The following is a 57,548-nucleotide window of genomic DNA, read 5'->3' on the forward strand; positions in this document are numbered from 1 at the left end:
GTATCCGGCGGATATCCGGAGTCAGAAAATGCTGACGGATGCCCTGACGGACCTGACACAGCCGGGGATGGTACTGAATGCACCGCAAGGCATCAGCATCAGCAGTCCGGAAGGTGTGCGCGTTTCCTCGGGCAGTGCCAGCGTGGGGATAATGTCCCGACAGAATACGGATATCAGTGCACTGAAACGTTTTATGGTGGCAGCGGGTGAAGCCATCAGTATGCTGGCCTGCAAGACGGGGATGAAACTGTTCGCCGCGAAGGGAAAGGTTGAAATCCAGGCGCAGGATGATGCGCTGGATGCGGCAGCGAAAAAAGATGTGACCGTGACCAGTACAGAGGGAGGGGTTGAAATCACCGCCGCGAAAGATGTCGTGCTGAAAAATCTGGACGGGTCGTTCATTCAGTTGCAGGGTAAAAATATTATTCTGGGCTGTGAAGGCAATATTCTGTGGAAATGTGTTAATGCTCAGAAAATGGGGAGTGTAAGCATGAGTAGTGTTATGCCTCAGTTTCCATCTGGATATAGCGGGAAGTTTAAAGCCTCTTCTGATTCTGGGGCACCTGTAGCAGCTGCAGCGTATTTGCTCACATTGAGTAATGGCCAAAAATTATTTGGTAGAACAGACGAGAATGGTGAAACAGTCCCGGTTTATTCATCAAATCCGAATGAGTCCTTTGAATTTGAAATGATCCAAAGTGATTATTGGTACGATAGTGAGAATATTGTAGACAGAATTCATTGTTCAACATTTTCAGATATGTCATTCCATGACGTTGGTTGTCAGTGCATTGATTGTGAGGGAAATAAAAATGAGTAACGTTAATTATAAGTTCAGATTCTTATTATTGATTTGGTTGATCCCGTTTAGTTGTTTTGCTGGTGATGAATGGAGTAACAAAACAGCTCAAATGCAGTGTGGCCCTGCTCTGATAACGGTCAGTGCTCAGTGTCAGGCAGAACCTATCTTTACAGAGGACAACAGATGCAAAAATTATCAACTGGAAATAAAAAATGGTAGGGATAATAAAGTGTTTCATTTGCCATACATTCCAGATGACCAGAAAAAGCTCCTGGAGAAACAGGGCTATACTTTTAACAATGTAGTTGAGCCTGGTGATTGGGCTCCATTTACAATGAGCTGCTATGACAATGAAAGCATCGTTATCGGATATCAGCTTGGTTTGACCGAAGAAGAGACTGTGAATGGCTCATTGGTGTCCACTATTGACGCGCCATTTTTTGATCTTTCAGGGCAGTTTATTACAGGCCGAAAACTTTCTGAGCTCAGAGAACGAGAACTTACAAGGCGAAATGACTATACATTTATCGACTTTATTAGCAGTCCCTGAGGTATGATATGTCTGATTTATATGCGTATTTAAACACCAGCAAAGGAAAAGCATATTTGGATAGTCAGATTAAAGAGAATTCTTTAATATTACGCTACCCATATATTGAAACATCGCGAAAACTAAGGGGGAATAGTCGTATAACAGGTGATGCGGATAAAGAAGTCCAGGATGCAATTATAGATATGATAATTACTATAGCTGTTCGCTATAGATTAAATTATAAAGAGATATCATATATATTATTAACGGCTAAAGTTGAATGTGGATTTAACCCGGATGCGGCAGCAGGGACCACAAGTGCTGCTGGTCTGGCACAAGGAACGGATGGTTTTTTTCAACAAGTATCACTCCACTCTGAAGACATTCTCGGTTTTCAGCTCGTTATTAAAGATACAGATGTCTTTGATGCTGAGAAGGGGTGTTATGCACTAATTTATTCTTTTTTATTTAACAAGTCTAAGGTGATGAAGTACTACACATCAGATCAAAGTGAATACTGGGAATGGCTTTATTTGCTACATCATGATGGTGCTCATAAATTAGATCAATATAATGCGGGTATCGGAAAGAAAAGTAAAGATGGGCAGAAATGGGCTATTTATATAATGGACCATTTATCAGTTGTTGAAGGATTGCTTAAAGATAGTGAGGTCAATACTAAATTTAAGTTGTCAACTGTGGGTAATACACCTTTTAAAAATAAACATTATATTGCTGCAATTTCTCCATTTCCCTGTTCAATATGCCCAAACTTAGTGTCAGACGATGAGAAGTCTCTTGTTTTTATAAAAGGGGTAACTGATGCGGATGGAATGACTGAGTCCGTGAATGCTATAGCAGGTTCAGAAATTGTGTTCACTATCCTTTCAGATAATTATAAACAATTAGCTAAAGTGGCTGGCGTTAAAAATACAAATGAAACGCCTGAAGTTCAAACGTATATCGTTAAAAAAGGTGACACCTTATCTGCAATAGCAAAGTATTGTGGCGTGTCAGTGGAGAAACTGGCAAGGATTAATAAAATTCATAACGTGAACATGTTAAGAGTCGGAGTGAAACTAAAAATTCCAGATGGTGACCATAATCATGGTTATATTAGCAGATATATTACAGAGCAGACCAAAAAAGAGATTATGAGAAGTGTTGGGATAGAGAATGCCAATGTTAAAGCGGCAATTGAATATTCGAGAAGCCATATAGTATTACCAAAGGGAAGCAAGTCAGCAGACGCTGAAAAGAAAAGTAATATAATTCATATTAAAACAACGTCAACGGACAAGTCTGTTGTCAGTAGGATTAAACATGCTCCAGAGAAGCATCAGACTTCTTCCGGAGGGGGAGCAAAAGAAATATCTGTTATTAATGATTTTGAACCAGTGGTTAAATTTAATAAAGACATTTCGGAAAGTCTGAAAAAAATAGTTTCTAAGTATTCTATTGATATTATGAAAGGAATGATGAAGTCCTCTGGTGTACATCTGGTGTATATTACAAGCACGCTGCGAACTCCCGAAAAGCAAGTGGATGCTATGTACAACAATATGCGCGGTAAGGGCATACAATCTCAACTCAACTACTATAAGGCTCCCGGGCGACAGGTTGTACAAGCGGGTATTGATGCCGGAGGTATAGATAGCGATAAATACGATGTAGTTATAAATACTATGGTGGCAAAGGTTAAATCGTTACAAAATGATGGTTTTTTTGTTTCAAATCACTGTGTGTCTCTTGAGTATTACGCACGGCGAAATGTATTTGATATAAGTAAAAAATTACTACTAAAAAGCTTACAGCGTGCTTTTGATAAAGCACTTGAAAAATATGTTAAAGATAACCCAAATAAAATGAAATACATAAGTCCATTCAAATATCATGGTGAACCAGCATTCCATGTGGAGATTATACAATGAAAGCATTTTTAGTGATTTTTCTGTTTATTGTGCCTTTTTGTTCGAGTGCAAATGATCTTTCTTTAGTTCCCGGTGTATACCATCTTGAATGGGCATATGGTCCCAATGACAATTATAAAATTGTACCAGGTGCTGTAGGGGATGTTCATAAAATTGATGGGGCTTTTTACTTAAAAAATATAACTAATTTTCAGTCTAATGATGCAGTTTATATAGTAATAGGTAATGATTCCAGTATTGTTTTTTATGAACACGACGAAACTGAAGGCGGGCCAACTATTGGATGGGCAAATATCCATGCAAATAAAAAAATGTTAATAATTAATAATCCAACCATAAAAGATTTTTACGATACTACTTTTGGTGATAGTGCTTTAACCATAAAATATAAAGTAGGTGTTAAATTTTCTGGAGCTAAATTTAAAAATACTATTGAGATTGTTCCTGTAGAAATGCTAAAAAATGATGCCTTCAAGGTCGATTGTAATGAATATTTCAAATTAAACAAAGGTTATGGCAGTGGAGATGAAAGAAATGATCCCGCGCGTATCTATAGCGGTAGTGTTTTATTAAATTATAACGGGTTGTGTAATTACATAGTAAATAAGCACAACAAGATTGAACTTTTAAATGGGTGGATGCTTTTTAAACGAATTGGTTGATTTGTATTTCATGTGATTATACATCTGTCATTTTATCTGGAGGTTGTTTTATGTTGAGGCTAATGTGCTTTTTGGCACTGTTTATTCCTGTTGCTGCATTCAGTAATACCATCAAGATAAAAGATGGTCTGTATTATGGTTACTGGGTTTATAAAGATAGAGGAGTGTTAAAAGAATACGGGGTATTGGCTGATAACCCCAAAAAAGAAAATGGTGAGTATATTTTGACTCCAACTCCTAAGTATACTGCCGATGATGAGATTTATATGCAAGTTAAAGGTAGTAAATCTGTGGTTTATTATTATCATGCGAATGCTGTTTCTGACTTTAATACAATTGGGTGGGCTGATGTTAAAATTAATTCAAATAACATCTCTATCGGAAAAAATACTATCAGGATGGTAACGGAAGATACAAAAGATCGTGTTGTTGTTGGGGATAAGTTCTCAGGAAAAATAGTGAGATTGGAACGTGATGAAATAGTTCCTTTTAAAGTGATTAATGACGACATTTTTGAAGTTGATTGTAATCAATATTTAAAGGCTAATGGTTATCGGGAGAATGGTATCCCTTCTTATGATGAGCCAGATCCACAAGGGCAGGAGGGGATCGAGGTTGCTTATACAGCTACAGTTTTTGCACATGACGAGCTTGGTATATGTGCTAAATTTCTCGATGATGATGTTGTCCCTGAAATTAAAAATGGATGGATTCAGTTTCGTCGGCTTAATTAATTCACGTGTAACGTGGGTGATAATTATATTGCTTATCGTATAATGCTTATTTCTTGTAGGTGAAAATCCTCCCACGTTTGTTCATTTTTGTGTTGTATTACATGAAGATATGGTGAAGAAAATCATAGCAAAGCTATAGCCGGAGCTATTGTTGATAATCTGGTGTTTGAGTGGAATATGGAAAAATAGAAGGCATCTATCATATATATTACCCTCTTGATAAATGACCAGATCGTTGCGCAATAAGCTTGCGACTGTTTTTATTATGTATTTAATTGGATTTTTAAGGAGATGCCATGAATTCTATTGCTCGTATTATTAATGGCCTGACATCTGTGTTGGGAATACTACTTGGTTTACTTTGCTTTGCTCTCAGCGGAATAGCTTCTTCTTTCTTTCCTGGGATGGCTGGTTTTGCGGCATTGGTCGCCGCACTACCGGTTGTTATCGTTTTTATTTCCGTGGTTGGGTTATATGGTGTAATTAAAAATAACATCAAGGTGCAAATTGCTTTCGATGTATGTTTACTGCCTGCATGGCACGTGGGCACTCTGATTGGTGCAATTTCTCTGCTGTTATTCTTTATCGGAAATAAAAATGCACTCAAGATACTCAGATTAAGGCGAGCTGATCATGTCTAAAGGTGTTGTGTTACTTGGCGATAAAACCACGCATGGTGGTGCAGTGATCTCAGCTTCTTCAACCATGATTGTTAACGGCAAAAATGTTGCACTTATTGGGGACAAAATCAGTTGTCCGATAATAGGGCATGGTATTAACGCCATTATTGAAGGATCGCCTGAATGGTCTTCCGATGGCAAAGCCATTGTTGTCGATGGCTGCCATTGTGTATGTGGCTGTCAGGTTCTCTCCAGTGCCCCGGATTGTGTAACAGGATAAGTAATGAGCTGGGAACGTCAGAAATCAACGGCATCACCCATGCCGGAAGAACCTCCACTGCTCTTATGGCTGGTTATTGGTATTGTGGCTCTCATCACAGGTGTGCTGCTTTTTGTTTTGCACGTGAATGGGCTGGCTGGCCCTCTGCAGCATTTTAATCTTTGGTGTGTGGCTGCCTGCCCTCTGGTGGTCTGGGTTATGTTCATCTGTCTGCGGGGATGGCGATACAATAGCCTGTGTGAAAAGCACCAGTTTGAAAGGGATGAAGCCGAATATGCCCAACAACAGTGGACTGCATGGGCCGGGAGAAATATTGCAGTGTTACACAGCACCGTTATATTTCCTGATGCACTCACGTCACGCCTTTTCATGCAAGCTCCTGCTGAGCTGGAGCAGCACACCTTTCAGGCGCGCCGTCTGTCTCTGCCTGAGGGGAGCGATCTATTTTCTGTCTTTCTCACAGGCGTAAACCATGCGCTGGTGCGGGTTCCGATTGATTTGCCATTTAGCGTGACGCTCCTGACAGATTCATCTGAAGACGAGGATGCCCTGAGGGCTGCGTTTGCGAGAGCATGGCAGCAATATATTGTTCCCCCTCGCCCCACTTCTGTACTGCACATCCTGCATTCAAAGTCTTTTCTTTGGCTGGTTGAGCGCCTGCAGTCTCCGACGGCTGATATTGACCTGATTCTGGTTCAGCAGGCTGAGGGACAGGATAAGTACAGCGATGTTCTGGCCTCGTTGCTGCTGACCTCCGACGATGTTGCGACCAAATACCAGCTTCATCATGGTGCTTGCCTTCTGCGACCCATGTCGCTGGACATTGTGAAAGCAAAAGATGAGCTGGATATCTTTTTTTCTACGCAGACTCAGGCCTGTGCTACCAAAAGTATCGTGGGTGATAAGGCTGTATGGGGGGCTTTGTTTGCCACTTTACTGGACTGCGCAAAAGCATATGGCGATATCTGGAAAGTCGAGCAGACACACTGGCTGGAAAAGTATGCCGGAATCTGCGGACCATTTTCGTCGTGGGTTATGGCTGCTGTGGTCAGCGATATCGTAAATATGCAGCATGTTGATAGCCTGATGCTTTCCTCTGAGGGAGAGCAAAGTTTTATTAATACAGTGACAACAGGGAACCAGATGAAATGAATAGTTCATTTTGGCGTGGGAACTGGGGGAAATTGGGCGCAACCGTGTTCTGGGGGGCTGGAATCGCCTGGCTCATCTGGCATTTTGGGGATGATGTGGGGTTGCATAACACAGGAATGAAATGTCTGGCCTTAGCTGGCGCGATAATTATCCTGATGTTTGTCCTCCATGGTAAAACTGCTGGGCTGCTTGTTCACCAGAGCTGGGCTCGCATCCGGGCAATGTGTAGCAATAAGTTGCCAAAAGGCGAGTCTCGACTTGTTCAAACAGCACCCCACAACGTCACCGTCGACACCATCCGTCTCGCCATGCGTAATCTCTACGGTCGTCGCTGGGGACGTAAAACCCGCATCCTGTTGATAACCGGTACACCCTCAGATGTTGAGCTGCTGACCCCTAAACTGACCGCTCAATTCTGGCAAGAAGATCGTGGCACTCTGCTTTTGTGGGGCGGTGATCTCAATACGCCAGCCGACAATATCTGGTTGACTGCTCTACGCAAACTGCGCCGCCGCCCGGTGGATGGTCTGGTGTGGGTCACCTCGGCTTTCGACCAGCTGTCTGTCCCTGGTCTGGAACAGCCGTTGCCCGTGCCTTCTGAAAGCGCAATGGACTCTCTTTCTCATGCCATAAGCAGCCGCATGGAGGCGCTGGGCTGGAAGATTCCCCTGTATATCTGGTCATTGCATCCGCGAGCGGGTAAGCCTGAAGGACGTGTTGTGCAGGCTGCTGGCTGCCAACTGCCCGCCGGGTGTTGTACCGAAGGGTTAGCTAAACAATTGGCTATCCTGACGCCGGAACTGACTTTACAGGGGCTACAACAGACCTGCGGTGAGGTGAAACATAACTTTTTGCTGAAGCTTGCCGACCAGCTTATCCGTAAACCGGAGAGCGTGACCGCACCGCTGTCGGCGATGCTTAATCCATACCGTCCGCTGCCTCTGGCTGGGCTGGTGTTCAGTCAACCCTCTGCCAGCGGTGAACGTGCCGTGCCGCATCAATGGGGAATGGACAAATGCTGGGATGCTCTGCCTGAATCTGTTCGGATGCTTCCTGCCGCACTGCGTCCCGTCAGGCCGGGCATTCCATGGCAGAAGGTTATAGCGTCTGTTATTGCCCTGGTGATGGTGGGGTGGGGCGGCTGGATGGGTGTCTCCTGGAGGACTAATCGTGGTCAGATTAATACTGCAAATACCCAGGCAGCGATGGCTTCCCGACAAAACCAGCCACTGGAGCAACGCTTGTACGCACTGTTTGAGCTGCAAAAAACGTTGGCTCGTCTGCAATATCGCTCTGAGCATGGTGTGCCCTGGTATGAAAAGGCGGGATTAAGTCAGAACAATGCGTTGCTGACGACACTCTGGCCTCGTTATCAGGAAAGTGCACTGCCGCTGCTGCGGGATGCGGCTGCAGATCATCTACAAAAGCAGGTCAGCGCCTTTAATGCGCTGCCGCCAGGTAGCCCGCTGCGGGAGCAAAGGGCAAAAAGCACCTGGGAACAGCTCAAGCTCTACCTGATGCTGGCGCGTCCTGAGCATATGGACGCCGCCTGGTTCAGATCTGCTTTGCTGAACAACTGGCCGAAACGTCACGGTGTGAAAGACGGTGTCTGGCAAGGAATGGCTCCATCATTGTTGTCGTTCTATGCTGCGCAGTTGGTCACGCATCCTGAGTGGAAGATCCATGCTGATGAAAGCATGGTCAGCCAGGCTCGCTCGCTGTTGGTTCGGTTGATGGGGGTGCGTAACAGTGAGTCGAGCCTCTATCAGAAGATGCTTTCGCAGGTGGCGCACTTGTATGTCGATATGCGCCTGGAGGATATGACCGGTGATACCGATGCTGCCCGCCTGTTCAGTACTACCGAAATTGTGCCGGGGATGTTCACCCGTCAGGCATGGGAGCAGGCGGTACAGCCTGCCATCGAGAAAGTAGTGAAGTCGCGGCGGGACGAGCTCGATTGGGTACTTACGGACAGCAAGCGTCAGGCGAATAAATCGGACGAAACCTCCCCTGAGGCGCTGAAAAATCGCCTGACGGATCGCTATTTCGCAGACTTTGGCGGAGCCTGGCTGGAGTTCCTTAATAGCCTGAGCTGGAACCAGGCCGCTACGCTGTCGGACTCCATTGACCAGTTGACCCTGATGGCTGACGTGCGTCAGTCACCTCTGGTGGCGTTGATGAACACCCTGAACGTGCAGGGGCGCACCGGGCAGACTGGTGAAGCAATTTCAGATTCATTGGTGAAATCAGCCAAAAATCTGCTGGGCGATGCCAACAAGGATGCTATTGACCAGAGCGTAGGTGTACATGGACCGCTGGATGCAACATTCGGCCCGGTGCTGGAGTTGATGGACAAGAACCGCACGGGGGCACAGGAGCAGAGTCTGCAGTCGTACCTGACTCGTGTGACTCAGGTGCGCCTGCGCCTGCAACAGGTGACCAATGCCGCCGATCCGCAGGCGATGACCCAAACGATTGCTCAGACGGTATTCCAGGGCAAAGCTGTAGATCTAACCGATACTCGTGACTACGGTAGCCTGATTGCCGCCGGGCTTGGTCAGGAGTGGAGTGGCTTTGGGCGCGCGGTGTTTGTAAATCCGATGGAGCAGGCCTGGCAGTTGGTTCTGACCCCTGCGGCGGACAGTCTTAATGCCCAGTGGCAGCAAGCGGTGGTTGCCGAGTGGAACTCCGCCTTTGGCGGGCGTTATCCGTTCAACAACGCCAGCAGCGATGTATCTTTGCCGCTGCTTGCCAAATACCTCAATGTCGATTCCGGTCGTATTTCGCAGTTTTTGCAGACACGCCTGAAAGGCGTACTGCACAAGAATGGGAATAACTGGGTGCCGGACAGTATCAATTCGCAAGGGCTGACCTTTAACCCGGCGTTTCTCAACGCTATCAACACATTGAGCTATATCTCGGATGTCGCCTTTACCGAAGGTAATGCCGGGATGAAGTTCGAACTGCGCCCAGGCACTTCTGATGGCGTGATGCAAACCGACATGATTATCGACAGCCAAAAACTGACCTATGTGAACCAGATGCCGGCGTGGAGGAGCTTCACCTGGCCTGCGGACACAGAAGCGCCTGGCGTGAGCCTGAGCTGGATAAGTACCCATGCTGGCACCCGTCAGTATGAGGATATTCCCGGAACGTGGGGCTGGATACGCTTGCTTGATAAGGCTGAGATCAGTGCTTATCCAGGCGTCGGCAGTAGCTATACACTGAGCTGGAAAGCTCAGGATGGACGCCTGCTCAATTATACCTTGCGTTCCGAGGTGGGAGAGGGGCCGCTGGCACTGTTGAAACTGCGTAACTTCCGTCTGCCGGGAACCATCTTCAACACGGTCAGAGTGGCAGCGTCAAACCAGCTTGCCAGCGCGACCAGTAATGCAGAGGCGGTTTATTGATGAGTACGCTGGATACTTTACTTAGAGCTTGCCAGACAGAGCAGGCGATACTGCTTGGCGCTACCGGTGAGCGCGTGGCGCAGTGGAACAACTGGTTGCTGCCGTTATCAGGGACATCATCTGTAGGGGAAGACCCGGGGTATGACGATGACTTCCAGCAAATGCGCGAGGAGGTCAATAAACTCTCCGGGGCTGATACCGAACTCATTTGCCGACTGGCGGAGAAGTTGCTCACCACCACCGCCAAAGATATCCGTGTGGCGACGTATTACTGCTGGGCCAGGCTGCATCGTGAAGGCGAGCAGGGGCTGGCAGAAGGTCTTGAGCTGCTGGCCGGTCTGATAGACCGCTTCGGTACGCAACTGCATCCGCAGCGTGACCGCAGCCGTAAGGCTGCACTGGAGTGGCTGGCTGGTTCACGTATGACTGATTCCCTTTCACTGTATCCAGAAGTGGTCAGGGAAGATGCGTTGCGTACCACCGGCGCGCTGCTTCTGATAGCTCAGCTAACCGAAAACGAATCGGATGAAACCCGTCCTGAACTGAATGCGCTGTACGGCGCACTGGAAAACCGCCTGCAGAAAGCGGGTGGTGTGGATGCGGTTGTACCACAGAACGCCAGCGCCACTGAGATACCGTCCACGGCGAGCCACAGCGATGCTCCGGCTATCGGGCGGATCACTTCCGGCCAGGATTTGCTGGCGCAGGCACGCACACTCAGTGAATACCTGCGAGAACAGCCTGACGGTTGGTTGTCAGCGCACCATCTGATGAAAAGTCTGCGTCACGACACCCTGCGGGCTATTCCGGCTCCGGATGCGCAAGGACGCACACGTATCGAGCCTCCCAGAGCTGACCAGCGAGCACTGCTCAAGCGCCTTTACCTGCAACAAAACTGGGCGGAAATGCTGGAAACGGCAGACAGCACTTTTTCACGAGGTGCCAATCATTTGTGGCTGGATCTGCAGTGGTATATCCATCAGGCACTGACGAAGTCCGGTAAAGACACTCTGGCCGCCATCATCGCCGCTGACCTGAAAGGGCTGCTGAAGCGGTTATCCGGGCTGGAGACGTTGGCGTTCAGTGACGGAACGCCGTTTGCCGATGAAGTAACGCTGAACTGGCTCCAACAGAGTGTGCTGGATACGACGAGCGGATGGAGCAATGACACATCATCAGCCCCGCTAATAGCCAGTAATGATGACATTCTGGCGCTGGAGCCTGAAGCCGTGGCACTGGCTGATAATGAAGGCCCGGATGCTGCATTGGGATGGCTACAGACCCAGCCCGGCATAACGACAGTTCGCCAGAAGTGGCTGTTGCGCCTGCTGATGGGGCGCATTGCTGAACAGTACGGTAAAAATGATCTGGCGGTGCACCTGTTTGCTGAGCTGGGTGAGCGTGCCAGAGAAGTGGTTCTTAGCGACTGGGAGCCTGAACTGTTGTTTGAAGTTCAGGCGCGCCATCTGAAACTCCTGCGGCTGAAAGCCGGTCGCAGTGAGGCGGACAAGGTTCGGCTCGGGCCAGCCATGGAAAAATTGCTCGGCGGGCTGATTCAACTCGATCCGGCGCGGGCCGCAGTGTTGTGTGGTTAGAGAATGTTATTAACTGGATAAAAATTTATTTATCAGGAGGATGAACAGGAATGGCTCATAAAAAATAAGACACATTACGGATGTTAATTTTGGGTGAGAATTTCACTGGCCAGTGCAATATTTATGTCAATCACCCCATATAACAAAATATGAGATCATTGCGGCAGTTGTCTTCCCTTTAATTTACAGGGCGCATAAAAATTTCTGGTTTATACATCTTTTATTGATATCTGTTTATTCATCCTTACGGGGTGTCCTGGTTCTGGAGATGGAATCATGCCAGAAGAGGAGGTTAAGTTAGTTCATCTGATGGAATTGTCTGTTTTTGTGCTCTCAATACTGAAGGTTATCGATTGTCAGATATCGTTATTTATCCCAGAAATATGCCAGGTAGTCGGCGGAAATATATATTTTGATCTGGCTTCAAGGTAATGGGTGTGGAATTGTTTTCAGAAAAATATCTGCCGGATTTGAAATTTCAAATGAGAAGGTAAAACCCATTTCTCTCACTCCCCTCGACGTAGTGAGATAGCTTTCCCTTTTAGGGAAAAGAACATTCTTTTCTATATTTTGAGTAATTCTTTTATGAAAGATCTAACACTACGCTATTTCGATGCGGAAATGCGCTACCTTCGTGAGGCGGCGAAAGAGTTCGCCCAAACCCATCCGGATCGGGCCGCGATGTTGGACATGGATAAAGCCGGTACACCAGACCCGTATGTCGAACGCCTGTTTGAAGGCTTTGCCTTTTCGATGGGGCGGCTGCGTGAAAAAATTGACGACGACCTGCCGGAGCTTACCGAAGGGCTGGTCAGTATGCTCTGGCCACACTATCTGCGCACTATTCCTTCACTTTCAGTCGTGGCACTCACCCCGGCGCTACACGCCATGAAAATGGCGGAAGTGGTGCCTGCGGGTCTTGAAGTGTATTCCCGACCAATAGGACCGAAGAACACCGTTTGTCGTTACCGTACCACGCAGGATGTGATGCTCAATCCCCTCAGTGTTTCGGGCATCACTATGACCACCGAACCTGACGGTCGCTCGCTGCTACGGATACGCTTTGCCTGCAGCAGTCAGGCGGACTGGTCGAATGCTGATCTTAGTTGCCTGAGCCTGTATCTTGGGGCTGATGCTCCGGTCAGTAGCCAGTTGCATCTGATGCTAACGAAACGCCAGTCGGCGTTGTATATGCGCCTGCCCGGTCAGACTGATCGTATCCGCCTTGACGGGTATTTCTCGCCGGGCGGGTTTGCCGAAGAAGACCGCCTGTGGCCGAAAGGCGATAGTGCTTTCAGCGGCTATCAGTTGCTGCTGGAATACTTTACCTTCCGGGACAAGTTTATGTTCGTCCATCTCAACGGCCTGGAGGGGATCACACCTCCTGCCGGGGCGGAGTATTTCGACATTGAAGTGGTGCTCAGTACACCGTGGCCGCCTGATCTGCCAGTCACCGATGATGCCATTCGCCTCCACTGCGTACCGGTGATTAACCTGTTCACCCTGGAGGCTGATCCGCTCATCATCACCGGACTTGAAAGTGAATATCTGCTGCGTCCTAAACGGCTGCAGGACGGGCATACCGAGATTTATGCTGTGGATTCGGTTACCGGTTCAAACCGAACCAATGACGCAGAGTATGTTCCGTTCAGCAGCTTCCGCCACAAAGGGGGGATGATGCGTCGCCATGCGCCTCCGCGCTATTACCATACGCGCGTTAAGCGCAGCGTGACCGGACTGTATGACACCTGGTTAATTCTTGGGGGGCATCAGTGGGAAGATGATCGACTTGTCGAGCGTGAAGTTGTGTCGCTGCAAATCACCGGCACGAACGGTCAACTGCCGCGCCGGGCGCTGCAGAGTACACTGCTTGACCGCTGTGAGCAGGTCGTGGATACGCAGCTTTCAGTGCGCAACCTTTGCAAGCCAACGCTGCCGGTTTACCCGCCTGCTGAAGACCGTTTCCACTGGCGAGTACTGAGCCACCTGGGAGCCGGGTTCCTCAACATGATGAGTACCGCAGAAGTGCTGCGTGGAACGCTTGCGCTGTACAACTGGCAAGACGATGAGCTGAATATCCGGCGTCTGGAGGCGATTCAGCATGTGGCTCATCATCGTCTGCAGCGGTTCGAACAGGGCTTCCTGTTACGAGGGCTAGATATTGAAGTGACGCTCGACAACAACGGGTTTACGGGCGAGGGCGATATTCATTTGTTTGGTGAGATGCTTAACCGTTTCTTTGCGCTCTATGCCGATATGAACCAATTTAACCAGCTTACCCTCATTATCCAGCCAGAAGGAAAATGCATCCGGTGGAAAGAGAACCACAGCCAGCGCCTGCCCGGTTAATCGCACAGTGGAGTGACCGGCTGCCGTATATGAATTTTTACCGCTTCTGCCAGTTGCTGGAGCAAAGCCAACCGGATCAACCGGTCACCGGTAGTACCTGGCAGGTACGGTATGAACCGGTGCGCTTTCGCCCGCATCCGGGGATGGGGTTTCCGGCCTCTGAAATCAAAGGCGTGGAATTACCTGAGTATCCGCACTTACCCCCAACGGTACGCATTACATTTATGGGGCTCTACGGCGTGGAATCTCCATTGCCGACGCACTATATCGATGACATCACCCAGCGCCGCGAAGGGTACGAAGCCACCAGCGATTTCCTCGATATCTTCAACCATCGGCTGATTGCCCAATACTACCGCATCTGGCGTAAATACTCGTACCCGGCCACGTTTGAAGAAGGTGGTAAGGACAAAATCTCGCAGTATCTGCTGGGGTTGGCTGGGCTTGGGATTGACGGTTGCACCGACAGTATCGCCGCTCCCGCCTCACGCTTTCTGGCGCTGTTGCCGGTGATGTTGCTGCCGGGGCGTACTGCGGAAGGTATGGCCTCTCTGGTGCGTTTGTTGGCACCCAATACACAGGCGAAAATCTGGCATCACGACAAACACCGGGTGCCACTGAAAAAAACGCTGACCATGAGCGTGAGTAATCCCTCCACTCTGATAAATCGCCCAGTGATGGGCAACTATGCCACTGACGTTAACAGCCGGGTGTTGATGCGCCTTACCACGATGGACCCGGCTGAAGTGCAGGGCTGGTTACCCGGTAGTGAGCTTCATACAGATTTAATGGCTCTGTTGCATGTCTATCTTGGCTCACGCCTTGATGTTCGCCTGCAGTTGTGTGTCAACCGTAGCCTGCTACCGGATGCCACAATGAACAGCAATCCTACAGTCGGTGCAGTGCAATTAGGGCGTACAGCCGTAATGCGTCCACTGAGTGTGGCGGACACAGCTACATACAGCAAAACAATAACCATCAATCTTGGCCGCTATGAGCGGGTACAGGAAAATATTCACCGCAGGGAGACCGATGAAGATGGCGATTATCGCTGGTAAATTTCCCCTGGTTGCGCTGACTACGGGCATCACACTGATGCTGGCTGGGTGTGGCCTGACCCAGAGCATTACGGACGGCACTGTCGCCGTGACAAAAGCGATTTTTTATAAACAGGTGAAAACCCTGCATCTGGATATTCGGGCACGCGAGGCGCTGAACCTCAATGCCAGTGAAGTGGCGCTGTCTATAGTGGTGCGCATTTACCAGCTCAAGGATCGCAAAACCTTCGATAGCACGGATTATCCTTCGCTGTTTAAGTCTGACAGTCAGGCTGTTAAGGCTGACCTGGTGGCGGAGAAAGATATCCGCCTGCAGCCGGGTGGGGCAGTGATGGTTGATATGCCGATGGAGGAAAGTGCGCAGTATGTGGCGGTGGCGGGCATGTTTATGTCGCCGGATCAGGTGAGTAACAGCTGGCGGGTGGTGTTAAGCCGTGACGATCTTGACCCGGATAAAGCCCGAATCATTGAAGCAGGAAGCAACCAACTGACTCTGAAGGCGCTGAAAGATGAATGACACTCCCCATCCGTCATTGTATGAGATCCTGTTTGGGAATTTTACCGGAGGGCTGGATCTGCATCAGGTTAGCGAGCAGAACCAGACGATCCTCTCAGTGCTGGACAATATGCAGCGCATTCTTAACTGTCGTGCCGGTACGCTGGCGCATTTACCTGACTATGGTCTGCCGGATATGACCAAAATCCTTCAGGGGATGCCGGGTATGGCGCATGAGCTTATGGGGGCATTATCTGCTGTACTGCTCAAATATGAGCCACGCCTGCAAAAAATAACCGTTGTTTTGCTGGAACAAGAGGTTCCCGGTGAGCTGCGCTATGCCATTGATGCTGAACTTAAAGGTATTGGCCTGGTACGTTATAGCACCGAATTTGTACCCGAAGGTCGGGTTCTGTTGAGGCATTTGAAGCAACAACAGTATCTCGACACGACAACTCGTATGTAATGTTTCTTCCTTAATTCGGCAACGCTCTGAATATGCCGCAGAAACGATAGTCTTCTATAACCGCAAGCACGTCAGATGGACAACAGGTCATGAATGACATAACCCCACGTAAAATCAAAACCGGCGGTGACCCGCGCACGCTACCGGATTATGCCGCCCTGCGCGATGAACTGAATAAGCTTACACATCCGGCGCGTCCGGATGTGAACTGGCATTATGTCGAGAAACTTTGTCTCTCACTGTTTGATCAAAATGGTGTAGAGCTGCAGACGGCAGCCTGGTATACGCTGGCTCGTACGCAACTGGCTGGATTATTCGGTCTCAATGAAGGTCTGGCAATACTGGAGGCTCTGATAAGTCATGAGTGGGGCGTGCTCTGGCCGCAGCCTGTTCACGTTCGAATGGAGATCCTGAGTAATCTGAGTCAGCGTTTGCAGCAACGTATACGCTCGCTGCCGCTGATATACAGCGACCTTGGTCAGTTGTATCGGGCAGAACAACTGCTTACCCGTCTGGGGGAAGTATTACAGCGTCTGGAGCTTAGGCATCTCAGCCAACTGGATACTTTGCGTGCCCTGATACACAACAACGCTGTCAGCCTGGAAAGCAGCGACGGTACAACCAGCACAGGGACGACAATTCAGTCTGGTATCGTGTCGCCTGCCACAGTAATAAATAGAACCGATATATCAATAGGTTCCCATGCTGAAAGTCTGTTTGAAGATCCCCGAAGGCCAGGCGGTACGGTGAAGTGGGTATATGTTACACAACCGAACGTAGAGGTACTTCCGTCAATACCCGCGCCAGTAAAAAGGTGGAAATCTTTTGTTGCTGGGATGTGTTCCATGCTGATGATAAGTGCAGCAATGGTATGGGGCTGGCAATATTTTCACCGGTCGGATCCATTACAAGCCCAGCTTACTGCCTCTTTAACTCCATTACCCGCAATACTCACGCCTGAACAACTGGATATATTGCGGCAGCAATCTCCCTTGCCACAAACTTTAATAACGCAAACACAGCAGCAACTTGCACTTCTGGACAAGCTACCACCGGACTGGCGCATTACCCGAGGATGGCAGCTTGTCGAACAAGCCCGGGCGATTTGGCCGGAGCGGGCAAAACCTCTGATGCAACAGTGGCAGCAACAACTTAATGTTGCCGCATTGCCGACAGGAAACCTGAATGGCTGGCATCAGGGAATGATGACGCTACAGAAACTGAGTGAACGACTGAACGGGCTGGATGAGCATAAGGGGAAATATATGACGGTCAGTGAACTGAAATCAGTTGTGTATTCCGCTATGCAGCTATTTAACCAATCCATACCGGCTGAAGAACAACTGCGGATACTGGCGCAATCGCCGGTAGGGCAGCCACTCCCTCCTGCCGCAGGGGCTCAGGCAGAGATGCGCCTGAAACAACTTATCGCCAGGTATGCCGACATTAAACAGAATGCTTCGAAGCTAAAAGGTATGAATGATTATGAATGATCTGTAACAACGACCAGAAATTTATCGTAGCCAGAAAAAGAAAAAGCCCCGCTTTTCAGCGAGGCCTTATGAATAGTGGTGCCCGGACTCGGAATCGAACCAAGGACACGGGGATTTTCAATCCCCTGCTCTACCGACTGAGCTATCCGGGCAACGGGGCGCATTAAACCTGATTCGCCTCGTCTCGTCAATCAAATTTCTTCAAATTACTGCAGACTGCACAATCTATCATCACTTTGCCGCTATTGCACACATTTCAGGAAAACCAGGCGGTCCAGGCGGCGGAAAGTGGCATTGCCAGAAGCAGTGCTGGAAGCATGTTGACCACCGGGAACATTTTAATTCCACAGATGCGCAAACCGGTCGCCAGAAGCAATAATCCTCCCACGGCGCTAAAGTCCGCCATCATCGCCGGCGTAGTTAGCGGTAATATCAGCGCGGCTCCCCAGGCCAGCGTTAACTGGATGATGAGCAATGGAATGCTAATTACTGATACCGCAATCCCCAGAGAGCAGGCGAAGATCATCGCCGTAAAGAAATCAAGAAATGACTTGGCGATTAAAATACTCGGATCGCCGGTCATTCCTTCATTCATCGCGCCGAAGATCCCTGTACCGCTGGCACAAAACAGGACAATAATCGCGACAAAATTTTGAATAAAAGATTCATGCGCTGGCTTCTTGCGCGAGTGGCGAAACAGATTCTGCGCTCTGGCAACCGCAGTATTGACTCCTTTCTCCAGCAAACATATTTCGCCGATTAGAGCGCCAAGTAGCGTTGCTAAAACCATCGCCGGAAGGTTGGCGCATTTCACCACCAGTAAAATACCAATCCCCAGCGATGCCAGACCAAAAATCGATGTCATTGAGACGCGGATACGTTCCGGTAAACGTTGGCTAAGCAGTGCGCCGAGAACGCCACCCAGTAATACTGCACTAGCGTTGATAAAAGGGCCGATGACCACAAGAGTTCCTGTTAACTGTATTGTTTGATTTTTTTATTATGAACTTTTTGCCCTGTTTATGGCTTGTCTGGCCGCAAAGTCCTGGCTTGCACGCTTTAGCGAAAGGTGCCATTATTGCGCGAATTTTCTCCTCTCTGTACGGAGTTTGCCTGATGCATGCCACCTCCTTACATTCTCTCGCTTCTCGCCGTTTTGCGCGAAAATCTTCCCTTTCCATGTTACTGCTCATGCGGTGAAGTTAACGCACGCTTACTGCAGGACAACAGTAAAATCAGAGCGTTTCTGCTTTTACTGATGTCTGGCGGTCGGAGCTGGTGACCAGTTTGACCCACATCTCATGGGGCAAGGTTTTTCATCTTGTCCGATATTCTTACCTCCCCGAAACGGGTTTGCGCTTATGAAATCAATGAGTATTGCCGCCAGTTATGAACTGGTTTCCCGACTTTCTACCCATCGTCGCGTGGTGGCGCTGGAAGATACTGATTTTACGGACGTCGCGGCAGTCGTCATTACCGCTGCGGATAGTCGTAGTGGCATTCTTGCGTTACTTAAGCGAACCGGGTTTCATCTACCGGTGTTTTTGTATTCTGAAGATGCTGTTGAAGTGCCTGCGGGCATTACGGCGATTATCAACGGTAACGAGCAGCAGTGGCTGGAGCTGGAGTCTGCTGCTTGTCAGTATGAAGAGAATTTGCTGCCACCGTTTTATGACACGTTGACGCAGTACGTTGAGATGGGCAACAGCACCTTTGCTTGTCCTGGGCATCAACATGGCGCGTTCTTTAAGAAGCATCCAGCCGGACGCCATTTTTACGATTTCTTCGGTGAGAACGTCTTTCGCGCCGATATGTGTAATGCCGATGTGAAACTGGGCGATCTGCTTATCCATGAAGGCTCGGCGAAAGATGCGCAGAAATTCGCAGCCAAAGTTTTTCATGCCGATAAAACCTATTTTGTTCTTAACGGTACTTCAGCAGCGAATAAGGTCGTGACCAATGCGTTGCTAACGCGGGGTGATCTGGTGCTGTTCGATCGCAATAATCATAAGTCGAACCATCACGGCGCGTTGATTCAGGCCGGTGCGACGCCGGTGTATCTGGAGGCCGCGCGTAACCCGTTCGGTTTTATCGGCGGTATTGATGCGCGCTGTTTTAATGAAGATTATTTACGCGAGCAAATTCGCGACGTCGCGCCAGAAAAAGCTGAACAATCGCGCCCGTTTCGCCTGGCGATCATTCAATTAGGAACCTATGACGGCACTGTCTATAACGCCCGTCAGGTGATCGATACCATTGGGCATCTGTGCGATTACATTCTGTTTGATTCCGCATGGGTCGGTTATGAACAGTTTATCCCGATGATGGCGGATAGCTCGCCGCTGCTGTTAGAACTTAACGAAAACGATCCGGGGATCTTTGTTACCCAGTCAGTGCATAAACAGCAGGCGGGATTCTCGCAGACGTCGCAGATCCATAAAAAAGATAACCATATTCGCGGGCAGGCGCGTTTTTGCCCGCATAAGCGGTTGAATAATGCCTTTATGCTCCATGCTTCCACCAGCCCGTTCTATCCGCTATTTGCCGCGCTGGACGTCAATGCCAAAATCCATGAAGGGGAGAGTGGTCGTCGGCTGTGGGCTGAGTGCGTTGAGATGGGGATTGAAGCGCGCAAGGCGATTCTTGCACGCTGTAAGCTGTTCCGTCCGTTTATCCCACCCGTTGTCGATGGCAAATTGTGGCAGGAGTATCCGACGTCAGCGTTGGCCAGTGACCGCCGTTTCTTCAGCTTTGAACCAGGAGCAAGGTGGCATGGCTTTGAGGGATATGCCGCAGACCAGTATTTTGTTGATCCGTGCAAGCTGTTACTGACTACGCCTGGTATCGATGCCGAAACCGGTGAATATAGCGATTTTGGCGTACCGGCGACGATTCTGGCGCATTATCTGCGTGAGAACGGCATCGTACCGGAAAAGTGCGACCTCAACTCCATTTTGTTCTTATTAACACCGGCGGAAAGTCACGAGAAGCTGGCACAACTGGTGTCGATGCTGGTGCAGTTTGAACAGCATATTGAGGGGGATTCGCCGCTGGCAGAGGTGCTGCCGAGTGTTTATAACAAATATCCGGTGCGCTACCGTGACTACACTTTGCGCCAGTTGTGTCAGGAGATGCACGATTTGTATGTCAGCTTCGACGTCAAAGACCTGCAAAAAGCGATGTTCCGCCAGCAGAGCTTCCCGTCAGTGGTGATGAATCCACAGGATGCGCATAGCGCCTATATTCGCGGCGAAGTGGAGTTGGTGCGGATTCGTGATGCCGAAGGGCGAATTGCGGCTGAAGGGGCGCTGCCGTATCCGCCGGGGGTGCTTTGCGTAGTGCCGGGGGAAGTCTGGGGAGGCGCGGTACAGCGTTATTTCCTCGCACTGGAAGAAGGCGTGAATTTGCTGCCGGGGTTTTCGCCGGAGCTACAAGGTGTCTATAGCGAAACTGATGCGGACGGCATGAAACGGTTGTACGGTTATGTATTGAAGTGAGAATAAAAAAACGGGTCACCTTCTGGCGACCCGTTTCTCTTTGCGTAATTAGTGGCTAACAGTCTGTGTGCCCGCAGGGACACGAACGTGTTTGTATTTAAACATCGCCATGAATGCGAAGGCCAGAACCACGGAGTAACCTGCGAAAATCAGCCATACGGTCTGCCAGTCGGTAATGCCGTTTTGGGTGTACATCTCAACCACTTTACCGCTCACAATACCGCCTAGGATACAGCCGAAGCCGTTGGTCATCATCAGGAACATCCCCTGCGCACTGGCGCGAATTGCCGGGCTAACTTCTTTTTCAACAAACACCGAACCAGAGATGTTGAAGAAGTCGAATGCGCAACCGTAGACAATCATTGACAGCACCAGCAGTACAGTACCGAACGGAGTCGGGTCGCCATAAGCAAACAGCGCAAAACGCAGGATCCACGCCACAATACTGATCATCATTACGTTCTTAATACCGTAGCGGCTTAAGAAGAACGGGATGGTCAGAATGAACAGAGTTTCAGAGATCTGCGAAATCGACATGATGATTGACGCATGTTGCACGATGAAGCTGCTGGCAAACATCGGGTCTTTGTCGAAGCTGTGCAGGAAGGTATTACCGAACATGTTGGTAATCTGCAGTTCCGCACCCAGCAACATCGAGAAGATGAAGAAAATCGCCATACGCTTGTTTTTAAACAACGCGAACGCATCAAGCCCCAGCAAAGTCGTCCAGCTCTGATTCGCTTGCTGTTTAGCAACCGGAATATGCGGCAGCGTAAAGGTAAACAGCACCAGAACGGCGGAGAGAGCTGCGCCAATATACAGCTGCATGTGGCTTAATTCGAAGCCAGACAGGCTCACCACCCACATCGCCATAATAAAGCCGATGGTGCCCCAGATACGGATTGGCGGGAAATCCGTCACAATATCCAGCCCGGCATTTTGCAGGCGATAGTAGGAAATTGTGTTGATTAACCCAAGCGTTGGCATATAAGCAAACGAGTTAATCAATATCACAAGGAACATCGCCTCCGGCGTGGTGACTTTCGCCGCCATGAAGAGAGTGATCGCACCAATAGTGTGACAAATGGCGTAAACCCATTTCGCACTTAACCATTTGTCGGCCACAATCCCCAGCAACGCAGGCATAAAGACAGCGGCGATACCCAATGAACTATAAACTGCGCCGATAGAAGCACCGTCGAACTTCAGGGTAACAAACATATATGAGCCGAGGGTAGTCAGCCAACTTCCCCACAGGCAGAACTGCAGAAAAGAGAGAATTTTCAGCTGCAGCTTAAGATTCATGTTAATTTCCTCACATCATGATGCGGATGAGTGTTTCAAAAAGCACATTTGACCGTGCAAGATGATGCGATTCTATCAACTTCACTGACTGTTTTTTTGTTACCCGTGGCAAATAATTGCAAATAATATCGTTTTGCAAAACATAATTGTGATGTAGATAACACTTTGCCTCGGAGTATTGTCAGAGGCAAAGGTGGAATTATCGGCGGCGATAAGATTTCTGTGCCATGTTCACTTTGTAGAGATAGCGGCGAGATTCCGCAGAAGGGTGACGTGTGGTCAGTGTCTGATAAACATCGCCCGGCGTCATAGTATTTATAATAGCGGCAGCCTGAATTTTATCGTTCGAGAAGACGCGTAATACGCTGCCTGCACCACCGTTATAGGCGGTGATGACGGCATAACGTCGCGACGTTGGGTTATCAATGCCGCCAAGATAAACATTGTTCAGCATCGCCAGATACGCAGTGCCGGTATCAATATTGCTGGCAGGATCAAACAAGAAACTTCGGCTCGGCGTGCCGGATTTCCCCTGCGAGCGGAATACATCTTTCCCGGCGGTGTGTTGTACCACCTGCATTAATCCCAGCGCGTCGGAACGGCTGACCGCATATGGGTTGAAGGAGGATTCGGTCTGCATAATCGCCAGAATCAGCGACTCATCGACGCCATATTTCCGTGACGCCTGGCGGACCATGCCGAGATATTTATGCGCACGTTTATCAAGGTGGTTCGGCACCATGTTAATGGTCACGCTGTAGATGATACGTAGCCCGTTGCTGCGGCTTTTCAGACGGTTTTTCAGCAGATAATCCGCGAAGTTGCTCGCGCGACCTTCCCAGCGAATCGGCTGCCCGGTGTTATCTACCACCTGACCGTAAAGGAAAGGTTCTTTCGAAATCGTAATATCATCAACGTCGGAATAGAGATCGACCGAACCTGGATCATCCCCCATCAGCAACGTTTTGATAATTGCCCGACGCAGATGCGCGGCAGGTTCTGTCCCGGCGATGGTTTCGATAGTGATCGTACCGTCATCGAAGTTGATGTGGCTGCGAGTCTGATATTGATCGGTGTATTTCACGTAGTCCTTAGGACCGGCGATCACCACCTCTTTGAATCCCCAGATGTTCTCAATATTGTGGGCAAACTGCCCCATCAGAATATCAAAGCCGTTGGTATCTTTGACCCAGGCTTCATTATATGTATCGCCTTTTTTGGTCGTCGAACAGGAGATGAGCAACGGCGCAATCAAAGCCAGCGCGAGATATTTTTTCATCATTCCGGGTGCGTGTTGTGTTTGTTTTTATGCAAGTTGCCGGAGGCGTACTCCGGCTCTGTTTTTATTTTTTATCTTCCGGCGTATAGCCCTCGATATGCACTTCTTTACCCTCGAACAGGAAGTTGACCATCTCCTGTTCCAGCAGCTTGCGGTGCTCGGCATTCATCATGTTGAGTTTCTTTTCATTAATCAGCATGGTTTGTTTGTGCTGCCACTGCGCCCAGGCTTCTTTGGAAATCTCGTTGTAGATGCGTTTTCCCAGTTCGCCGGGGTATAGCTGAAAATCCTGACCTTCTGCTTCACGCTGCAGGAAAGTACAAAAAATCGTTCTGCTCATAAATCATCCTCTTTATCGACTCACGCGCTAAACCGGCGCGCCAGTGCGTAACTGCTGTAACAAACGCTCCACGGGAGCCGCCAGACCAACTGACGGCGGTTGCGCTAAGTTATACCAGAGCGCATTGCCTTCATCCATGCAACCGGTGAATGACGACACGGGAAGCCACATAGGCACAATATCTAAATGGAAATGGCTGAAGGTATGCCGAAACGCGGTGAGTTGCGTCAGGTTATCAGTAGCAATCTGCCGTTGCGCCAGCCATTCTCGCAAACTTTCTTCATCGGCAAACTGCGGGAAACAGTATAAGCCACCCCACAATCCGCTTGGCGGACGCTGCGCCAGAAACACTTCATCTTCGTGCTGTAACAGCAGAAAGTAACCTGTGCGTTCCGGTAATGTCTGTTTCGGTTTTTTGCCCGGATAAAGCGACCAGCTATTATTGGCGGCGGCAATACAACCGTTTTGTAGCGGGCAGAGCGAACACTTCGGCTTCGAGCGCGTACAAATCATCGCGCCTAAATCCATCATCGCCTGATTAAACCGCTCCACGCCGACAGCGGGCGTAACCTGCTCGCTTAAACTCCACAGTTTATTTTCGACCTCTTTTTTCCCTGGCCAGCCGCTTACAGCATAGCAGCGAGCCAGCACGCGTTTGACGTTACCGTCGAGAATCGGAAAGTGCTTACCCAGAGAAAGCGAGAGGATTGCGCCTGCGGTGGAGCGTCCGACGCCAGGTAGCGCGGCGACTTCCTCAAAGGTTTCCGGGAATTTACCGCTGTGTAAGGTGGCAACTTGCTGTGCCGCTTTATGCAGATTGCGCGCGCGGGCGTAATAGCCAAGCCCGGTCCACAAGTGGAGAACTTCGTCCAGTGGCGCCTTGGCGAGATCGGTCACCGTCGGGAAACGCGCCATAAAGCGTTCAAAATAGGGGATAACGGTCGCAACCTGAGTTTGTTGCAACATCACTTCTGAGAGCCATACTTTGTAGGGCGTCTTGTCAATTTGCCAGGGCAGAGTTTTTCGCCCGTATTTATCGTACCAGTCCAGAACCTGGGCTGAAAATTGCGACGCTTGCATGGTCACCGAATTCACTGTTGTTGGGGGCAAGATTGCAGCACAGCGACGGCAGGGTGTAAACCGGAACTTTCCGCAGCCACGGCCTTATCATGCTTGCATCCGGCAACTAACTTTGGATAATGCCCGTTTTCAGAACACTTTCACAAGCGACTAAATCTTTATGAAAAACGACGTCATCTCACCGGAATTTGATGAAAACGGCCGCCCACTGCGCCGTATCCGTAGTTTTGTGCGCCGCCAGGGGCGACTGACCAGAGGCCAGGAACATGCGCTGGAAAACTACTGGCCGGTGATGGGCGTTGAATTCAGCGAAGATATGCTGGATTTCCCGACGCTTTTTGGCCGTGAAGCGCCAGTGACGCTTGAGATTGGTTTCGGTATGGGCGCTTCGCTGGTAGCAATGGCTAAAGAGCGCCCGGAGCAGGACTTCCTCGGCATTGAAGTGCATTCGCCGGGCGTTGGCGCTTGTCTGGCTTCTGCGCATGAAGAAGGGTTAGATAACCTGCGTGTGATGTGCCATGACGCAGTCGAAGTGCTGCATAAAATGATTCCTGACAATTCATTGAGCATGGTTCAGCTCTTTTTCCCTGACCCGTGGCACAAAGCGCGCCATAATAAACGCCGTATCGTTCAGGTGCCGTTTGCTGAGCTGGTAAAAAGCAAACTGAAACTGGGGGGCGTATTCCATATGGCGACCGACTGGGAACCTTATGCGGAACATATGCTTGAAGTGATGTCTTCCATTGACGGTTATAAAAACCTGTCAGAGAGCAACGATTACGTACCGCGTCCGGCATCACGTCCGGTGACGAAATTTGAACAACGTGGTCATCGTCTTGGTCACGGAGTATGGGACTTAATGTTCGAGAGGGTGAAATAATGGCAAAGAACCGTAGCCGTCGTCTGCGTAAAAAAATGCACATCGACGAATTCCAGGAATTAGGATTTTCGGTGGCATGGCGATTCCCGGAAGGTACATCGGAAGAACAAATTGATAAAACCGTTGATGACTTTATTAACGAGGTTATCGAACCGAACAAACTGGCCTTTGACGGCAGCGGCTATCTGGCCTGGGAAGGTCTGATCTGTATGCAGGAAATCGGCAAATGCACCGAAGAACATCAGGCGATTGTGCGTAAGTGGCTGGAAGAGCGCAAACTGGATGAGGTACGCACCAGCGAACTTTTCGACGTTTGGTGGGACTAAGAAAACATACGGGCGATGACAAATGCAAAACTGCCTGATGCGCTACGCTTATCAGGTCTACAAAGATGCACGATCGAGTAGGCCGGATAAGGCGTTTACGCAGCATCCGGCATGGACAGCGCGCACTTTGTTATCAATCTGGGCCAGCAAATGCTGGCCTGATTTGTTCTTGAGGGAAGATTATGATGCGCAAAATGCTGCTGGCGGCAGCACTTTCAGTGACGGCAATGACCGCTCACGCCGACTACCAGTGCAGCGTCACGCCGCGTGACGATGTGATTGTCAGCCCGCAAACCGTGCAGGTGAAGGGCGAAAACGGCAATCTGGTGATCACGCCAGACGGCAACGTGATGTACAACGGCAAACAATATTCTCTGAACGCTGCCCAACGCGAGCAGGCGAAGGATTATCAGGCAGAATTGCGCAGTACGTTACCGTGGATTGATGAAGGCGCGAAAAGTCGCGTCGAGAAAGCCCGTATCGCGCTGGATAAAATTATCGTTCAGGAGATGGGCGAAAGCAGCAAAATGCGCAGCCGTCTGACCAAACTGGATGCGCAATTAAAAGAGCAGATGAACCGCATTATCGAAACGCGCAGCGATGGCCTGACGTTCCACTATAAAGCTATCGATCAGGTTCGCGCCGAAGGCCAGCAGTTAGTGAATCAGGCAATGGGCGGTATTTTGCAGGACAGCATTAATGAAATGGGCGCGAAAGCGGTGCTGAAAAGCGGCGGTAACCCATTACAGAACGTACTGGGAAGCCTGGGGGGGCTGCAATCCTCAATCCAAACCGAGTGGAAAAAGCAGGAAAAAGATTTCCAGCAGTTTGGCAAAGATGTCTGTAGCCGTGTCGTGACACTGGAAGACAGCCGCAAAGCCCTGGTCGGGAATTTGAAATAATCCTCTATTCTAAGACGGCATAATACTTTTTTATGCCGTTTAATTCTTCGTTTTGTTACCTGCCTCTAACTTTATAGATCTCCAAAATTCATTCACGTTGTAAATTGTTTAACGTCAAATTTCCCATACAAAGCTAAGGGATAATACGTAGCGTTCACGTAACTGGAGGAATGAAATGGAGTTTTTCAAAAAGACGGCACTTGCCGCACTGGTTATGGGTTTTAGTAGTGCAGCATTAGCATTACCGAATATCACCATTTTAGCGACCGGCGGGACGATTGCCGGTGGTGGTGACTCCGCAACCAAATCTAACTACACAGCGGGTAAAGTTGGCGTAGAAAATCTGGTCAATGCGGTGCCGCAACTGAAGGACATTGCGAACGTTAAAGGCGAGCAGGTAGTTAACATTGGCTCCCAGGACATGAATGATAATGTCTGGCTGACACTGGCGAAAAAAATTAACACCGACTGCGATAAAACCGACGGCTTCGTTATTACCCACGGCACCGACACGATGGAAGAAACCGCTTACTTCCTCGACCTGACAGTGAAATGTGACAAGCCAGTGGTGATGGTAGGCGCAATGCGCCCGTCCACTTCCATGAGCGCAGACGGTCCATTCAATCTGTATAACGCGGTAGTGACCGCAGCCGATAAAGCCTCCGCCAACCGTGGTGTGCTGGTGGTGATGAACGACACCGTGCTTGATGGTCGTGACGTCACCAAAACTAATACCACCGATGTAGCAACCTTCAAGTCTGTTAACTACGGTCCGTTGGGTTACATTCACAACGGTAAGATTGACTACCAGCGTACCCCGGCACGTAAGCACACCAGCGACACGCCGTTCGATGTCTCTAAGCTAAATGAACTGCCGAAAGTCGGCATCGTTTATAACTACGCCAACGCATCCGATCTTCCGGCAAAAGCACTGGTAGATGCAGGCTACGACGGTATCGTTAGCGCCGGTGTGGGTAACGGCAATCTGTATAAAACCGTGTTCGACACCCTGGCGACCGCTGCGAAAAACGGCACTGCGGTAGTACGTTCTTCCCGCGTACCGACGGGCGCAACCACTCAGGATGCCGAAGTGGATGACGCAAAATACGGTTTCGTCGCTTCTGGCACGCTGAACCCGCAAAAAGCGCGCGTTCTGCTGCAACTGGCACTGACGCAAACCAAAGATCCACAGCAGATCCAGCAGATTTTCAATCAGTACTAATCGCCTCGCCCCGGTATCGTGCCGGGGCTTTTTCACTTCAGACTCACGTCCATTGCCAATTGTAATTACCATGATGATAATCATCAGAATAAATTATTCCTCGCGAGGGTTTTCTGGTGAAAAAGCAATGGATTGTAGGCACGGCGCTGTTTGTGTTGATGTCTGGTAATGGCTGGGCCGATGGCGAACCGCCAACTGAAAATGTCTTAAAAGAACAATTCAACAAGCAGTATCACGGTATTCTCAAGCTTGATGCCATCAGTTTAAAAAACCTTGATGCGAAAGGTAATCAGGCCACCTGGTCAGCGGAAGGCGATGTTTCTTCCAGTGATGATCTCTATGCCTGGGTTGGTCAACTGGCAGACTACCAACTACTGGAGCAGACCTGGACGAAAGATAAGCCCGTAAAATTTTCGGCGATGTTAACCAGTAAAGGAACACCTGCGTCTGGCTGGACGGTGAGCTTTTACTCTTTTCAGGCAGCAGCCAGCGATCGTGGACGGGTGGTCGACGATATCAAAACGAATAATAAATATCTGATCGTGAATAGCGAAGATTTCAATTATCGCTTTAGTCAGCTTGAGTCAGCGTTGAATACCCAGAAGAACTCGATTCCTGCGCTGGAAAAGGAAGTGAAAGAGCTTGATAAGCAAATGGCGGCGGCGCAGAAAGCAGCAGATGCATATTGGGGAAAAGATGCAAACGGCAAGCAAATGACCCGCGAAGACGCCTTTAAAAAAATTCACCAACAGCGTGATGAGTTTAATAAACAGAATGATAGCGAGGCGTTCGCGGTTAAATATGACAAAGAGGTTTATCAACCGGCGATTGCGGCATGTCATAAACAGAGTGAAGAGTGTTATGAAGTGCCGATTCAGCAGAAACGAGATTTCGATATCAACGAACAACGGCGACAGACTTTTCTGCAATCACAAAAACTTAGCCGTAAATTGCAGGATGACTGGATAACGCTCGAAAAAGGGCAATATCCGTTAACGATGAAAGTTTCAGAAATAAATAGTAAAAAAGTCGCGATTTTGATGAAAATTGACGATATCAATAAGGCCTGCGATCGCTGGAAAAAAGATACCGAAGAATTACGGCGTAATGGGGTGATTAAGTAATTTCTGCGATGACGCATGACTTGTAGCCGGATGCTGCGTTCACGCCGCATCCGGCTACACAAATTTACTCCGCCAGAAAAAGCTCCAGCAGCGAATTTAAAAACAACTTCCCATGTTCCGTTATCTGCCAGTAATCCGCACACTCAGTGAGATAACCCTGGGCAATCGCCTCGTCTAACTGTGGGCGAATCACATCTTCGCAAAGCCCAGTATACGCACTAAACTCCACGCGCGGCGCAGCCTCCAGCAGACGGAAGCGGTTCATAAAGAACTCAAACGGCTTATCTGCAGCTTCGACATCACGCTGGCTTTCCAGATACCTTCCCTGCATAAAACCACGCGGATGACGCGTTTTGGTGGTACGCAGAATGCGCCCATCAGGGAAGGTCACTTTGCCGTGCGCGCCGCAGCCAATACCGATGTAGTCACCAAATCGCCAGTAGTTGAGATTGTGCTGGCACTGATAACCGGGTTTGGCGTAAGCGGAAGTTTCATATTGCTGATAACCCGCTGCGGTTAACAACTGATGCCCCTGTTCGAATATATCCCACAACGCATCGTCGTCCGGCAGCACCGGTGGTCGCGAACCAAACAGCGTATTGGGTTCGATGGTCAGTTGATACCAGGAAAGATGCGGCGGATTCAGTTCAATGGCCTGGCGTAGATCGCCAAGCGCCTCTTCTAGTGATTGATCCGGTAGCCCATGCATCAAATCGAGGTTAAAGCTACGCAGCCCCAGCCCGCTTGCAAGTTTTGCGGCACGTTTCGCTTCTTGCGGGCCATGAATACGTCCCAGCCGTTTCAGCTTTTCTCCGCTAAAACTTTGCACTCCAATGGAAATGCGGTTCACGCCAGCACGCTGGTAATCGACAAAGCGATCGGCTTCTACCGTACCGGGGTTCGCTTCCATGGTAATTTCTGCATCCGCTGCCAGCGGCAAACGTGCGCGCACACCGTCCAGCAGCGTTTGCATCGCCGGGCCGGAAAGCAGGCTCGGCGTACCACCGCCAATAAAGATTGTCTTTACTTCACGGTTCTGTGCGTAAGCGACATCGTTGTCCAGATCGTTAAGCAGATGCTGAACATAATCGTCGTGCGGCACTTCCCCTTTCAACGCGTGAGAGTTGAAATCGCAGTACGGGCATTTCTGCACGCACCACGGGATGTGAATGTAGAGACTCAGCGGCGGTAATTTAACCATTACGTAAAGCGTCCAGCAGCAGTTTCAACGCCTGACCACGATGGGAAATGGCGCTTTTCTCTTCGCGAGTCAGTTCGGCAGCGGTTTTGCCTTCGGAAGGCACGAAGAAAATCGGATCATAACCAAAGCCACCAGTGCCCGCCGGTTCGCGAGTAATCACACCCGGCCAGCTGCCGTGGCACACCAGCGGAGTGGGATCTTCCGCGTGACGCAGATATACCAGCACGCAGTGGAAACGCGCCTGACGTTGGTTGTCCGGTACGTCTTTCAGCGTTTCCAGCAGTTTTTGCAGATTCTTTTGATCGGTTGCGTCTTCACCGGAATAACGGGCGGAGTAAATCCCTGGCGCGCCGCCAAGTACATCTACCGCCAGACCGGAGTCGTCGGCAATCGCCGGTAAACCGGTCACTTTTGCCGCGTGGCGCGCTTTCAGAATCGCGTTTTCGATAAAGGTCAGGCCGGTTTCTTCGGCGGAATCAACACCAAGTTCCGTTTGAGCCACAATATCAAGACCGAAGTCGCTAAGCAGCGACGCCAGCTCACGCACTTTACCGGCATTGCCGGTTGCGAGGACAACTTTTTGCATAGGATACCTAATTAATTAACGCCGCGATTTCTGGCGGGATTTGTTGCGGATTAATGATTTTAATTTGTTTGTGGCGACCAAGTTCGCCTTTTTCAATCACCACCTGGCTTTTGGCTACCCGGAATTGCTTACCGAGAAATTTCACCAGATGGCTGTTGGCCTGGCCGTCAACCGGCGGCGCGGTAATGGCGACTTTTACCTCGTCGCCATGTAAACCGACAATAGAATCACGGCTGGCTTTCGGCTGAATATAGAGCCGCAAAACCAGGCCGTCATCGTTAACTGTTACGGCACTCATAACGCCATCCACAGCCCCGGCAGCAGCATGTTTCCTGTCGCCTGTAATACTTCTGCGACACCCATATTGATGACATACAGCAGCAGAACGAGGATCATCGGCGAGAAATCAATCCCACCCATTGCCGGCAGCAGGCGGCGAATCGGGCGCAGCAGCGGATCGGCAAGCTGAATCAGCACGTATTCAATCGGGCTACGACCCTGGCTTACCCAGCTCATAATCGCCATTACCAGCAGTACCCAGAAAATCAGCAGGCCGATGGTTTTCAGCAGAATTAATAAACCAGCAATCCAGATGATTGGCAGAAAGGTCACCACTTTAAACAGCACAATGGCTTTGATGAAACTGAGAATATAGGCAACCAGCAGCGAGGCGCTGTCAATTGTCCCCATTGCCGGAATAACGCGGCGCAGTGGCCCGATAATTGGCTGTGTCACTTTCACCACAAACTGTGAGAAAGGGTTATAAAAATCACAATGAGCCCACTGCATCCAGATGCGTAATAACAGCACCATGGTATACAGCTCAATGACCGTTGAAAGCAGGAAAGTCAACGTATTCATGGCGTTCCTTTAATTCCTTATTTTTTAGAGTAATCACGCGCACCAAAGATGGCTGTGCCGATGCGAACCATTGTGCTACCTGCCGCAATGGCGGCTTCCATATCGTCCGACATCCCCAGAGAGAGCGTATCGACATGCGGGTAGCGCGTTTTCAGTCCGGCAAATGCTACAGCCATTTGGCGTGCAACTTCAAACTGCCTTACATATTCTGACTCAGGCGCAGGGATTGCCATCAGCCCGCGCAGACGTAAACGCGGTAGTTCAGCGACCGCAGCCGCCAGTTTGTCCAGTTCTGCCAGTTGAATCCCGGACTTACTGTTTTCATCACTAATATTAATTTGAATCAGTACGTTAAGAGGCGGAAGTTCTGCCGGTCGCTGGTCGTTCAGGCGGGTAGCGATACGTAAACGGTCGATGGTATGACACCAGTCGAAATGCTCTGCCACCAGGCGACTTTTGTTGGACTGTAGCGGACCAATAAAATGCCATTCTAATCCTGTTACGCCCAGTTCCTGAAAGTGGCGAATTTTATCTACCCCTTCCTGAACGTAGTTTTCACCAAATTGACGCTGCCCGGCGTCGATGGCTTCTGCGATGGCGCTCGCAGGTTTTGTTTTACTGACTGCAAGCAGCGTAATTTCTTCTGGAGAACGGCCGCAACGCGTTGCAGCCGCTGAGATTTTGTCCCGGACCTGTGCCAGGTTATGCGCAATATCGTTCATTTTCCGAGGATCTTAGTATGAATATGGAAGAAATTGTGGCCCTTAGTGTAAAGCATAACGTCTCGGATCTACACCTGTGCAGCGCCTGGCCCGCACGATGGCGCATTCGCGGCAGAATGGAAGCTGCACCGTTTGACGCGCCGGACGTCGAAGAGCTACTGCGGGAGTGGCTGGATGACGAGCAGAGGGCGATATTGCTTGAAAATGGTCAGCTTGATTTTGCCGTATCGCTGGCGGAAAACCAGCGGTTGCGCGGCAGTGCGTTCGCGCAACGGCAAGGTATTTCTCTGGCATTACGGTTGTTACCTTCGCACTGCCCGCAGCTCGAACAGCTTGGTGCGCCACCGGTATTGCCGGAATTAATCAAGAGCGAGAATGGCCTGATTCTGGTGACGGGAGCGACGGGGAGTGGCAAATCTACCACGCTGGCGGCGATGGTTGGCTATCTCAATCAACATGCCGATGCGCATATTCTGACGCTGGAAGATCCTGTTGAATATCTCTATGCCAGCCAGCGATGTTTGATCCAGCAGCGAGAAATCGGTTTGCACTGTATGACGTTCGCATCGGGATTGCGTGCCGCATTGCGGGAAGATCCCGATGTGATATTGCTCGGAGAGCTGCGTGACAGCGAGACAATACGTCTGGCGCTGACGGCGGCAGAAACTGGACATCTGGTGCTGGCGACCTTACATACGCGCGGTGCGGCGCAGGCCGTTGAGCGGCTGGTGGATTCATTTCCGGCGCAGGAAAAAGATCCCGTGCGTAATCAACTGGCGGGGAGTTTACGGGCGGTGTTGTCACAAAAGCTGGAAGTGGATAAGCAGGAAGGGCGCGTGGCGCTGTTTGAATTACTGATTAACACACCCGCAGTGGGGAATTTGATTCGCGAAGGGAAAACCCACCAGTTGCCACATGTTATTCAAACCGGGCAGCAGGTGGGGATGATAACGTTTCAGCAGAGTTATCAGCAGCGGGTGGGGGAAGGACGTTTGTGAGGCGAAATTGGTTGATTAGCTTCGTAAATATGCTTGATTCGCTACGCTTATCAGGCATACAAACGCAGCATCCGGCAATAAACGTCTGATGCGACGCTAACGCGTCTTATCAGACCTACAGCCGTTGCCATATGTAGGCTGAATAAGGCGTTTACGCCGCATCCGGCAAGATGACGGTAATGACAATTCGCCAGGCTTATAAATCGCCTTAATAACCCTGCTCGAAATAACTTTCGAGAATGATAACCGCAGAGGCAGAGTCGACTTTTCCTTTGTTGAGCGCCCGGTAACCACCTTGTTCAAAAAGCCCGGAACGCGCTTCTACGGTGCTAAGACGCTCGTCATGTAGCTTTACTTCAACACCGAAACGACCATGAATACGGTTGGCGAATTTACGCGCCCTGGCGGTTAATGGCTGTTCGGTGCCGTCCATATTCAGCGGCAAACCGACGATGATTTCGTCCGGCTGCCACTCTTTCAGTAAACGTTCAATAAGGTTCCAGTCCGGCGTACCGTCCTGCGCTTTAATTGCAGGCAAAGGGCGAGCGGTACCGGTAATGCGTTGACCTACCGCCACGCCAATGCTTTTAGTGCCGAAATCGAAGGCGAGTAAGGTTCCGCTCATCAGGCGTGCCCCGCCACACCAGGCATAGTGAGAATATCAACACCAATCAGTCTTGCCGCATCGCGCCAGCGGTCGGCAATCGGCGTTTTGAACAGAATATTCAGATCTGCCGGGGCGGTTAGCCAGGCGTTGTCGAGAATCTCTTGTTCCAGCTGGCCTTTATCCCAGGAGGCGTAACCCAGCGCCACCAATACGTCAGACGGTTGTTTATCGGTGCCGAGCGTTTCAAGTACATCGCGAGAGGTGGTCATCACCGTGTTGTCTGAAATGCGAATACTGGAAGCAAAATTTGATGGTGGAGTATGCAAAATAAACCCGCGATCTTCAGCCAGCGGGCCGCCAAGCATAACCGGTTTGTCCAGACGGATTGATTCATCACGCGGCTCCGGCGTGATCTTCAGCTTTTCCAGAATCCCTTCAATTTTGAGATTTTCCAGTGGCTTGTTGACGATGATCCCCATTGCACCATTGGTATTATGTTCGCAAATGTAGACCACGGAACGACGGAAAATCGGATCCTGGAGAGCAGGCATGGCAATAAGAAAGTGATGCTGTAAATTCATTGTCAGAGGTTCTGTTTCCTGGTTCAAAAAAGCAACAGCGCCCAGTATGCGTGGAAAGAAGGGCGCTGTCACTCAGAGTCTCAACGAGTTCCCTCTCGTTAAGCTGGGTTATTGCTGCTGTAAACGTGCTTCGATGGCATCCATTAACATTCCGGTGATCGAGACCGGAAACTCTGCTTCAATCTCACGAATACAGGTTGGGCTGGTGACGTTAATTTCAGTCAGACGGTCGCCAATAATATCCAGGCCAACAAAGATAAGCCCTTTTTCTTTCAGCGTCGGCCCGACCTGGCGGGCGATTTTCCAGTCACTTTCAGTTAGCGGACGAGGTTCGCCACGACCACCGGCAGCCAGATTGCCACGGGTTTCGCCACCCTGCGGAATACGTGCCAGACAGTACGGCACCGGCTCGCCATCGACGACCAGCACGCGCTTGTCGCCATCTTTAATGGCAGGCAGATAATTCTGCGCCATGCAGTAGCGCGTGCCGTGTTCGGTCAGGGTTTCGGATATTACGCCGAGGTTCGGATCGCCTTCCTTCACCCGGAAAATAGACGCACCGCCCATACCGTCCAGCGGCTTAAGGATAATGTCGGTGTGTTTTTCCCAGAACGCCTTCAACTGTGCTTTATTGCGCGTGACCAGCGTTTCCGGTGTTAAGTCAGAGAACCAGGCGGTAAACAGTTTTTCGTTACAGTCGCGCAGGCTCTGCGGCTTGTTAACGATCAGCGTACCTTTCTCTTCGGCACGTTCCAGAATGTAAGTGGCGTAGATAAACTCGGTATCAAACGGCGGATCTTTACGCATCAGGATCACGTCGAGATCGGCCAGTGGCAGATCCTGCTCTCCCGTAAACTCGTACCATTTATCGTAGTTTTGTTCAACGCTCAGAGTACGCGTATGAGCACGGGCTTCACCGTTAATCAAATAGAGATCGGCCATCTCCATATAGTGAAGTTCGTAACCACGACGTTGTGCTTCCAGCAACATAGCGAAGCTGGAATCTTTCTTGATGTTGATGCTTGCGATGGGGTCCATCACGATGCCGAGCTTGATCATTATTCTTCTCCGTTAGCCCAGATCGCCAAAACGTACTTGTAGCGCAGTTATGGCGGTGAGCGCAGTTGTCTCTGTACGCAAAACGCGAGGTCCCAACAGGATATCAGTAAATTGATAGCGGGCAGTCATGGCAATTTCATCTGCCGACAAACCGCCTTCCGGGCCAATCAGCAGGCGGATGCGTTCGACCGGCAACGGCAACGTGTTGATGCTGTTACTGGCGCGCGGGTGAAGATTGAGTTTCAAGCCTTCATCCTGCTCTGCACACCAGGCTTCCAGATCCATCGCCGGACGGATTTCCGGCACCCGATTACGACCACACTGCTCGCAGGCGGCAATCGCAATTTTCTGCCACTGCTGGAGCTTCTTGTTCAGACGTTCGCTATCCAGTTTAACGCCGCAGCGTTCAGAAAAAAGTGGCGTAATGAGGCTTACTCCAAGTTCGATCGATTTCTGGATAGTAAATTCCATTTTTTCACCGCGCGACATCACCTGACCGAGATGAATATGCAACGGGGATTCACGATCGTCGAGCTGACCTTCCAGCACTTTTACTTCCACGCTTTTTTTGCTGGCGCTGGTAATTTCTGCATCAAAGACCTGGTTGCTGCCGTCAAATAATTGCAACGCCTGCCCAGGCCCCATACGCAGTACACGTCCGATATGGTTGGCGGCATCTTCGCAAAGCGCAATGTGAGAGTTGCTGATAAGTGGTTCTGGATGATAAATGCGGGGGATACGCATGGTTAAAAATCCGCGTCGTCTCCCCACGCGGTTGTCCGCGTGGGGTAGGGTTAACAAAAAGAATCCCGCTAGTGTAGGTTAGCTCTTTCGCGCCTGGCAAGCGCGTTGCACATACGGGTTATGATTGCCTTGCATCTTCGCAATACGTTCGTCGCGCTCGCACTCCCAGTCGGTCACCGGATACATCTTGTTCCAGGCGTTAAAAAGCTGCGTTTGCTGGCGTGAGAGTGTCAGGTTGTACTGGTCGCGCATATAGAAATAAGTTCGTGCAATGATGCCTCGCGTATGAGCGGGTGGTTCAGCCACTTTTTCTTTGAAATCCACCTTCATCGCGCACTGCCCGTACTGCCCTTCGCCGCCGTTCCACTGACTATACATAAAATTGCCGCGATCGCCGTTCACTTCGCCTATTGCGGGCTGAAGGTTATGCATATCGCTTTCCATTTTGCGATAAACCGGATCTTTGGCGCAGTTTTTACGTCCACCGTCTTGCCAGCACTGACGCTGGTGGCCGAACTGCCAGGCAGGAACCACATGTTCCCACTCTACGCGGCTGGCGCGGTTTTCATTTTTGCGCACCTGGTATCCGCACGACTCCAGATCCACGACGCCTTTTTTACCCTGCCAGTTGATTTTACATCCGCAGTAAAATGTTCCCGGCACATCAGCGTAGACTTTTACCGCTGCTGTTTTTGCCTGGGAAAAACTATTGATGCCTTCGGCTAACGCCGTGCCGGATAATGCTGCGCTCAGTACCACCGCAGCCACAGACAAATTACGGTACATCACTTACTCCGTGTTAAAACGAGCGAGCAACGTAGCGAAAGTTGTTTTGGTATGCAATCAGCCAGATCAGTAAAATTCCTGATAGTTCTACTGGTTATTGGGCAACCAGTTGTTCACCGCAGTGAACGCAGCGATAGACGGCCTCTCCACGCACCACGCGATTATGGCGGCGTACGGTAAGCTGATGCTCCTGGCATTTACAGCGGTAAGGGAAGGTGTTGCGGCGCACGGATTGTAGCTCAAACTGATGCGTGCGGCGGGCGGGAACGCCCAGCACGTTTTCCATCATCCACTTCCACTCTTTTCCATGCGGCGCCACGCGACCGAAGTGTTTCCAGACCAGTAAATGCGCCAGCTCGTGCGGTACGACTTCTTCTATAAAAGCCTCGCTGTTTTCCATCAGCAAAACCGGATTGAGGCGAATTTCATAACTGTCCAGCCATGCCGTTCCGGCGGATGTACCACGCTGGGTGTACGAAATTTTTGGCTCCGGGTAATTACGCCCCAGCTTCAGGTTGGCCTGGGCGAGTTTTTCCCGCAGGCGACGCATAACGGCCTGTTGGATGGCGATAGGGAGACGGGAAGTTTTCATAGCGGCTGAGGATAAAGCGAAGAAAAGATGACTGCAAGAGGCGGCTTCCTCCGCGACGGGAGGAAGCCTGAGGAGATTAATCGTGAGCGCCGATTTCGCGCAGTTTACGACCTTTCATCAGATTACGTTCAATATGTTCCAGCGAAACGTGTTTGGTTTCTGGCACCAGCCACAGCGTCAGCAGGATAAACAGCACGTTCAGAGCCGCATACACCCAGAAGGTGTTGGCGTTGCCCAGCGTGTTGAGCATGGTCAGGAACGTTGCGCCGACGATCATGTTGGCAATCCAGTTGGTGGCGGTGGAGCAGGTGATGCCAAAATCGCGGCCTTTCAGCGGCTGAATTTCGGAGCACAGTACCCAAATCAGCGGACCGGCGCTCATCGCAAAACCGACAATAAACATCAGCAACATGGCGATAGCGAAATACTGCGCCGACGATGAGTGAATACCGATATGCATCATTGTACCCAGCACGCCCATGCCAGCAGCCATCACCAGGAAACCCAGCGTCAGTGTTGGTTTACGTCCCCAGCGGTCAACAAGGCCGATAGCGATAAAGGTGGCGAGTACGTTGGTCAGGCCGACGATCACCGTCCCCCACATTTGCTCGGTGGTGTTGGTATAACCTGCCAGTTCGAAGATTTTCGGCGCGTAATACATGATGACGTTCATCCCGGTGAATTGCTGCATCACCTGCAACAGTACGCCAAGGAACACCGCGCGACGGAAGTTGCTGTTCTCTTTAAACAGCGCCCAACCACTCTGTTTAACCTGCAAACTTTCACGGATTTCATCCAGTTCGCGTTTCGCTTCCGCGCTGGTGTCGCGCAGGCGCAGCAGCACGCGTTCGGCATCAACAAAGCGACGTTTGGCTGCAAACCAACGTGGGCTGTCTGGCAGGAAGAAGACACCAATCAGCAGCAGAATTGCCGGGATGATAATCACACCCAGCATCCAGCGCCATGCGCCAGTGTAGCTGAAGGCGGTATCAGAAAGATAAGCACCGAGGATGCCGATGGTAATCATCAGCTGATACATCGAGATCATACTGCCGCGAATTTTTTCCGGTGCAATTTCAGAGAGGTAAAGCGGCGCGGTATAAGAGGCAACACCCACCGCCAGCCCCAGCAGAACGCGGGAAAGAATCAATACTTCAACGTTCGGCGCAGCCGCAGAAAACAGCGAACCGGCAACAAACAGGATTGCGCCGATCATCAGACTCTTTTTGCGCCCGAGTTTAAAAGAGAGCCAGCCACTGCCTACCGCACCGACTGCCGCACCAAACATCATGGAGCTTACGACCCATTCTTGCGTGTGCGAGGTAATCTGGAATTCATCTGCAATAAACGGCAGTGCGCCAGCAATTACACCGATATCCAGGCCAAAGAGTAATCCTGCCAGAGCGGCAAGGAAGCAGACGAAAAACGTCATTGCCTTGTTTGACCGCCCCTGTTTTTTAGCGTCAGGCATGATGCCCTCCAATATGTTATTTTTTATTGTGAATTAAGATAGGTGAGTACGACGTAAAAAGATGTGAGGCAAATCACATCAGTGTAATCGCTTACACTAGCATTTATAGTAGTTATAATTTAAGTGCATGAAAACAATTGATTTATATCATCATAGATTAAACATAGTTATCTGCAATTAAGACTTTGCTGAAAAGAAATGTAACAGTTATGAAAAATGAATCACAGGATGAAAATACTGTGAATATTTGCTCTTCGTGGTTGGTGTAATCGGTTTCAGTGATGGTGATAATTTGCGGATAAACGTGTTCAGCAATGGAAAGTTACTATCGTGTGGCGGCTTTTTGCCGGATGCAGCGTGAATAACAACGTTTGGAGTTTGTAGGACTGATAAGCGTAGTGCATCGGGCATTTTTTAGAAAAGAAAAAGGCCAGCATGAGGCTGGCCTTTGAAAGCAGAGATAAAAGATTACTTCAGACCGGCTGCATCGCGCAGCAGTTGCGCTTTGTCGGTTTTTTCCCATGGGAAATGTTCGCGACCAAAGTGACCGTATGCTGCGGTTTCTTTGTAGATCGGGTGTAGCAGATCCAGCATCTGAATCAGACCGTATGGACGCAGGTCGAAGAACTCACGTACCAGCAGGGTCAGCTGTTCAGAAGGTACTTTCTCAGTGCCGAAAGTTTCGACCATGATGGAGGTCGGTTCTGCCACGCCGATCGCGTAGGAAACCTGAATTTCACAACGGTCGGCCAGACCTGCAGCAACGATGTTTTTCGCTACATAACGTGCCGCGTAGGCTGCGGAGCGGTCCACTTTTGATGGATCTTTACCAGAGAATGCGCCGCCACCGTGGCGAGCCATGCCGCCGTAGGTATCAACGATGATTTTACGACCAGTCAGACCGCAGTCACCCATCGGGCCGCCGATAACAAAACGTCCGGTCGGGTTGATGAAGAATTTGGTTGCGGAAGTCAGCCATTCAGCGGGCAGAATCGGTTTGATGATCTCTTCCATCACTGCTTCTTGCAGGGATTTCTGGTCGATCTCTTCAGAATGCTGGGTGGAAAGCACTACAGCATCGATGCCGACGATTTTGCCGTCGTCATACTGGAAAGTAACCTGGCTTTTCGCGTCCGGGCGCAGCCACGGCAGAGTGCCGTTTTTACGCACTTCAGCCTGACGCTGTACCAGACGGTGTGCATAGGTGATTGGTGCTGGCATCAGCACGTCGGTTTCATTGGTTGCGTAACCAAACATCAGCCCCTGGTCGCCCGCGCCCTGTTCCAGCGGATCGGCACGGTCAACACCCTGGTTGATGTCAGGAGACTGTTTGCCGATGGCACTCAGAACCGCACAGGAGTTAGCGTCAAAGCCCATGTCGGAATGCACATAGCCAATTTCGCGAACGGTGTTACGGGTGATCTCTTCGATGTCTACCCAGGCGCTGGTGGTGATTTCACCGCCAACTAAGACCATGCCGGTTTTTACGTAGGTTTCGCAAGCAACGCGTGCTTTCGGATCCTGTTCGAGAATCGCATCTAAAACAGCATCAGAGATTTGGTCAGCAATTTTGTCAGGATGCCCTTCAGAGACGGACTCGGACGTAAAAAGGTGTTTTGCCATATTTAATATCACCAAAAGAGAATTTAGTTAGCTCAAACTGTTGTGTGGATTTTCTGTGGTAGCGGATCCTACCACGACTCTGCAGATTAAAAACACTGGCAGTCTGAGTGTTAATCAGTATGGATGGATTAACATCTGGACGGCTATTTTAGGTCACTTCTTCACCCAATTTCCACTTTTTTTTGAATCGTGTCTCATTCTGCTAAAAACGTAGCTGGAAATTTTTCCTGACAATGCTGGCATTCTGCGCATTTATCTTTTGCAATTTTCTGCCATTGTGGGGTATAAAACGCGGCGCGCGGCTTAAATAAAAAGCACACGACGTTTCTTTCGTGTTGCCACTTCCAGCCGGGTTGAAATCAGTGTTTTAGCTTGTTGGTTCGTCTTCGCAGGCGGCCGTGGAGGTGATACGAAATAATGAATCGTTGTCTGCTGCTTAATCTGTCGCACCGTTCTGGTGTAGATTCGTTCCCCGCATTCTGCATCTCTGCATTGCATACCTGCCGATGTTATACCCATCTCGGCGCTTCTCAGGATTCAAGAGCTGGCAACAGTTACTGAAGACTGAACAAGGGCGCTCTTGTAAAAAACAAGAGTTTTCTCGTGGTTTCGCCGAACTGTCACACTTACGTTCGGTTATGTGTTTAATAATGTTATGAAAAAGAAACCGGTTGCGCAGTCGGAGCGTCAGCATACGCTGCTGGAAAATCCGTGTGCTTATGGGTTGTTATCGCAGTTTCAGGCTGCGATAGTGGTTAACTGTTTTACACTTAATAAAATAATTTGAGGTTCGCTATGTCTGACGACATGTCTATAAGTTTGCCTTCGTCAGCGGGCGAACACGGTGTACTACGCTCCATGCAGGAGGTTGCAATGAGCTCCCAGGAAGCCAGCAAGATGCTGCGTACTTACAATATTGCCTGGTGGGGCAATAACTACTATGACGTTAACGAGCTGGGTCACATCAGCGTGTGCCCGGACCCGGACGTCCCGGAAGCTCGCGTCGATCTCGCGCAGTTGGTGAAAACCCGCGAAGCGCAGGGGCAGCGCCTGCCAGCACTGTTCTGCTTCCCGCAGATCCTCCAGCACCGTTTGCGTTCCATTAATGCTGCGTTTAAACGTGCGCGGGAATCCTATGGTTATAACGGTGACTACTTCCTCGTTTATCCGATTAAAGTTAACCAGCATCGCCGCGTGATTGAATCTCTGATTCATTCTGGTGAGCCGCTGGGACTGGAAGCAGGTTCCAAAGCCGAGTTGATGGCGGTGCTGGCTCATGCGGGCATGACCCGTAGCGTCATCGTCTGTAACGGTTATAAAGACCGCGAATATATCCGCCTGGCGCTGATTGGCGAGAAGATGGGCCATAAGGTCTATCTGGTTATTGAGAAGATGTCGGAAATCGCCATTGTGCTGGATGAAGCTGAACGCCTGAACGTTGTTCCGCGTCTGGGTGTGCGTGCGCGTCTGGCCTCACAAGGTTCTGGCAAATGGCAGTCTTCTGGCGGGGAAAAATCGAAGTTCGGTCTGGCTGCAACCCAGGTACTGCAACTGGTTGAAACGCTGCGTGAAGCCGGACGTCTCGACAGCCTGCAACTGCTGCACTTCCACCTCGGTTCGCAGATGGCGAATATTCGCGATATCGCCACCGGCGTTCGGGAATCCGCGCGTTTCTACGTTGAGTTGCATAAGCTGGGTGTCAATATTCAGTGCTTTGACGTCGGCGGCGGCCTGGGCGTGGACTATGAAGGCACCCGTTCACAGTCCGATTGTTCGGTGAACTACGGCCTCAATGAATATGCCAACAACATCATCTGGGCGATTGGTGATGCGTGTGAAGAAAACGGTCTGCCGCATCCGACGGTAATCACCGAATCGGGTCGTGCGGTGACTGCGCATCACACCGTGCTGGTGTCTAATATCATCGGCGTGGAACGTAATGAATACACGGTGCCGACCGCGCCCGCAGAAGATGCGCCGCGCGCACTGCAAAGCATGTGGGAAACCTGGCAGGAAATGCACGAACCGGGGACTCGCCGTTCTCTGCGTGAGTGGCTGCATGACAGCCAGATGGATCTGCACGATATTCATATCGGATACTCTTCCGGCACCTTTAGCCTGCAAGAACGTGCATGGGCGGAACAGCTCTATCTGAGCATGTGCCATGAAGTGCAGAAGCAGCTGGATCCGCAAAACCGCGCTCATCGTCCGATTATCGACGAATTGCAGGAACGTATGGCGGACAAAATGTACGTCAACTTCTCGCTGTTCCAGTCAATGCCGGATGCCTGGGGGATCGACCAGTTGTTCCCGGTTCTGCCGCTGGAAGGGTTGGATCAAGTGCCGGAACGTCGCGCTGTGCTGCTGGATATCACCTGTGACTCTGACGGTGCTATCGACCACTATATCGATGGTGACGGTATTGCCACGACAATGCCTATGCCGGAGTACGATCCGGAGAATCCGCCGATGCTCGGTTTCTTTATGGTCGGTGCCTATCAGGAGATCCTCGGCAACATGCACAACCTGTTCGGTGATACCGAAGCGGTTGATGTGTTCGTCTTCCCTGACGGCAGCGTAGAAGTGGAGCTGTCTGATGAAGGCGATACCGTTGCGGACATGTTGCAATATGTACAGCTCGATCCGAAAACGCTGTTAACCCAGTTCCGTGATCAAGTGAAGAAAACCGATCTGGATGCTGAGCTGCAACAACAGTTCCTGGAAGAGTTCGAGGCAGGTTTGTACGGTTATACCTATCTTGAAGATGAATAATTAAGATTATTCCACTGGCGGGTCGATTTATTTACGTAAATCGGCCCGCTTTCTTTTTATATATTCTTAAAAATAATTTGGCTGCTTTTCTTATTAAATAATCCCCCTACAATCGCTGTATTAATTAAATAGAGGGAACGGTTATGAAAAAATGGAAAGTACGTAGCGCGTTGGTGGCATTAGTCGTGCTGTTGGCAGGTTGCGCAAGTAATGCGCAGTATAATAGCAGTGCATCGGGCAATGTCGGCACCGCCTGGGGTGGAGATGTACACTCAACGGTTCAGGGCGTATCTGCTGAACGCGCCTGGCGCGATCCGGCAGAGATGATCGTTATTAATTATTCGACAAATATTCCTTCCGGCTACGACCGTGTTTATAGCATTCGTATTAACGAACTGGAATATGCTATTCGTGATGCAAATTTTAATTCTCTACCTATTACGCGAGTTTATGATTCATCAAATAATGAACCGCGATATATTGTTCATGCCAGAGTGGGGATGAATTATCAATTATATGTCCGTAACTACAGCCGGAACACTAACTATGAGATCGTTGCTACGGTTGATGGCCTGGATGTTCTGAATGGTAAACAAGGTTCGTTGAATAACAATGGCTATATTGTGAACGCTGGTGATTCGTTAGCGATTAAAGGATTCCGCAAAGATAAACATACCGAGGCGGCTTTTCAGTTCGCCAATGTTGCAGATTCCTACGCTGCCAATTCGGCGCAAGGCGATGTGCGTAATACCGGGGTGATCGGCTTTGCCGCCTTTGAATTGCAAGGCCCGGCGAAAAACGCGCTGCCGCCGTGCTCTGGACAAGCCTTTCCGGCAGACAACAATGGCTATGCGCCACCACCGTGTCGTAAATAGCAACCTCGCTTGATGCCTCGCCCATTTAAGGCGATAATTAGCGCAAACTTGTGTTTCGCAAATCCAACCCTTCCTCGTCGGGCCTAACGACGCGGAAGGGTTTTTTTATATCGACTTTGTAAGAGGAGTCCATCCATGAGCACCTTAGGGCATCAATACGATAACTCACTGGTTTCCAACGCCTTTGGTTTTTTACGCCTGCCGATGAACTTCCAGCCGTATGACAGCGATGCTGACTGGGTGATTACCGGCGTACCGTTCGATATGGCCACTTCTGGTCGTGCGGGTGGTCGTCACGGTCCGGCGGCTATCCGTCAGGTATCAACTAACCTGGCCTGGGAACACAACCGTTTCCCGTGGAATTTCGACATGCGCGAGCGCCTGAACGTCGTGGACTGCGGCGATCTGGTATATGCCTTCGGCGATGCCCGTGAGATGAGCGAGAAATTGCAGGCGCACGCAGAGAAACTGCTGGCTGCCGGTAAACGTATGCTCTCCTTCGGTGGTGACCACTTTGTCACGCTGCCGCTGCTGCGCGCTCATGCGAAACATTTCGGCAAAATGGCGCTGGTACACTTTGACGCCCACACCGATACCTACGCTAACGGTTGTGAATTTGACCACGGCACGATGTTCTATACCGCGCCGAAAGAAGGTCTGATTGACCCGAATCATTCCGTGCAAATTGGTATTCGTACCGAGTTTGATAAAGACAACGGCTTTACCGTGCTGGACGCCTGCCAGGTGAACGATCGCAGCGTGGATGATGTTATCGCCCAGGTGAAACAGATTGTGGGTGATATGCCGGTTTATCTGACTTTTGATATCGACTGTCTTGATCCAGCATTCGCGCCAGGAACCGGTACGCCAGTGATTGGCGGCCTGACCTCCGATCGCGCCATTAAACTGGTACGCGGCCTGAAAGATCTCAACATTGTTGGGATGGACGTTGTGGAAGTGGCTCCGGCATACGATCAGTCGGAAATCACCGCTCTGGCAGCAGCGACGCTGGCGCTGGAGATGCTCTATATTCAGGCGGCGAAAAAGGGCGAGTAAGCGCCGGATAGGATGCGCACGGTGTAACAAATGTGCCATTAATGTCGGATGCGGCGTGAATGCCTTATCCGACCTACGTTCGGCACCCGTAGGCCGGATAAGATGCGTCAGCATCGCATCCGGCAATGCGCACGGTGTAACAAATGTGCCATTAATGTCGGATGCGGCGTGAACGCCTTATCTGACCTACGTTAGGCACCCCCGGACCTTACTTAACCCCGTCTGCGCTCATACGATCGCGAATATGCTGGGCGCGTTCGGCGGATGCCGGATGGTCGTCAAACATTGAGCTTTGGCGACCTTCTTCCAGTTTCGCCAGTTTTTCAAAGCTGGTGGCGAGACCTGCCGGGCTGATGCCGCGTTGGCGCAACAAATCGTAGGAATAATCATCCGCTTCTGCTTCCTGGCGCTGGGAGAATTGCGAATTGACTAACTTCTCGCCCAGATCACCGAGTTGTGATTGTGACAAACTGCCGACAATCCCGCCCGCAGAGGCCGCAGCTACTCGCACGGCATTTGTACCAAGTGCTACCTGCATCCCTTTCTTCACATGGCCTAACGCCACGTGCCCCATTTCGTGACCGATCACCGCTTCGACTTCGTTATCGGTCATCATATCCATCAGGCCGCTATAAACGCGGATACAGCCGTTGGCCATCGCAAACGCATTCACATCCTTAGCCATATACACTTTGTAGTTCACCGGCTGACCGTTGATATTGTCGCCTAGCGCGTTAGCAATGGTGGTCAGTCGCTTAGCATATTCGCTATTGGCTGGCGCAATCGTCGCCTTGCTGTCCATCTCCTGACAGGCCTGATCGCTCAGGGCTTTCACCTGCGCATCACTCAAACTGTAGGCCTGAAAAGCTTCCGCTCCTGATGAGAGCAGTCCACTGGAGTCCATATTCTGGCAACCGGTCAGTACCGTTGCCACGCTCATTGCTACCAATAAGGCGCGAATTTTCATGTTTTCTCTTCCGCACAAGGTCAGGATTATTCTAAAAATGCGCCGTTTGCAGGTGAATCGACGCTCAGTCTCAGTATAAGGAAAAGCGCAGCGGACGGGCGAGCAGATTGCGCAACATGCGAGCATGATCCAGAGATTTCTGAAGCGGCAAAAGGATGTTCCATGTACATGACGCGCGGCTTGCGGTAAATTGTTGGCAAATTTTCCGGCGTAGCCCAAAACGCGCTGTCGTCAAGTCGTTAAGGGCGTGCCCTTCATCATCCGATCTGGAGTCAAAATGTCCTCACGTAAAGAGCTTGCCAATGCTATTCGTGCGCTGAGCATGGACGCAGTACAGAAAGCCAAATCCGGTCACCCGGGCGCCCCGATGGGTATGGCTGACATTGCCGAAGTCCTGTGGCGTGATTTCCTGAAACACAACCCGCAGAATCCGTCCTGGGCTGACCGTGACCGCTTCGTGCTGTCCAACGGCCACGGCTCCATGCTGATTTACAGCCTGCTGCACCTCACTGGTTACGATCTGCCGATGGAAGAACTGAAAAACTTCCGTCAGCTGCACTCTAAAACTCCGGGCCACCCTGAAGTGGGTTACACCGCTGGTGTAGAAACCACCACTGGTCCGCTGGGGCAGGGTATTGCGAACGCAGTCGGTATGGCGATTGCAGAAAAAACGCTGGCGGCGCAGTTTAACCGTCCGGGCCACGACATTGTCGACCACTACACCTACGCCTTCATGGGCGATGGCTGCATGATGGAAGGCATCTCCCACGAAGTTTGCTCTCTGGCGGGCACGCTGAAGCTGGGCAAACTGATTGCGTTCTACGATGACAACGGGATCTCTATCGATGGTCACGTTGAAGGCTGGTTCACCGACGACACTGCAATGCGTTTCGAAGCTTACGGCTGGCACGTCATTCGCGACATCGATGGTCATGACGCAGCATCTATCAAACGCGCAGTAGAAGAAGCGCGCGCAGTGACTGACAAACCGTCCCTGCTGATGTGCAAAACCATCATCGGTTTCGGTTCGCCGAACAAAGCTGGTACGCACGATTCCCACGGTGCGCCGCTGGGCGACGCTGAAATCGCGTTGACCCGCGAACAGCTGGGCTGGAAATACGCACCGTTCGAAATCCCGTCTGAAATCTATGCTCAGTGGGATGCGAAAGAAGCAGGCCAGGCGAAAGAATCCGCATGGAACGAGAAATTCGCTGCTTATGCGAAAGCTTATCCGCAGGAAGCCGCTGAATTTACCCGTCGTATGAAAGGCGAAATGCCGTCTGACTTCGACGCGAAAGCGAAAGAGTTCATCGCGAAGTTGCAGGCTAATCCGGCGAAAATCGCCAGCCGTAAAGCGTCTCAGAATGCTATCGAAGCGTTTGGTTCGCTGTTGCCGGAATTCCTCGGCGGCTCCGCTGACCTGGCTCCGTCTAACCTGACACTGTGGTCTGGTTCTAAAGCAATCAACGAAGATGCTGCCGGTAACTACATCCACTACGGTGTTCGCGAGTTCGGTATGACCGCGATTGCTAACGGTATCTCTCTGCATGGTGGCTTCCTGCCGTACACCTCCACCTTCCTGATGTTCGTAGAATACGCACGTAATGCGGTACGTATGGCTGCGCTGATGAAACAGCGTCAGGTGATGGTTTACACTCACGACTCCATCGGTCTGGGCGAAGATGGCCCGACTCACCAGCCGGTTGAGCAGGTGGCTTCTCTGCGCGTGACCCCGAACATGTCTACATGGCGTCCGTGTGACCAGGTTGAATCCGCTGTAGCGTGGAAATACGGCGTTGAGCGTCAGGACGGCCCGACCGCGCTGATCCTCTCCCGTCAGAACCTGGCGCAGCAGGAACGTACTGAAGAGCAGCTGGCAAACATCGCGCGCGGTGGTTATGTGCTGAAAGACTGTGCCGGTCAGCCGGAACTGATCTTCATCGCTACCGGTTCTGAAGTTGAGCTGGCTGTCGCTGCCTACGAAAAACTGACTGCTGAAGGCGTGAAAGCGCGCGTGGTTTCCATGCCTTCTACCGACGCATTCGACAAGCAGGATGCGGCTTACCGTGAATCCGTACTGCCGAAAGCGGTTACCGCTCGTGTTGCGGTGGAAGCTGGCATTGCTGACTACTGGTACAAGTATGTTGGCCTGAACGGTGCTATCGTCGGCATGACCACCTTCGGTGAGTCTGCACCGGCAGAGCAACTGTTTGAAGAGTTCGGCTTCACCGTTGAAAACGTTGTTGCGAAAGCAAAAGCGTTGCTGTAATCGGTAAGATGCTTTGTGAGAAGGGCCGCGAAAGCGCGGCCCTTCATATTGTTGGCAAAGTGCGCGTTGTTCATGCCGGATGCGGCGTGAACGCCTTATCCGGCCTACGAAATCATGCAAATTCAATAAATTGCAGGAACTGTGTAGGCTGATAAGCGTAGCGCATCCGGCAGTTTAGCCCTTGCCATCAGTTTCAAGAGCCGCAAACGCGGCTCTTTTTACTTGGTTGAGATAAACGGAACAGTACTACCGGGGATCATGGTATCGGGTAATTTGCCATCCCAACGCTCAGCAGTGGTAAGGGCAACAAGACCCGGATTGTCCCGCAGAGCCTCACCGCGCAGGCGGATAGCTTCAGCTTTAGCCGCACCTCTTACGCAATAGTCTCCGCTTTAGCTGCTGTCTGCTTCTGCCTGAGCCTGAGTTACGGCAATTTGCGCCTGGATTTTCTCCGTTTACAGATTTTGCTTACGTGTGGCAATGGCGACTTCCGCTTTCATTCGATCTTCAATCGACTTCTCATAAGCGTCAGAATTGAGCAAAGCAAGGAATATGCCCCCTCTGATGTGAGGATAACAGTCAACCCCGAATATTAAGAATCTATAAAGAAGGGGCTGTAAGATTTATTTTATCTGTTTTCGGACTTTCAAGCTATAAATGGTGAGCGTTATCACAAACACAATAATCATAAATTTGTCTTATTTGCAATTCAACTCACAAACAGAAAGTTGACTTTATAATTACTAATCGCAACCTGTTGTTATTTATGGCTTGTTTGTTTTTCCTCTTCTGGTGGTTCGCCTTTTTAGCCCAATTGCTTTCAATTTTTTGCGCGCGTATTTTATTTTCACCGACAGTCGGTACTCTAAAAATAGGGATAATTTATGCGGCTTATTGATTATTTTCCAGAATCATCAATCTCAGTGATACATGCAGCTAAAGACTGGAAGGAGGCTATTGATTTTTCGATGGCATCATTATTAACAAAAGACTATATCAGCGAGAATTACATTCAGGCTATTAAAGATTCCACCATTAGCAATGGCCCTTATTATATTCTCGCACCAGGCGTGGCAATGCCTCATGCGCGGCCAGAATGTGGGGCGCTCAAAACCGGGATGTCTTTGACGTTACTTAAACAAGGCGTTTATTTTCCCGGGAATGACGAACCGATTAAATTACTCATCGGGCTTTCTGCTGCCGATGCCGATTCGCACATTGGCGCTATTCAGGCGTTAAGTGAATTACTGTGCGAAGAAGAAATACTGGAACAACTCTTAACAGCATCATCAGAAAAACAATTAGCGGACATTATCAGCCGCGAATAATGGACTCTCTCCTCTACAGGATAATATTATGGAAAACAAGTCTGCTCGTGCAAAGGTTCAGGCTTTTGGGGGCTTTTTGACCGCTATGGTCATTCCCAATATCGGTGCTTTTATTGCCTGGGGTTTTATTACTGCATTATTTATTCCTACCGGCTGGCTGCCGAATGAACATTTCGCCAAAATTGTCGGCCCAATGATTACCTATTTATTACCGGTGATGATTGGTTCTACCGGTGGTCACCTGGTCGGCGGTAAACGCGGTGCGGTGATGGGGGGCATAGGGACGATTGGCGTAATTGTTGGTGCTGAGATCCCCATGTTCCTGGGTTCGATGATTATGGGACCGCTTGGCGGCCTGATGATTAAATATGTCGATAAGGCACTGGAAAAACGCATCCCCGCTGGTTTTGAGATGGTTATCAATAACTTCTCATTAGGTATCGCCGGGATGGCTCTCTGCCTGTTAGGTTTTGAAGTTATCGGTCCAGCGGTGTTAATAGCCAATACTTTCGTCAAAGAGTGTATTGAGGCGCTGGTACATGCGGGCTATCTGCCTCTGCTGTCTGTTATCAATGAACCTGCGAAAGTGCTTTTCCTCAATAACGCGATCGATCAGGGTGTCTATTACCCGTTGGGGATGCAACAGGCTTCGGTTAACGGCAAATCCATCTTCTTTATGGTGGCGTCGAATCCGGGGCCAGGGTTGGGGTTGCTGCTGGCGTTTAGTCTGTTTGGTAAAGGAATGAGTAAACGTTCTGCGCCAGGTGCGATGATTATTCACTTTCTTGGCGGCATCCACGAACTGTATTTCCCGTATGTGCTGATGAAGCCGCTGACCATTATCGCCATGATTGCGGGCGGTATGTCTGGAACCTGGATGTTTAATTTGCTGGACGGTGGTCTGGTGGCTGGCCCAAGTCCGGGGTCTATTTTTGCCTACCTGGCACTGACGCCGAAAGGCTCGTTCCTGGCGACAATTGCCGGTGTTACGGTCGGCACCCTGGTCTCCTTTGTCATCACTTCTCTGATACTGAAGATGGAAAAAACGGTGGAAACGGAGAGCGAAGATGAGTTCACCGAATCTGCCAATGCGGTTAAAGTAATGAAGCAGGAAGGCGCATTTTCATTAAGCCGTGTGAAGCGTATTGCCTTTGTTTGCGATGCGGGGATGGGCTCCAGCGCGATGGGCGCAACCACCTTCCGTAAGCGCCTGGAAAAAGCGGGGCTGGCAATAGAAGTAAAACATTACGCGATAGAAAACGTGCCTGCGGATGCCGATATTGTGGTCACACACGCCAGTCTGGAAGGACGCGTGAAACGTGTGACGGATAAACCGCTGATATTGATTAATAACTATATTGGTGATCCAAAGCTCGACACGTTATTTAATCAATTAACCGCCGAACATAAACACTGATTACAGAGGTAAAAATGAAAACCAAAGTTGCTGCTATTTATGGCAAGCGGGATGTCCGTCTGCGCGAATTTGAACTGCCAGAAATTACCGATAATGAACTGTTAGTGAGTGTAATTTCTGACAGCGTTTGTTTATCTACCTGGAAAGCGGCGTTACTCGGTAGCGAACATAAACGGGTGCCTGACGATTTAGAAAATCATCCGGTAATTACCGGGCATGAATGTGCCGGGGTTATTGTCGAAGTGGGTAAAAATCTCACTGGCAAATATAAAAAAGGCCAACGTTTTGTACTGCAACCGGCAATGGGATTACCCACTGGATATTCAGCCGGATACAGCTACGAATATTTCGGCGGTAATGCCACCTATATGATTATTCCCGAAATCGCCATTAACCTGGGCTGTGTATTACCGTATCACGGTTCTTATTTTGCAGCGGCGTCGCTGGCGGAGCCGATGTGCTGCATTATTGGCGCTTATCATGCCAATTATCACACCACACAATATGTTTATGAGCATCGCATGGGCGTCAAACCTGGGGGCAATATTGCGCTGCTGGCGTGTGCTGGCCCGATGGGAATTGGCGCTATCGATTACGCCATTAACGGCGGCGTACAACCGTCGCGGGTGGTGGTGGTCGATATCGACGAAAAACGCCTGGCGCAGGTGCAGAAGCTGTTGCCGGTGGAACTGGCTGCAAGCAAGGGCATTGAGCTGGTGTATGTAAATACCAAAGGGATGAGCGATCCAGTTCAGACGCTACGGACGCTGACAGGAGATGCCGGGTTCGATGACGTGTTTGTCTATGCAGCGGTGCCTTCGGTCGTTGAGATGGCTGATGAGTTGCTGGCAGAAGACGGCTGCCTGAACTTCTTTGCCGGGCCGACGGATAAAAACTTCAAAGTGCCGTTTAATTTCTACAACGTTCATTACAACAGTACGCACGTCGTTGGGACGTCAGGCGGTTCCACGGACGATATGAAAGAGGCGATTGCCCTTAGCGCCACGGGGCAGTTGCAGCCGTCTTTTATGGTTACCCATATCGGTGGGCTGGATGCGGTGCCAGAAACCGTGCTTAATTTGCCAGATATCCCCGGCGGTAAAAAACTCATTTATAACGGCGTGACAATGCCGCTGACCGCCATTGCCGATTTTGCCGAAAAAGGCAAAACAGATCCGCTGTTTAAAGAGCTGGCGCGACTGGTTGAGGAAACGCACGGCATCTGGAATGAACAGGCCGAGAAATATCTGCTGGCACAATTTGGCGTTGATATCGGGGAGGCCGCGCAATGATGTCCCTGGCGTGGCCATTATTTCGCGTTACGGAGCAGGCAGCGTTGGCTGCCTGGCCGCAAACCGGATGTGGCGACAAAAATAAAATTGATGGCCTGGCGGTCACCGCGATGCGCCAGGCATTAAATGACGTCGCTTTTCGTGGACGAGTGGTTATCGGCGAGGGGGAAATTGATCATGCGCCGATGCTGTGGATTGGCGAAAAGGTGGGCAAAGGCGATGGACCAGAAGTCGATATCGCGGTTGACCCGATTGAAGGCACCCGGATGGTAGCGATGGGGCAGAGCAATGCGCTGGCGGTCATGGCCTTCGCCCCACGAGACAGCTTGCTTCACGCGCCCGATATGTATATGAAAAAACTGGTCGTTAATCGACTGGCTGCCGGGGCAATCGATCTGTCTTTGCCCCTTACAGAAAACTTGCGCAACGTGGCGAAAGCGTTAGGTAAACCACTGGATCGGTTACGTATGGTTACGCTTGATAAACCGCGCCTGAGTGCCGCGATTGAGGAAGCGACGCAGCTTGGCGTGAAGGTTTTTGCTCTGCCGGATGGCGATGTTGCCGCCAGCGTGCTGACCTGCTGGCAGGATAATCCTTACGACGTGATGTACACCATCGGCGGTGCGCCAGAGGGCGTTATTTCTGCCTGCGCTGTTAAAGCATTGGGCGGGGATATGCAGGCCGAGCTGATTGATTTTTGTCAGGCCAAAGGTGACTACACCGAAAATCGGCAAATTGCAGAGCAGGAGCGCAAGCGGTGTAAGGAAATGGGAGTTGACGTTAACCGAGTGTACTCACTCGACGAACTGGTGAGGGGAAAAGATATCCTCTTTAGTGCCACGGGCGTCACGGGCGGAGAGCTGGTGAACGGTATACAACAGACGGCGAATGGGGTGCGGACGCAGACATTACTGATCGGCGGCGCGGACCAAACGTGTAATATAATAGATTCCCTGCATTGATGGTGATCTATCGGAAGACGAATGGCGACGCTGACAGAAGATGATGTGCTTGAGCAACTGGACGCACAGGACAATTTATTTTCATTTATGAAAACTGCGCATACCATTTTGCTCCAGGGAATACGCCAGTTTCTGCCGTCGCTGTTTATCGATAACGATGAAGAGATCGTGGAATATGCAGTGAAGCCGTTACTCGCCCAAAGCGGCCCGCTTGATGATATTGATGTTGCGCTGCGTTTAATTTATGCGCTGGGAAAAATGGATAAATGGTTGTACGCCGATATCACGCATTTTTCTCAGTTCTGGCATTACCTGAACGAACAGGATGCCCCCCCAGGATTTGCCGATGACATAACCTGGGATTTTATCAGCAACGTCAATAGTATAACACGCAATGCGACTCTCTATGATGCGTTAAAAGCGATGAAGTTCGCCGATTTCGCCGTCTGGTCAGAGGGGCGTTTTACCGGGATGGTCAAAACGGCGCTGACGCTGGCAGTAACGACAACCTTAAAGGAATTAACGCCGTGAAAATTGAATTAACGGTGAATGGGCTGAACGTGCAAGCGCAGTACCATGATGAAGAGATAAAACACGTGCATAAACCATTGCTGCGCATGTTGGCCGCCTTGCAGGCGGTAAATCCGCAGCGGCGCACGGTGGTATTTCTTTGCGCGCCACCGGGGACGGGCAAATCTACGCTAACGACCTTCTGGGAATATCTTGCACAACAAGATCCCGAATTACCCGCTATTCAGACGCTCCCGATGGATGGTTTTCACCATTACAATAGCTGGCTGGATGAGCATCAGCTTCGCCCTTATAAAGGCGCACCGCAGACGTTTGACGTGGCGAAACTGGCGGAAAATCTGCGCCGGGCAGTGGAAGGGGATTGTACGTGGCCGCAGTACGATCGACAAAAGCATGATCCCGTAGAAGATGCGTTACACGTTACTGCACCGATCATTATCGTAGAAGGAAACTGGCTGTTGTTGGATGACGAGAAGTGGCGCACGCTTGCGCAATTTTGTGATTTCTCGATCTTTATCAACGCGCCCGCAGCTGCGTTACGGGAACGGCTGGTGGGGCGCAAGCTGGCGGGAGGGTTATCGCTGGCAGACGCTGAAGCCTTTTATGAACGTACCGACGGCCCAAATGTTCGCCGGGTGCTGGAACAGAGTCTGCCGGCAAATTTGACCTTAATGATGACGGCTAGCGGTGAATATCGTCTGGCGGATTGATGTCTCTCACTACACCGCCTTCCAGTCTCACAACGCGAGAAAAATGACGCCGGGTAAACGCGGCGTCATGGCTGATTGCCACCACGCTTGCACCTCGCTGGCGGCACTTTTCCAGCCAGCTTTCAAATACCGCCAGCCATTGGGCATCAAAATCCCGGCTCGGTTCGTCAAGTAATAACAGCGGCGGTGTGAGAGCTTCCAGACTGGCGACGGCGACCATCCTTCGCTGTGCGCTATGCAGATCCAATGGATGCGCGCTGGCAACGTCTGCTAACTGACAACATTGCAGGGCGTATTCGGTGCGTTTCGCGATGTCTGCGGGTGAGTATTTTTGTAATTTCAGGCCAAACGCGACCTCTTCAGCGACGGTGCTATGAAACAGCTGGTTTTCCACTTCCTGAAACAGCACGCCAATCTTTGCCGCGCGTTGGCGGTTCTTAAGCGTATGTAATGCCTGTTGTTGCAATATTACTGTACCGGAAGATGGGGGAAGAAGACCCGCCATGATGCGTAATAGTGTCGATTTTCCCGCGCCGTTGTCGCCGGTCAGCGCCAGCCATTCACCTTGTTTGAGTTGCAGAGAAATGTCGCAAAGACAATCCGTTGCTGCGCCAGGCCAGCGATAAGTCACCTGATTTAACGTTAACATAATGGCCGGAGCACTCCGTTTTGCAGTTGCCACGCTTGCTGGCAATAGTTCAGGAAAGGTGTGCGATGACGTTCAAAAAGAATAATCAGCGAATCACATTCCAGCGCCCAGTGTTGTAAACGTTGCAACAGCATTTCGCTGGCTTGCGACGTCAGTCGGCTAAAGGCTTCATCAAGAATTAATAGTTTTGGTTGCATGGCGATAGCGCAGGCGATGACCACACGTTGGGTCTCTCCGCCGGAGAGCGTTGCTGGATGACGATGGCGCAACGGCTGGCACTCGGTCAGGGTCAGGGCGGCGTCAATGCGCGCCATAACCTCGGCTTCTTCCAGACACAGATTTTCTGGTCCAAACGCAATTTCCTCTTCCACGCTGAAGGTACAGCCGGAGAGCTGCAAATAGGGTGATTGTTGGACGAGCTGGATAGTGGCGGCTTGTTCGTTTAATGGGAGTTGCCCAATAGGCGTATCGAGGAGCATTCCCGTGCCAGCGATATCACCCGGCATGAAGTCCGGATACCAACCCGCCATCAGCTGCGCCAACGTGCTTTTGCCGCTGCCGTTGTCCCCAAAGATGGCGACCATCCCCGGGTTGTCATAGTGAAAGTCATAACAGAACGGAGAGTGCGTTAAGTACGTAGGACAATAGCGAAACTGTTCTAACGTAACCATAGCCACACTCCGGGTTCTGCCAGCATCAGCAATATCATGGTGTAACGAGCCACTTTTTGTAATTTACTGTCAGGTGGTGCCCATAGCGTAGTGCGCCGGTTATGTAAGCGAAATGCCCGCATATCCAGCGCCGCACCACGGATCGCCAGATCGTTAAGCGCATTGTGTGTTAGCGGAATAATTAACGCCGGCATCGCACGTAAACGCTGATACCAGCCTTCATCCAGCGGCACGCCACGCGCACGCTGTGCTTCATGAATAATCGCTAATTGCCGTTTTAACTGCTCAACGACCAGCAGCGATCCGGCAAACAGATAAGCGACGCCCGGCGGCAGGCGAGAAGCAAACAAAGCGCGGATAAAACATTGCACGGGTACGTACTGCATCCACAACTGCGAAGTGGAAACAATGGCCAGAATGCGCAGCCAGAGCGTAATAGCAAATGCCCAACGTTCTGGATTGCGCGGCGTTCCGCTTATCCATTCTGTCAGCCAGCCACCGTGCACTAGCCACAGCCCGACCCCCAGCGAAAACATCAACCAGGCGACATATTTTGCCCGTCGCCGCGTGGCTTTTAACGCAATGAGGCAGAGAAAGGTCGCCGCGCTATAGACCGGCAAAATGGTCTGCGCGGGCAGGATTAGCGTGGTGCAGGCCGCCAGCGCCCACAGCGTTAATGAGGT

57 protein-coding genes, 1 tRNA gene and 2 pseudogenes (1 of these 60 running past the window's edge) are annotated in these 57,548 nt (G+C 50.5%); 36 read left to right on the forward strand and 24 right to left on the reverse strand.

Features of this window, described 5'->3' with window-relative positions; all coding sequences use genetic code 11:
- The 15 genes from HEM79_RS17085 to HEM79_RS17155 all read left to right on the forward strand — a co-directional run.
- A partial coding sequence (locus HEM79_RS17085) for a DUF2345 domain-containing protein (protein WP_183082707.1) occupies nt 1-820 on the forward strand: 820 nt, incomplete at its 5' end.
- Nucleotides 813-1,352, forward strand: coding sequence for a hypothetical protein (locus HEM79_RS17090; protein ID WP_176242707.1), 540 nt, complete (start codon nt 813-815; stop codon nt 1,350-1,352). The genes HEM79_RS17085 and HEM79_RS17090, both read left to right, overlap by 8 nt.
- An 8-nt stretch (nt 1,353-1,360) precedes the next feature.
- Nucleotides 1,361-3,265: a LysM peptidoglycan-binding domain-containing protein gene (locus HEM79_RS17095; RefSeq protein ID WP_176242705.1), complete on the forward strand. Its 1,905-nt coding sequence runs from the start codon at nt 1,361-1,363 to the stop codon at nt 3,263-3,265.
- On the forward strand, nt 3,262-3,927 hold the full coding sequence (locus tag HEM79_RS17100; RefSeq protein ID WP_176242703.1) for a hypothetical protein: 666 nt from the start codon (nt 3,262-3,264) through the stop codon (nt 3,925-3,927). Before HEM79_RS17095 ends, HEM79_RS17100 begins: the two co-directional genes overlap by 4 nt.
- A 50-nt stretch (nt 3,928-3,977) precedes the next feature.
- A complete protein-coding gene (locus HEM79_RS17105) occupies nt 3,978-4,661 on the forward strand; it encodes a hypothetical protein (RefSeq protein ID WP_176242702.1) in 684 nt (227 codons plus the stop codon).
- A 296-nt stretch (nt 4,662-4,957) separates the two neighbouring features.
- Complete coding sequence (locus HEM79_RS17110; RefSeq protein ID WP_001084300.1) at nt 4,958-5,302, forward strand: hypothetical protein; 345 nt, start codon at nt 4,958-4,960, stop codon at nt 5,300-5,302.
- Nucleotides 5,295-5,561, forward strand: coding sequence for a PAAR domain-containing protein (locus tag HEM79_RS17115; RefSeq protein WP_024195154.1), 267 nt, complete (start codon nt 5,295-5,297; stop codon nt 5,559-5,561). Before HEM79_RS17110 ends, HEM79_RS17115 begins: the two co-directional genes overlap by 8 nt.
- A gap of 3 nt (nt 5,562-5,564) precedes the next feature.
- Complete coding sequence (locus HEM79_RS17120) at nt 5,565-6,713, forward strand: hypothetical protein (protein WP_176242701.1); 1,149 nt, start codon at nt 5,565-5,567, stop codon at nt 6,711-6,713.
- Nucleotides 6,710-10,123: an ImcF-related family protein gene (locus HEM79_RS17125; RefSeq protein ID WP_176242700.1), complete on the forward strand. Its 3,414-nt coding sequence runs from the start codon at nt 6,710-6,712 to the stop codon at nt 10,121-10,123. Before HEM79_RS17120 ends, HEM79_RS17125 begins: the two co-directional genes overlap by 4 nt.
- Nucleotides 10,123-11,718 (forward strand): type VI secretion system protein TssA, encoded by a 1,596-nt coding sequence (gene tssA, locus HEM79_RS17130; RefSeq protein WP_021551366.1) that lies wholly within the window; start codon nt 10,123-10,125, stop codon nt 11,716-11,718. The genes HEM79_RS17125 and tssA overlap by 1 nt, the downstream gene beginning before the upstream one ends.
- Before the next feature lie 585 nt (nt 11,719-12,303).
- Nucleotides 12,304-14,067, forward strand: coding sequence for a type VI secretion system baseplate subunit TssF (tssF, locus tag HEM79_RS17135; protein WP_176242699.1), 1,764 nt, complete (start codon nt 12,304-12,306; stop codon nt 14,065-14,067).
- Nucleotides 14,022-15,125 carry a type VI secretion system baseplate subunit TssG gene (gene tssG, locus HEM79_RS17140; RefSeq protein ID WP_176242697.1) on the forward strand — a complete coding sequence of 368 codons (1,104 nt, stop codon included), beginning with the start codon at nt 14,022-14,024 and terminating at the stop codon, nt 15,123-15,125. Before tssF ends, tssG begins: the two co-directional genes overlap by 46 nt.
- A complete protein-coding gene (gene tssJ / locus HEM79_RS17145; RefSeq protein WP_176242696.1) occupies nt 15,106-15,642 on the forward strand; it encodes a type VI secretion system lipoprotein TssJ in 537 nt (178 codons plus the stop codon). Before tssG ends, tssJ begins: the two co-directional genes overlap by 20 nt.
- Nucleotides 15,635-16,087 (forward strand): type VI secretion system baseplate subunit TssE, encoded by a 453-nt coding sequence (gene tssE / locus HEM79_RS17150; RefSeq protein ID WP_001000322.1) that lies wholly within the window; start codon nt 15,635-15,637, stop codon nt 16,085-16,087. The genes tssJ and tssE overlap by 8 nt, the downstream gene beginning before the upstream one ends.
- A gap of 89 nt (nt 16,088-16,176) precedes the next feature.
- Nucleotides 16,177-17,580, forward strand: coding sequence for a VasL domain-containing protein (locus HEM79_RS17155; RefSeq protein ID WP_176242695.1), 1,404 nt, complete (start codon nt 16,177-16,179; stop codon nt 17,578-17,580).
- Nucleotides 17,581-17,656: 76 nt separating this feature from the next.
- On the opposite strand, the gene HEM79_RS17160 is transcribed toward HEM79_RS17155, so the two are convergent.
- Nucleotides 17,657-17,732, reverse strand: a tRNA-Phe gene (locus HEM79_RS17160).
- Between the two features lie 104 nt (nt 17,733-17,836).
- Nucleotides 17,837-18,544, reverse strand: coding sequence for a DUF554 domain-containing protein (locus HEM79_RS17165; protein WP_000234520.1), 708 nt, complete (start codon nt 18,542-18,544; stop codon nt 17,837-17,839).
- Between the two features lie 152 nt (nt 18,545-18,696).
- Between HEM79_RS17165 and HEM79_RS22715 the strand changes: the two genes are divergently transcribed.
- Together HEM79_RS22715 and speC are read left to right on the forward strand one after the other, a co-directional pair.
- Nucleotides 18,697-18,780: a hypothetical protein gene (locus tag HEM79_RS22715; RefSeq protein WP_219906480.1), complete on the forward strand. Its 84-nt coding sequence runs from the start codon at nt 18,697-18,699 to the stop codon at nt 18,778-18,780.
- A 161-nt stretch (nt 18,781-18,941) separates the two neighbouring features.
- Entirely contained in the window at nt 18,942-21,077 is a 2,136-nt protein-coding gene (gene speC / locus HEM79_RS17170) for an ornithine decarboxylase (protein ID WP_176242694.1), read from the forward strand.
- A gap of 48 nt (nt 21,078-21,125) precedes the next feature.
- On the opposite strand, the gene nupG is transcribed toward speC, so the two are convergent.
- The 4 genes from nupG to mutY all read right to left on the reverse strand — a co-directional run bounded on the left by nupG (nt 21,126) and on the right by mutY (nt 25,081).
- Nucleotides 21,126-22,382 carry a nucleoside permease NupG gene (nupG, locus tag HEM79_RS17175; RefSeq protein WP_001049785.1) on the reverse strand — a complete coding sequence of 419 codons (1,257 nt, stop codon included), beginning with the start codon at nt 22,380-22,382 and terminating at the stop codon, nt 21,126-21,128.
- A 199-nt stretch (nt 22,383-22,581) separates the two neighbouring features.
- Nucleotides 22,582-23,661: a membrane-bound lytic murein transglycosylase MltC gene (gene mltC / locus HEM79_RS17180; RefSeq protein WP_021551360.1), complete on the reverse strand. Its 1,080-nt coding sequence runs from the start codon at nt 23,659-23,661 to the stop codon at nt 22,582-22,584.
- Nucleotides 23,662-23,725: 64 nt separating this feature from the next.
- Complete coding sequence (locus HEM79_RS17185) at nt 23,726-24,001, reverse strand: oxidative damage protection protein (protein WP_000091700.1); 276 nt, start codon at nt 23,999-24,001, stop codon at nt 23,726-23,728.
- A gap of 27 nt (nt 24,002-24,028) precedes the next feature.
- Nucleotides 24,029-25,081 carry an A/G-specific adenine glycosylase gene (gene mutY / locus HEM79_RS17190; protein ID WP_021551359.1) on the reverse strand — a complete coding sequence of 351 codons (1,053 nt, stop codon included), beginning with the start codon at nt 25,079-25,081 and terminating at the stop codon, nt 24,029-24,031.
- Between the two features lie 160 nt (nt 25,082-25,241).
- Between mutY and trmB the strand changes: the two genes are divergently transcribed.
- The 5 genes from trmB to HEM79_RS17215 all read left to right on the forward strand — a co-directional run bounded on the left by trmB (nt 25,242) and on the right by HEM79_RS17215 (nt 29,535).
- Complete coding sequence (gene trmB / locus HEM79_RS17195) at nt 25,242-25,961, forward strand: tRNA (guanosine(46)-N7)-methyltransferase TrmB (protein ID WP_176242693.1); 720 nt, start codon at nt 25,242-25,244, stop codon at nt 25,959-25,961.
- Nucleotides 25,961-26,287: a YggL family protein gene (locus HEM79_RS17200; protein ID WP_001107564.1), complete on the forward strand. Its 327-nt coding sequence runs from the start codon at nt 25,961-25,963 to the stop codon at nt 26,285-26,287. Before trmB ends, HEM79_RS17200 begins: the two co-directional genes overlap by 1 nt.
- 182 nt (nt 26,288-26,469) lie before the next feature.
- Nucleotides 26,470-27,189 (forward strand): YggN family protein, encoded by a 720-nt coding sequence (locus tag HEM79_RS17205; protein ID WP_000984796.1) that lies wholly within the window; start codon nt 26,470-26,472, stop codon nt 27,187-27,189.
- A 175-nt stretch (nt 27,190-27,364) separates the two neighbouring features.
- Nucleotides 27,365-28,411, forward strand: coding sequence for an L-asparaginase 2 (gene ansB / locus HEM79_RS17210; protein ID WP_176242692.1), 1,047 nt, complete (start codon nt 27,365-27,367; stop codon nt 28,409-28,411).
- 116 nt (nt 28,412-28,527) lie between these two features.
- On the forward strand, nt 28,528-29,535 hold the full coding sequence (locus tag HEM79_RS17215) for a DUF1202 family protein (RefSeq protein ID WP_176242691.1): 1,008 nt from the start codon (nt 28,528-28,530) through the stop codon (nt 29,533-29,535).
- Nucleotides 29,536-29,599: 64 nt separating this feature from the next.
- Here HEM79_RS17215 and hemW read toward each other — a convergent pair whose 3' ends face one another.
- The 5 genes from hemW to yggS are packed head-to-tail and all read right to left on the reverse strand — an operon-like array spanning nt 29,600 to nt 32,905.
- Nucleotides 29,600-30,736, reverse strand: a complete 1,137-nt coding sequence (gene hemW / locus HEM79_RS17220; RefSeq protein ID WP_176242690.1) for a radical SAM family heme chaperone HemW — start codon at nt 30,734-30,736, stop codon at nt 29,600-29,602.
- Entirely contained in the window at nt 30,729-31,322 is a 594-nt protein-coding gene (locus tag HEM79_RS17225; protein WP_016159705.1) for an XTP/dITP diphosphatase, read from the reverse strand. The genes hemW and HEM79_RS17225 overlap by 8 nt, the downstream gene beginning before the upstream one ends.
- Before the next feature lie 7 nt (nt 31,323-31,329).
- Nucleotides 31,330-31,620 (reverse strand): DUF167 family protein YggU, encoded by a 291-nt coding sequence (gene yggU / locus HEM79_RS17230; protein ID WP_001277222.1) that lies wholly within the window; start codon nt 31,618-31,620, stop codon nt 31,330-31,332.
- Nucleotides 31,617-32,183, reverse strand: coding sequence for an osmotic shock tolerance protein YggT (yggT, locus tag HEM79_RS17235; protein ID WP_176242688.1), 567 nt, complete (start codon nt 32,181-32,183; stop codon nt 31,617-31,619). Before yggT ends, yggU begins: the two co-directional genes overlap by 4 nt.
- A gap of 17 nt (nt 32,184-32,200) precedes the next feature.
- Nucleotides 32,201-32,905, reverse strand: a complete 705-nt coding sequence (gene yggS, locus HEM79_RS17240; protein ID WP_176242686.1) for a pyridoxal phosphate homeostasis protein — start codon at nt 32,903-32,905, stop codon at nt 32,201-32,203.
- 17 nt (nt 32,906-32,922) lie between these two features.
- On the opposite strand from yggS, the gene HEM79_RS17245 reads away from it, so the two are divergent.
- Entirely contained in the window at nt 32,923-33,903 is a 981-nt protein-coding gene (locus tag HEM79_RS17245) for a PilT/PilU family type 4a pilus ATPase (RefSeq protein ID WP_176242684.1), read from the forward strand.
- Between the two features lie 208 nt (nt 33,904-34,111).
- Here the strand turns inward: HEM79_RS17245 and ruvX are convergent, their stop codons facing one another.
- From ruvX to metK, 8 genes are all read right to left on the reverse strand, one after another.
- Nucleotides 34,112-34,528 (reverse strand): Holliday junction resolvase RuvX, encoded by a 417-nt coding sequence (gene ruvX, locus HEM79_RS17250; protein ID WP_000017111.1) that lies wholly within the window; start codon nt 34,526-34,528, stop codon nt 34,112-34,114.
- On the reverse strand, nt 34,528-35,091 hold the full coding sequence (locus HEM79_RS17255) for a YqgE/AlgH family protein (protein WP_010354528.1): 564 nt from the start codon (nt 35,089-35,091) through the stop codon (nt 34,528-34,530). The genes ruvX and HEM79_RS17255 overlap by 1 nt, the downstream gene beginning before the upstream one ends.
- Nucleotides 35,092-35,199: 108 nt before the next feature.
- Entirely contained in the window at nt 35,200-36,150 is a 951-nt protein-coding gene (gene gshB / locus HEM79_RS17260; protein ID WP_176242682.1) for a glutathione synthase, read from the reverse strand.
- Nucleotides 36,151-36,162: 12 nt separating this feature from the next.
- On the reverse strand, nt 36,163-36,894 hold the full coding sequence (rsmE, locus tag HEM79_RS17265; protein WP_010354526.1) for a 16S rRNA (uracil(1498)-N(3))-methyltransferase: 732 nt from the start codon (nt 36,892-36,894) through the stop codon (nt 36,163-36,165).
- 78 nt (nt 36,895-36,972) lie between these two features.
- The gene (gene endA / locus HEM79_RS17270; protein WP_176242680.1) at nt 36,973-37,680 is read right to left on the reverse strand and encodes a deoxyribonuclease I; all 708 of its coding nucleotides are present in this window, start codon (nt 37,678-37,680) and stop codon (nt 36,973-36,975) included.
- A gap of 94 nt (nt 37,681-37,774) precedes the next feature.
- The gene (locus HEM79_RS17275; protein WP_000858392.1) at nt 37,775-38,272 is read right to left on the reverse strand and encodes a SprT family zinc-dependent metalloprotease; all 498 of its coding nucleotides are present in this window, start codon (nt 38,270-38,272) and stop codon (nt 37,775-37,777) included.
- A gap of 76 nt (nt 38,273-38,348) precedes the next feature.
- Nucleotides 38,349-39,743: a galactose/proton symporter gene (gene galP / locus HEM79_RS17280; protein WP_021551353.1), complete on the reverse strand. Its 1,395-nt coding sequence runs from the start codon at nt 39,741-39,743 to the stop codon at nt 38,349-38,351.
- A 468-nt stretch (nt 39,744-40,211) separates the two neighbouring features.
- Nucleotides 40,212-41,366: a methionine adenosyltransferase gene (metK, locus tag HEM79_RS17285; RefSeq protein ID WP_001062128.1), complete on the reverse strand. Its 1,155-nt coding sequence runs from the start codon at nt 41,364-41,366 to the stop codon at nt 40,212-40,214.
- Nucleotides 41,367-41,421: 55 nt separating this feature from the next.
- On the opposite strand from metK, the pseudogene HEM79_RS22720 reads away from it, so the two are divergent.
- The 6 genes and pseudogenes from HEM79_RS22720 to speB all read left to right on the forward strand — a co-directional run bounded on the left by HEM79_RS22720 (nt 41,422) and on the right by speB (nt 46,069).
- Nucleotides 41,422-41,673: pseudogene (locus tag HEM79_RS22720) on the forward strand (hypothetical protein).
- Nucleotides 41,674-41,783: 110 nt separating this feature from the next.
- Nucleotides 41,784-41,927 carry a hypothetical protein gene (locus tag HEM79_RS22725; RefSeq protein ID WP_272941840.1) on the forward strand — a complete coding sequence of 48 codons (144 nt, stop codon included), beginning with the start codon at nt 41,784-41,786 and terminating at the stop codon, nt 41,925-41,927.
- Nucleotides 41,928-42,021: 94 nt separating this feature from the next.
- Nucleotides 42,022-42,153: an acid stress response protein YqgB gene (yqgB, locus tag HEM79_RS17295; RefSeq protein WP_001338822.1), complete on the forward strand. Its 132-nt coding sequence runs from the start codon at nt 42,022-42,024 to the stop codon at nt 42,151-42,153.
- An 8-nt stretch (nt 42,154-42,161) separates the two neighbouring features.
- Nucleotides 42,162-44,138: a biosynthetic arginine decarboxylase gene (gene speA, locus HEM79_RS17300; RefSeq protein ID WP_021551352.1), complete on the forward strand. Its 1,977-nt coding sequence runs from the start codon at nt 42,162-42,164 to the stop codon at nt 44,136-44,138.
- A gap of 143 nt (nt 44,139-44,281) precedes the next feature.
- Nucleotides 44,282-45,013, forward strand: coding sequence for a hypothetical protein (locus tag HEM79_RS17305; protein WP_176242678.1), 732 nt, complete (start codon nt 44,282-44,284; stop codon nt 45,011-45,013).
- Between the two features lie 135 nt (nt 45,014-45,148).
- Entirely contained in the window at nt 45,149-46,069 is a 921-nt protein-coding gene (speB, locus tag HEM79_RS17310; protein WP_000105566.1) for an agmatinase, read from the forward strand.
- A gap of 208 nt (nt 46,070-46,277) precedes the next feature.
- Here the strand turns inward: speB and loiP are convergent, their stop codons facing one another.
- Nucleotides 46,278-47,036 (reverse strand): metalloprotease LoiP, encoded by a 759-nt coding sequence (loiP, locus tag HEM79_RS17315; protein ID WP_010350362.1) that lies wholly within the window; start codon nt 47,034-47,036, stop codon nt 46,278-46,280.
- A gap of 277 nt (nt 47,037-47,313) precedes the next feature.
- On the opposite strand from loiP, the gene tkt reads away from it, so the two are divergent.
- On the forward strand, nt 47,314-49,305 hold the full coding sequence (gene tkt / locus HEM79_RS17320) for a transketolase (RefSeq protein ID WP_176242676.1): 1,992 nt from the start codon (nt 47,314-47,316) through the stop codon (nt 49,303-49,305).
- Between the two features lie 218 nt (nt 49,306-49,523).
- Here the strand turns inward: tkt and HEM79_RS17325 are convergent.
- Nucleotides 49,524-49,838 (reverse strand): annotated as a pseudogene (locus HEM79_RS17325) (prohibitin family protein); the annotation flags it as partial.
- 351 nt (nt 49,839-50,189) lie between these two features.
- Here HEM79_RS17325 and cmtB point away from each other — a divergent pair.
- Genes cmtB through HEM79_RS17355 form a run of 6 tightly spaced genes read left to right on the forward strand, consistent with a single transcriptional unit; the run spans nt 50,190 to nt 55,545 of the window.
- Nucleotides 50,190-50,633 carry a PTS mannitol transporter subunit IIA gene (gene cmtB / locus HEM79_RS17330; RefSeq protein ID WP_176242674.1) on the forward strand — a complete coding sequence of 148 codons (444 nt, stop codon included), beginning with the start codon at nt 50,190-50,192 and terminating at the stop codon, nt 50,631-50,633.
- 28 nt (nt 50,634-50,661) lie between these two features.
- Nucleotides 50,662-52,050, forward strand: coding sequence for a PTS mannitol transporter subunit IICB (cmtA, locus tag HEM79_RS17335; RefSeq protein WP_176242672.1), 1,389 nt, complete (start codon nt 50,662-50,664; stop codon nt 52,048-52,050).
- 14 nt (nt 52,051-52,064) lie between these two features.
- Nucleotides 52,065-53,342, forward strand: coding sequence for a zinc-binding dehydrogenase (locus HEM79_RS17340; protein WP_176242671.1), 1,278 nt, complete (start codon nt 52,065-52,067; stop codon nt 53,340-53,342).
- Entirely contained in the window at nt 53,339-54,304 is a 966-nt protein-coding gene (glpX, locus tag HEM79_RS17345) for a class II fructose-bisphosphatase (RefSeq protein WP_176242669.1), read from the forward strand. The genes HEM79_RS17340 and glpX overlap by 4 nt, the downstream gene beginning before the upstream one ends.
- A 21-nt stretch (nt 54,305-54,325) precedes the next feature.
- On the forward strand, nt 54,326-54,835 hold the full coding sequence (gene fumE / locus HEM79_RS17350) for a fumarase E (protein WP_176242667.1): 510 nt from the start codon (nt 54,326-54,328) through the stop codon (nt 54,833-54,835).
- A complete protein-coding gene (locus HEM79_RS17355) occupies nt 54,832-55,545 on the forward strand; it encodes a nucleoside/nucleotide kinase family protein (RefSeq protein ID WP_000687771.1) in 714 nt (237 codons plus the stop codon). Before fumE ends, HEM79_RS17355 begins: the two co-directional genes overlap by 4 nt.
- Here the strand turns inward: HEM79_RS17355 and HEM79_RS17360 are convergent.
- The 3 genes in view from HEM79_RS17360 to HEM79_RS17370 are tightly spaced (each overlapping or abutting the next) and all read right to left on the reverse strand, a layout consistent with a single transcriptional unit that may run on beyond the window.
- Entirely contained in the window at nt 55,517-56,194 is a 678-nt protein-coding gene (locus HEM79_RS17360) for an ABC transporter ATP-binding protein (RefSeq protein WP_176242665.1), read from the reverse strand. The genes HEM79_RS17355 and HEM79_RS17360 overlap by 29 nt on opposite strands.
- Nucleotides 56,188-56,865 (reverse strand): ABC transporter ATP-binding protein, encoded by a 678-nt coding sequence (locus HEM79_RS17365; protein WP_176242663.1) that lies wholly within the window; start codon nt 56,863-56,865, stop codon nt 56,188-56,190. Before HEM79_RS17365 ends, HEM79_RS17360 begins: the two co-directional genes overlap by 7 nt.
- Nucleotides 56,853-57,548 carry the 3' portion of an energy-coupling factor transporter transmembrane component T gene (locus tag HEM79_RS17370; protein ID WP_176242661.1) on the reverse strand. Its footprint extends 12 nt past the window's final position, so 696 of the gene's 708 nt are visible here — the last part of the coding sequence; the start codon falls outside the window, past its right edge — the gene reads right to left on this strand; it ends in the stop codon at nt 56,853-56,855. The genes HEM79_RS17365 and HEM79_RS17370 overlap by 13 nt, the downstream gene beginning before the upstream one ends.

The organism is Escherichia sp. 93.0816 (assembly GCF_013368855.2).
Classification (GTDB): Bacteria; Pseudomonadota; Gammaproteobacteria; order Enterobacterales; family Enterobacteriaceae; genus Escherichia; species Escherichia ruysiae.

Coding starts and splice junctions, on each gene's coding strand:
- tssE (WP_001000322.1), top strand. CDS start 15,635: ATGAATGACACTCCCCATCCGTCATTGTATGAGATCCTGTTTGGGAAT.
- speC (WP_176242694.1), top strand. CDS start 18,942: ATGAAATCAATGAGTATTGCCGCCAGTTATGAACTGGTTTCCCGACTT.
- HEM79_RS17185 (WP_000091700.1), bottom strand. CDS start 24,001: ATGAGCAGAACGATTTTTTGTACTTTCCTGCAGCGTGAAGCAGAAGGT.
- nupG (WP_001049785.1), bottom strand. CDS start 22,382: ATGAATCTTAAGCTGCAGCTGAAAATTCTCTCTTTTCTGCAGTTCTGC.
- HEM79_RS17105 (WP_176242702.1), top strand. CDS start 3,978: ATGTTGAGGCTAATGTGCTTTTTGGCACTGTTTATTCCTGTTGCTGCA.
- HEM79_RS17100 (WP_176242703.1), top strand. CDS start 3,262: ATGAAAGCATTTTTAGTGATTTTTCTGTTTATTGTGCCTTTTTGTTCG.
- HEM79_RS17200 (WP_001107564.1), top strand. CDS start 25,961: ATGGCAAAGAACCGTAGCCGTCGTCTGCGTAAAAAAATGCACATCGAC.
- metK (WP_001062128.1), bottom strand. CDS start 41,366: ATGGCAAAACACCTTTTTACGTCCGAGTCCGTCTCTGAAGGGCATCCT.
- speB (WP_000105566.1), top strand. CDS start 45,149: ATGAGCACCTTAGGGCATCAATACGATAACTCACTGGTTTCCAACGCC.
- cmtB (WP_176242674.1), top strand. CDS start 50,190: ATGCGGCTTATTGATTATTTTCCAGAATCATCAATCTCAGTGATACAT.
- speA (WP_021551352.1), top strand. CDS start 42,162: ATGTCTGACGACATGTCTATAAGTTTGCCTTCGTCAGCGGGCGAACAC.
- glpX (WP_176242669.1), top strand. CDS start 53,339: ATGATGTCCCTGGCGTGGCCATTATTTCGCGTTACGGAGCAGGCAGCG.
- ansB (WP_176242692.1), top strand. CDS start 27,365: ATGGAGTTTTTCAAAAAGACGGCACTTGCCGCACTGGTTATGGGTTTT.
- yqgB (WP_001338822.1), top strand. CDS start 42,022: ATGAAAAAGAAACCGGTTGCGCAGTCGGAGCGTCAGCATACGCTGCTG.
- HEM79_RS17225 (WP_016159705.1), bottom strand. CDS start 31,322: ATGCAAAAAGTTGTCCTCGCAACCGGCAATGCCGGTAAAGTGCGTGAG.
- tssJ (WP_176242696.1), top strand. CDS start 15,106: ATGGCGATTATCGCTGGTAAATTTCCCCTGGTTGCGCTGACTACGGGC.
- HEM79_RS17340 (WP_176242671.1), top strand. CDS start 52,065: ATGAAAACCAAAGTTGCTGCTATTTATGGCAAGCGGGATGTCCGTCTG.
- HEM79_RS17365 (WP_176242663.1), bottom strand. CDS start 56,865: ATGGTTACGTTAGAACAGTTTCGCTATTGTCCTACGTACTTAACGCAC.
- yggT (WP_176242688.1), bottom strand. CDS start 32,183: ATGAATACGTTGACTTTCCTGCTTTCAACGGTCATTGAGCTGTATACC.
- HEM79_RS17090 (WP_176242707.1), top strand. CDS start 813: ATGAGTAACGTTAATTATAAGTTCAGATTCTTATTATTGATTTGGTTG.
- mutY (WP_021551359.1), bottom strand. CDS start 25,081: ATGCAAGCGTCGCAATTTTCAGCCCAGGTTCTGGACTGGTACGATAAA.
- HEM79_RS17155 (WP_176242695.1), top strand. CDS start 16,177: ATGAATGACATAACCCCACGTAAAATCAAAACCGGCGGTGACCCGCGC.
- HEM79_RS17255 (WP_010354528.1), bottom strand. CDS start 35,091: ATGAATTTACAGCATCACTTTCTTATTGCCATGCCTGCTCTCCAGGAT.
- tssA (WP_021551366.1), top strand. CDS start 10,123: ATGAGTACGCTGGATACTTTACTTAGAGCTTGCCAGACAGAGCAGGCG.
- HEM79_RS17275 (WP_000858392.1), bottom strand. CDS start 38,272: ATGAAAACTTCCCGTCTCCCTATCGCCATCCAACAGGCCGTTATGCGT.
- HEM79_RS22725 (WP_272941840.1), top strand. CDS start 41,784: ATGAATCGTTGTCTGCTGCTTAATCTGTCGCACCGTTCTGGTGTAGAT.
- galP (WP_021551353.1), bottom strand. CDS start 39,743: ATGCCTGACGCTAAAAAACAGGGGCGGTCAAACAAGGCAATGACGTTT.
- HEM79_RS17115 (WP_024195154.1), top strand. CDS start 5,295: ATGTCTAAAGGTGTTGTGTTACTTGGCGATAAAACCACGCATGGTGGT.
- HEM79_RS17110 (WP_001084300.1), top strand. CDS start 4,958: ATGAATTCTATTGCTCGTATTATTAATGGCCTGACATCTGTGTTGGGA.
- HEM79_RS17205 (WP_000984796.1), top strand. CDS start 26,470: ATGATGCGCAAAATGCTGCTGGCGGCAGCACTTTCAGTGACGGCAATG.
- HEM79_RS17360 (WP_176242665.1), bottom strand. CDS start 56,194: ATGTTAACGTTAAATCAGGTGACTTATCGCTGGCCTGGCGCAGCAACG.
- tssG (WP_176242697.1), top strand. CDS start 14,022: ATGCATCCGGTGGAAAGAGAACCACAGCCAGCGCCTGCCCGGTTAATC.
- trmB (WP_176242693.1), top strand. CDS start 25,242: ATGAAAAACGACGTCATCTCACCGGAATTTGATGAAAACGGCCGCCCA.
- HEM79_RS17120 (WP_176242701.1), top strand. CDS start 5,565: ATGAGCTGGGAACGTCAGAAATCAACGGCATCACCCATGCCGGAAGAA.
- tssF (WP_176242699.1), top strand. CDS start 12,304: ATGAAAGATCTAACACTACGCTATTTCGATGCGGAAATGCGCTACCTT.
- HEM79_RS17095 (WP_176242705.1), top strand. CDS start 1,361: ATGTCTGATTTATATGCGTATTTAAACACCAGCAAAGGAAAAGCATAT.
- HEM79_RS17305 (WP_176242678.1), top strand. CDS start 44,282: ATGAAAAAATGGAAAGTACGTAGCGCGTTGGTGGCATTAGTCGTGCTG.
- HEM79_RS17125 (WP_176242700.1), top strand. CDS start 6,710: ATGAATAGTTCATTTTGGCGTGGGAACTGGGGGAAATTGGGCGCAACC.
- loiP (WP_010350362.1), bottom strand. CDS start 47,036: ATGAAAATTCGCGCCTTATTGGTAGCAATGAGCGTGGCAACGGTACTG.
- yggU (WP_001277222.1), bottom strand. CDS start 31,620: ATGAGTGCCGTAACAGTTAACGATGACGGCCTGGTTTTGCGGCTCTAT.
- ruvX (WP_000017111.1), bottom strand. CDS start 34,528: ATGAGCGGAACCTTACTCGCCTTCGATTTCGGCACTAAAAGCATTGGC.
- HEM79_RS22715 (WP_219906480.1), top strand. CDS start 18,697: ATGCATGCCACCTCCTTACATTCTCTCGCTTCTCGCCGTTTTGCGCGA.
- hemW (WP_176242690.1), bottom strand. CDS start 30,736: ATGGTTAAATTACCGCCGCTGAGTCTCTACATTCACATCCCGTGGTGC.
- mltC (WP_021551360.1), bottom strand. CDS start 23,661: ATGAAAAAATATCTCGCGCTGGCTTTGATTGCGCCGTTGCTCATCTCC.
- cmtA (WP_176242672.1), top strand. CDS start 50,662: ATGGAAAACAAGTCTGCTCGTGCAAAGGTTCAGGCTTTTGGGGGCTTT.
- endA (WP_176242680.1), bottom strand. CDS start 37,680: ATGTACCGTAATTTGTCTGTGGCTGCGGTGGTACTGAGCGCAGCATTA.
- yggS (WP_176242686.1), bottom strand. CDS start 32,905: ATGAACGATATTGCGCATAACCTGGCACAGGTCCGGGACAAAATCTCA.
- HEM79_RS17245 (WP_176242684.1), top strand. CDS start 32,923: ATGAATATGGAAGAAATTGTGGCCCTTAGTGTAAAGCATAACGTCTCG.
- gshB (WP_176242682.1), bottom strand. CDS start 36,150: ATGATCAAGCTCGGCATCGTGATGGACCCCATCGCAAGCATCAACATC.
- rsmE (WP_010354526.1), bottom strand. CDS start 36,894: ATGCGTATCCCCCGCATTTATCATCCAGAACCACTTATCAGCAACTCT.
- fumE (WP_176242667.1), top strand. CDS start 54,326: ATGGCGACGCTGACAGAAGATGATGTGCTTGAGCAACTGGACGCACAG.
- tkt (WP_176242676.1), top strand. CDS start 47,314: ATGTCCTCACGTAAAGAGCTTGCCAATGCTATTCGTGCGCTGAGCATG.